Source organism: Sphingomonas sp. Root720 (assembly GCF_001428605.1).
GTDB lineage: Bacteria > Pseudomonadota > Alphaproteobacteria > Sphingomonadales > Sphingomonadaceae > Rhizorhabdus.
The window spans coordinates 57,672-115,342 of the sequence record NZ_LMID01000012.1 but is presented as its reverse complement, the minus strand read 5'-3'; the positions used below and the strand labels follow the sequence as shown (position 1 = coordinate 115,342).

Here is a 57,671-nt window from a genome sequence, read left to right as displayed (position 1 = left end):
CCCGCGCTTCCGCCTGCCCGAAAGCGTGATCGACGAGGAGATGGGCTTCATCACAGCGCTCGGGCCCAGGATGCGGCTCGGCGAACGGGTCGACAGCCTCGCCGCCCTGCTCGCGCAGGATTACGACGCGATCTTCGTCGGCACCGGCGCGCCGCGCGGCCGCGACCTCGACATCCCCGGGCGCCGCGAGGCCGCCGCCAATATCCACATCGGCATCGAATGGCTGGCGAGCGTCTCCTTCGGCCATGTCGAGAGCATCGGCCGGCGGGTGGTCGTCCTCGGCGGCGGCAACACCGCGATGGACTGCTGCCGCACCTCCCGGCGGCTTGGCGGCGAGGAGGTAAAGGTCGTCGTCCGGTCGGGCTATGAGGAGATGAAGGCCTCGCCGTGGGAGAAGGAGGACGCCCAGCACGAGGGCATCCCGATCCTCAACTTCATGGTGCCCAAGGCCTTCACGCATGAGGATGGCAAGCTGACCGGCGTGATCTTCGAGAAGGTCGCGCCGGTGCTCGACGAGCAGGGGCGCCGTCGGCTCGAGCCGACGGGCGAGCCCGACGCGCATATCGAATGCGACGACGTGCTGGTCGCGATCGGGCAGGAGAACAGCTTCCCCTGGATCGAGCGCGACATCGGCCTCGACTTCGACCGGTGGAACATGCCGGTGGTCGACGAGACGACCTTCCAGTCGACCCATCCCCGGGTCTTCTTCGGCGGCGATGCGGCGTTCGGGCCGAAGAACATCATCTGGGCCGTCGCGCACGGCCATGACGCGGCGATCTCGATCGACCATGCCTGCCGCGGCGTCGACCTCCGCCTCCGGCCGCCGCCCGGCGTCGCGTTCTCGTCGCAGAAGATGGGCATCCACGAATGGAGTTACGACAACGACGTCTCGGCCGAGGACCGGCAGAAGGTGCCGCTGCTCCCGCTCGCCGAGGCGCTGGACGACGTGAAGGCCGAGGTCGAGCTCGGCTTCGACGACCCGAGGAGCTGGGCGGAGACGCAGCGCTGCCTCAACTGCGACGTGCAGACCGTCTTCACCCGGACCCTGTGCATCGAATGCGACGCCTGCGTCGACATCTGCCCGACCGACTGCATCACCTTCACCGTCAACGGCGAGGAGGAGGAATTGCGGCCCCGGCTCAAGGCGCCGGCGTTGAACCCGGCGCAGGACCTCTATGTATCCGCGACCCTGCCGACCGGCCGGGTGGCGGTGAAGGACGAGGATGTCTGTCTGCACTGCGGCCTGTGCGCCGAACGCTGCCCGACCGGCGCCTGGGACATGCAGAAGACGCTGATCGAGATGAGCCATGCGGGAGGATGCGCGCGATGACCCGCCCGATCGCCGCCGTGAACGACTTCGTCGTCAAATTCGCCAACGTCAACGGATCGGGCTCCGCCTCGGCCAACGGCCTGTTCGTCAAGGCGATCCTGCGAATGGGGGTGCCGGTCGGCGCCCGCAACATCTTCCCCTCGAACATCCAGGGCCTGCCGACCTGGTACGAGATCAGGGTGAGCGGCGACGGCTGGCTCGGCCGGCGCGGCGGGGTCGACCTGATGGTCGCGATGAACCCGCAGACCTGGGACCGCGACGTCGCCGAGATCGAGCCGGGCGGCTATCTCTTCTACGACAGCACCAAGCCGATGCCGCCGGACAGGTTCCGCGAGGACATCAGCATCGTCGGCATCCCGCTCACCGCGCTGTGCAATGCCGCCTATGCCGAGCCGTCGAAGCGCAAGGTGCTCAAGAACATCATCTATCTGGGCGCGCTGACCTATCTGCTCGGCATCGAGCGCGAGGTGGTGGAGACGCTGCTGGGCGAGGAATATGCCTCCAAGCCCGCGCTGATACCGGCCAATATCGAGGCGCTGGGCATCGGCTTCGACCATGCCCGCGAGCATCTCGCGCCGCTCGGGCTCAAGCTCCGCCGCGCCGATGCGGTGGGCGATCGCATCTTCGTCGACGGCAACAGCGCGGCGGGGCTCGGCGCGGTCTATGGCGGGGCGACGGTCTGCGCCTGGTATCCGATCACCCCGTCGACCTCGCTCGCCGAGGCGTTCACCGCCTATTGCGGCAAGCTCCGGCACGATGCCGACACCGGAGAAGCCCGCTACGCGATCGTCCAGGCCGAGGACGAGATCGCCTCGATCGGCATCGTCACCGGCGCCGGCTGGAACGGCGCGCGCGCCTTCACCTGCACCTCGGGGCCCGGCATCTCGCTGATGCAGGAGTTCATCGGCCTTTCCTATTTCGCCGAGATCCCCGGCGTGATCTTCGACGTGCAGCGCGGCGGTCCGTCGACCGGCATGCCGACCCGCACCCAGCAGTCGGACATCCTCTCCGCCGCCTATGCGAGCCATGGCGACACCAAGCATGTCCTGCTGCTCCCCGAGGGGCCGAACGAGTGCTTCGAGTTCGGCGCGCTCGCCTTCGACCTCGCCGACCGGCTCCAGACGATGGTGTTCGTTATGCTCGACCTCGACATGGGGATGAACGAATGGCTGATCGAGCCCTTCCGGTGGGACGAGGAGCGCGGCCTCGACCGCGGCAAGATCATGACCGCCGAGATGCTGGAGGGTGGCGCCGATTTCGGCCGCTACAAGGATGTCGACGGCGACGGCATCCCGTGGCGCACCCTGCCGGCGACCCATCCGTCGAAGGGCAGCTACTTCACCCGCGGCACCTCGCGCGATCCCTATGCACGCTACAGCGAGGAGGGCGCGGTCTATGTCGACAATATGGAGCGGCTGCTGCGCAAATTCGACAGCGCCAAGGCGCTGGTGCCGCCGCCGATCGTGCGCCGGGCCGCGCGCCAGAGCAGCTATGGCGTGATCTATTACGGGTCGACCAGCCCGGCGATGGACGAGGCGCTGGCGGGGCTCGATGCCGGCGGGATCGCGGTCGACGCGATGCGGCTCCGCGCCTTCCCCTTTCCGGGCGAGGTGTTCGAGTTCATCGCCGCGCACGAGCTGGTGTTCGTCGTCGAGCAGAATCGCGATGCGCAGCTGCGCGCGCTGCTGATCAACGAGGGCGGGGTCGATCCGGCCCGGCTCGTGAAAGTGCTCAACTATGACGGCTCGCCGATCACGGCGCGCTTCATCCAGGCCGAGCTGGCCAAGGGCATGGGCGTTCCCAAGGCCCGCGCCGCCGGGGAGATGGTGAGATGACCTATATCGCCAAGCCGCAATTCCATCACCCGTCGCTCAGGCACAACGCGCTCGGCTTCACCCGGCGCGACTATGAGGGGAAGGTGTCGACGCTGTGCGCGGGCTGCGGGCATGATTCGATCAGCGCCGCGATCGTCCAGGCCTGTTTCGAGATCGACCTCGAGCCGCACCGTCTCGCCAAGCTGTCGGGGATCGGCTGCTCGTCGAAGACCCCCGATTATTTCCTCGGCGCCAGCCACGGCTTCAACACCGTCCATGGCCGCATGCCGTCGGTTCTGACCGGCGCGAACCTCGCCAACCGCGACCTGATCTACCTCGGCGTGTCGGGCGACGGCGACAGCGCCTCGATTGGCCTCGGCCAGTTCGCCCACGCGATGCGGCGCGGGGTCAACATGACCTATGTCGTCGAGAACAACGGCGTCTACGGGCTCACCAAGGGGCAGTTCTCGGCGACCGCCGACAAGGGCAGCAAGTCGAAGAAGGGCGTGGTCAACTCGGACAGCGGGATCGATCTGGTCGGCCTCGCGCTCCAGCTCGGCGCCACCTTCGTCGCGCGCAGCTTCTCGGGCGACAAGGACCAGCTGGTGCCGCTGATCAAGGCGGCGCTGACCCACAAGGGCGCGGCCTTCATCGACGTGCTCAGCCCCTGCATCGCCTTCAACAACCACAAGGGATCGACCAAGAGCTTCGACTGGGTGCGCGAGCATAACGAGGCGGTGAACCGGCTCGACGTGCTGATGGCGCGGATGGCGGTGAAAGCCAGCTACGAGCCCGGGTCGCTGACCGAGGTGACCCAGCATGACGGCTCGGTCCTGCTGCTCCGCAAGGTTGCCGAGGATTATGACCCGACCGACCATGTCGGCGCGATCTCCTACCTCCAGCAGGCGCATGCGGCGGGGGAGATCGTTACCGGCCTGCTCTATGTCGATCCCGAGGCCGAGGACCTGCACGACGCGCTCGGCACCGTGAAACGGCCGCTCAACGCGCTGTCGGACGAGGAGCTGGTGCCCGGGGCTTCGGCGCTCGACAGGATCAACGCCGGGCTGAGATAGGCGGCCGACGATGTCGCGGGAGGCCGGAGCCATGGGCCTTCTCCACGCGGAGTCGTCGGGCCGAATCGCCGTTCGCGGGACCGATCCCGATCGGCAGGCTGGCCTGCGCGAGCGCGCCTGAACCGGGAGCCGAGAAATTTCGTGGGGGCGCCGCTTTTTTCATGGCGGCGCGGTTGCCAAGCAGATGATGGCGGAGCAATGGACCCGCGATGACCATGCGTTCCCTGCTCTTCGTGCCGGGCGACAGGCCCGAGCGTTTCCCCAAGGCGGCCGCCAGCGGTGCCGACGCGCTGATTCTCGACCTAGAGGATTCGGTGTCGCCCGAGAACAAGCCCCGGGCCCGTGCGGCGATCGCCGAATGGCTGGGCGGAGACCGGCAGGTCCGCTGCTTCGTGCGGATCAACCCGCTCGATTCCGACCATGTCCGCGCCGATCTCGACGCCGTGCTCGCAGCGCGTCCCGACGGGATCATGCTGCCCAAGGCGCTGGGCGCGGCCTCGGTCCGGCAGCTGGTCGAGATGACGGGCGGCACCTCTCCGCCGATCCTGCCGATCGCCAGCGAGACGCCGGCCGCGATATTCGGCCTCGGCAGTTATGGCGAAGCGGCCGCCGGCCTCGCCGGCCTGACCTGGGGGGCGGAGGACCTGCCCGCCGCGATCGGTGCCGCGACCTCGCGCAATCCCGACGGCAGCTATACCCCGCCCTATGAAGTGGTTCGCGCGCTCACCCTGTTCGGCGCGCACGCCGCCGGCGTCGCGGCGATCGAGACCGTCTATCCCGACATCGCCGATACCGCCGGGCTGGCGGCCTATGTGGCGCGCGGCCGGCGCGACGGGTTCACGGGCATGATGGCGATCCATCCTTCGCAGGTGGCGATCATCAACGCCGGGTTCAGCCCCAGCGAGGCCGAGATCGCCCATGCCCGCGCGGTGATCGCGATGTTCGCGGCGAACCCCGGCGCGGGCGCGCTGAAGCTCGACGGCAAGATGATCGACCGGCCACACCTGAAGCAGGCCGAGGCGCTGCTCGACCGGGCAGCGTCGGCTCAGAAGGCCCCTGGGTAGAGGCCTCCGTCCATCAGGATGTTCTGGCCGTTGATATAGCCGGCATGGACGCTGCACAGGAAGGCGCAGGTCGCGCCCATCTCCGCGGGATCGCCGATCCGCCCGGCGACCGCGTTGCCGGTCAGGTGGCGGGTGATCTCCTTCGAGTGGCGCAGCCGGTTGGTGTCGAAGGGCCCGGGGAGCAGGTTGTTGATCGTCACGCCCCTGGACGAATATTGCGGCACCAGTCCGAAGACGAAGTTGGTCAGCCCGGCGCGGGTCGCATTTGAAAGGCCGATCACCGGGATCGGGACCCGCACCGCCGACGAGGTGATATTGACGATCCGGCCGAAGCCGCGCGCCGCCATGCCGTCGGCGGTCATCCGGATCAGTTCGACCGCGCTCAGCAGATTCTGGTCGACCGCCGCGATCCAGGTGTCGCGGTCCCAGTCGCGATAGTCGCCGGGCGGCGGACCGCCGGCATTGTTGACCAAGATGTCGGGTTCGCCGAACGCGGCGGCCAGCGCCTCGCGCACCGGCTGGTCGACGATGCTGCCTGCCACTTCGTGCACGGCGACGCCGGCCGCCTCTGCGCGGATCTCCGCCGCGGTTCGTGCCAGCGCTTCCGGATCGCGGCCGTTGATCGCTACATCGACCCCTTCGCGGGCGAGCGCCATCGCACAGGCGCGGCCGAGCCCGTGGCTCGCCGCGCAGACGATCGCCTTCCTGCCCTTAATACCCAGGTCCATCGCGATCCTCCCCAATCTTGCATACTTGCATGCTAGTTTTGCTTCTCATATGATGGCCGGTGACGGGGCTCAAGAGGTTTCGCCCCATGAAGCCACGAGATGCAGAGCCGCTGCAAGCGGCCAGCCGAGGGGATGATGATGACCGGACCCGCCGCACCGCACGCTTCCGATCCCTTGCGCGCCCGCTATCTGGCCGAGCGCGACAAGCGGCTGCGCGCCGACGGCGAGGCGCAATATGTCGATGCGGCGGGCGAGTATGAGGATTTCGTCCGCGACCCCCATGTCGAATCGCCGCTGGTTCGCGATCCGGTCGAGCGCGAGGTCGATGTCGCGGTGATCGGCGGCGGCTTTGGCGGGCTGCTGACCGCTGCCAAGCTCACCGACGCCGGGATCGACGATTTCCTGGTCGTCGAGCAGGGCGGCGACTTCGGAGGTACCTGGTACTGGAACCGATATCCCGGCGTCCGCTGCGACATCGAATCCTATATCTACATGCCGCTGCTCGAGGAGGTCGGCACCGTCCCGCGCGAGCGCTATGCGACCGGCGGCGAGATCTTCGAGCATTGCCGCGCGATCGGGCGGCATTACCGCCTCTACGATCGGGCGTTGTTCCAGACCAAGGTCGATCGGATCGTGTGGGACGATGCGTCGGCGCGCTGGCAGGTCACGACCGACCGGGGCGATCTGCTCCGCGCCCGCTTCGTCGCCGTGGCGCAGGGGCCGCTCGCCAAGGTCAAGCTGCCGCGCCTGCCCGGCATCCGCGATTTCGAAGGCCGCATCTTCCACAGCAGCCGCTGGGACTATCGCTATACCGGCGGCGACGCGAGCGGGGGGCAGAGCGGACTCGCCGGCAAGAGCGTCGCGGTGATCGGCACCGGCGCCACCGCGGTCCAGATCGTTCCCCGGCTCGCCGAGCATGCCGAAAGCCTGCTGTTGTTCCAGCGCACCCCGTCGGCGGTCGACGCGCGCGACAATGCGCCGACCGACCTCGCCTGGTTCAAGGCGCAGCCCAGGGGGTGGCAGCGCGAGCGGATGAACAATTTCCTGTCGATCATCACCGGCCAGGCGCAGCCGGTCGACATGGTCGGCGACGGCTGGACCGACTTCTGGAAGCGGATCGGCGCCCGGATGAGGGCGCGGGCGGAAAGCGGATCGGCCGACGATCCGCACGCGATCGTCCAGGGGATAGACTATGCGAAGATGGACGAGATCCGCGCGCGCGTGGATGAGATCGTTCGCGATCCGGCGGTCGCCGAAGCGGTGAAGCCCTGGTATAATTATCTGTGCAAGCGCCCGCTCTACAGCGACGAATTCCTGCAGGCGCTCAACCGTCCCAATGTCGTGCTGGTCGACACCGGCGGCAAGGGCGTCGAGGCGATCACCGCGCGGGGTGTGGTCGCGGCGGGGCGCGAACATCGGGTCGACTGTATCGTCTTCGCGACAGGCTTCGATGTCGGCGCACCGCCGCACAAGGTGGGCGGATATGATCTGGTCGGCCGCGACGGGATCGACATCGACCGCAAATGGGCGAATGGCGCGCGCACCCTGCACGGGACGCAGATGAACGGCTTCCCGAACCTGCACATCGTCGGCGGGACCGCGCAGGGCACGACTGCCTTCAACTTCACCCACACGCTCGATATGCAGGCGAGCCATGCGGTCGAACTCATCCGAGCGTGCCTGACGCGCGGCATCCGCAGCCTGGAGGTGACGCGCGACGCCGAAGCGCGCTGGCTGGCGGCGATGGCGACCGCGCATGTCGACCATGACCAGTTCTACGAGGACTGCACGCCGGGTTTTCTCAACAACGAGGGCCGCTTCCGCGAGCGGCCGACCTACGTCGGTGGCACGTTCGGCGGGGGCCCGCTCGAATATGAGCGGATCATCGCCGCCTGGCGCGCGGGCGGGATCGATGGCGACTGCGTGATCAGCTTCGAGGACGGCCGGGTGATCGGCCCGGCCGACCGGGTCCAGGCGGCCGAGTAGGATCGGGCGTTTCCGCTCGTCCGGGGTCGAGGGACGGCGGCTAAGGGGAACAGTCCCCGACCGTGTTCGACACGGAAGCGGTGAATGCGAGAAGCGTCAGCGGCCCGTGAGCCCCGCCAGCACCGCGCTTCCGACGGCGGCGAGATGCGCCGTCGCGACCAGCCGGGCGCGCTCGGGTTCCTGGCGCTCGATCGCGTCGATGATCGGCTCATGCTCGTGCACCGCGTCCGACATGAACGCCTCGAACCCCGCCGAATGGGTGATGAAGAAATCGCACATGTTGAAGTTGCTGCGCTGCTTCTCGCCGAGCATCGGCGAGCAGGCCATCTCGTGCACCAGCAGATGGAACTCGCGATTGATCTCCGCATGGGCGGCCGCGTCGCCGGTTTGGCCGATCGCGATCAGCCGTTGCTGGAGGCGGCGGAGCGCGGTGATCTGGGCGTCGGTGCGGCGCCGCGCCGCCAGTTCGGCGAACAATCCCTCCATGCGCTGGAACATCAGGAAGAAGTCGGCGATCTCGTCGCGGGTCGGGTCGATGACCTGGCAGCCGACCTGCGGGATAATGCGAACGAATCCGTCGGCGCTGAGCCGGTTGAGCGCCGACATGATCGGCTGGCGGCTGGCGCCCGTCTCCATTGCCAGTTCCTTGACCAGCAGGCGGTCGCCAAAGGCATAGCGCGCGGTGACGAGGCCCTCGACGATGAGGTCGTAGATCTGGTTGTTCTTGCTCACGACCGTCCTTCTTCCAGCATGCAAGCGCGTCACGCCTAACGAGTCCGCCGTCCCGATCAAGTCGCTATCGCCGGAGAATGGCCACCGCAGGACGTTCGCCACCGACAGCATACTTTACAATGAATGCTTGCATGCTAGTATGTGGACGAGAGGAAGGGGATGCCAATGGCTTTTCTGTGGCCGGAACTGGCGGCGGGCAGGATCCGTCTCGACCATGTCGATGCGGGCGGCGTACACACCCGCTATGTCGAGGCGGGGGACCGCGATGCCGACGAGGCGGTGATCTTCGTCCATGGCACCGGCGGCCATCTCGAGGCCTTCACGCGGAATCTGCTGCCTCACGCCGACCATCATCGCACCGTCGCGCTCGACATGATCGGGCACGGCTTCTCGTCCAAGCCCGCCCATGATTACGAGATCCGCCATTATGTCCGCCATCTGCTCGACTTCTGCGATGCGATGGGGATCGCCCGCGCGCATCTCCATGGCGAGTCGCTGGGCGGCTGGATCGTCGCCCAGTTCGCGATCGACCATCCCGACCGGGTCGCGACCCTGACGCTCAATACCGCCGGCGGTCTCAACACCGATCCGGCGGTGATGCGGCGGGTCTACGACGTCACGATGAAGGCGGTGGCCGAGGCGAGCCCCGCCACCGTGCGCGCCCGGCTCGAATGGCTGATGAACGATCCGTCGCGGGTGACCGACGACCTCGTCGAACTGCGCTACCGCATCTATACCCAGCCCGGTTTCGTCGCGGCGATGGAGCATATCCTTTGCCTGCAGCACATGGACGTCCGCATGCGCAACGTGCTGACCGACGAGAGCCTGTCGCGCATCGCCGCGCCCACCCTGGTGATCTGGACCGACCATGACCCGACCGCCCCGGTTGCGACCGGCGAGCGCTTCGTCGCCGCCATCCCCCGCGCCGAGCCGCTGGTGGTGATGGACGACTGCGCCCACTGGCCGCAATGGGAGAAGGCGGACGCGTTCAACGCGCTCCATCTCGCCTTCCTCGCCCGCCATGCGGGGGCGGGCGTCGCGGCCCGATCGGTGTCCGCGGGATGACGGTGCGCCTGATCTGCGCGTCGCACACGCCGCTGATGGACCATGTCGATGCCGATCCGGCCGTCGACCGGGCGGTCCGCGCCCATTTCGCGGCGCTGGCGGAGGAGGTGCGCGCCTATGATCCCGAACTGGTGGTCCAGTTCGCGCCCGATCATTTCAAGGGCTTCTTCTACGACATGCTGCCGCCCTTCACGGTCGGCATCCGCGCCACCGCGATCGGCGACTATGATATCGGCGGCGGCGATTTCGACATTCCGGAAGACCTTGCGCTCGACTGCGTCCGCGCGGTGCGCGGTGCCGATGTCGACGTTGCCCTGTCCTACCGGATGCAGGCCGATCACGGCTTCGCACAGCTGCTGATGCTGCTCGGCGGACGGATCGACGCCTGGCCGGTACTGCCGGTCCATGTCAATTGCGCCGGCCCGCCGCTGCCGTCCTTCCGCCGGGTGCGGGCGCTCGGCGAGGCGGTGGGGCGCTGGGCGGCGGGGCTGGACAAGCGGGTGCTCATCCTGGGATCGGGCGGACTGTCGCACGATCCGCCGATTCCCAGCATCGCCACCGCGCCGCCGCCGGTCGCCGAGATGCTGATCGCCGGTCGCAACCCGCCGGTCGAGGCGCGCCGCGCGCGCGAGCAGGCCAATTTCGAGGCTGCCCGCCGGCTGGCGCGCGGCGAGGGCCGGGCGACCCCGCTCAATCCCGGCTGGGACCGCGCCTTCATGGCCGGCATGGCGGCGGGCGACCTCGCCATGCTCGACGGGCTGGGCGAGGAGGAACTGACCCGTATCGCGGGCTGCGGGGGGCATGAGGTGCGCAACTGGGTTGCCGCCTATGCGGCGATGGCTGCGGCGGGACCATTTGCCGCGCGGCACATCTTCTATCACGATATTCCGCAGTGGAACGCGGGAATGGGCATCGCCGCGGCGGCGCCCGCGACGGATATGGCGGCGGCATAGCCCGCGCCCGACGGTGGATCGAGGACCGGGCGGCGCATGCGGCGGCCCGCAGGGAGAGGAGCAGCACGGTGATCAGGTCGCTTCGGCATTTCGCGCTCGGCGTGCCCGCGCTGAAGGCGGGCGTGGACTTCTACGAGGCGTTCGGCCTCGAGACGATCGATCGGCCCGACCATGTCGCTATGCGCTGCCACGGCCGCGACCAGGACCAGGTCGTGCTGGTCGAGACGGGACGCGACCGCAAATTCCACCATATCGCCTTCGGCACCGATGCGGCCGGGCTGGCGGCGATCAAGGGGCGGCTGGAGGCGGCCGGGGTCGCGCTGGTCGATCCGCCCTATCCGGGCGCGGCCGAGGGGCTGTGGTTCCACGATCCCGATCATGTCCTCGTCAACGTCCAGGCCGCCGAGCCCGAGGTGCGGCCCCATGAAGCGGCGCCCGACGTCAACCGGCCGGGCCATTATCCGCGTGCGGGCATACGTGGCTGCCCGACCCCCGATATCGCCACCAGGCCGCGCCGGCTGGGCCATCTGATCCTGTTCACCCCCGATGTGCCGCGCCAGGCGCGTTTCTACTGCGCGCTGCTCGGCATGCGGCTCAGCGATACGCTGCAGGACGACTATGGCGCCTTCCTGCGCACCGGCGGCGACAGCGACCATCATGTGCTGGGGCTGCTCCACTCGAACGCGCCGGGCTTCCATCATGCGAGCTTCGAGATGGGGTCGATCGACGAGGCCGCGCTCGGCGCCTTGAAGCTGCAGGCCAAGGGCTACAAGCATGCCTGGGGACCGGGCCGGCACGCGATCGGCTCCAATTATTTCCATTATTTCCGCGATCCATGGAACGGCATGGCCGAATATTTCCACGACATCGATTTCATCCCCGACGCATTCGACTGGACGCCCCAGGAATGGACCAAGAAGGAGGGTATGTTCCTGTGGTCGGCGGACGGTCCCCCGCCGCCCGATTTCGGCAGGAATTACGAAGCCTGTTGAGCAGCGCGCCTGGTGCCGCATAGCGCGGCCGGCGCGCTGATCAGATGGACGAGTCCAGCGTTCCCCAAGCCTCGGTCGCGGGCAGGGGCGGAATATCGCCGTCATCCTCGACGCGGGCCAGCCGGGTGGGGAGATAGGCGCGCAGATAGGCGATGGTCGCCAGCTTGGCCTCGGCCAGCGCCTCGTCGCTGACCCGATCCTGCTCGGCCACCGACAGCGAGAAGAAGACGTCGGCGATCAGCAGCGTCTTGAAGAAAAGCTCACGCGAGTCGGCCAGGCCCGGCAGCACGAACTGCCGCCGCATCGCCTGCCACAGCGCTGTGCCGAAGCGGAAATCTTCCTTGCAGCCGGCATGCTTGATTTCGGGCGCGGTGTGCGGGCCGAGCATCAGCTGGCGGGCTGCGCGGTCCGCGTTGAACGCGCGCTGGTGGTTTTCGAGCGAACGCTCGACCACCGCCTCCCATTCCTCGGTCCGGGACAGGCGCTGGTCGAGCGCGGTCTGTGCGGTGGCGATGGTGCGGGCCAGCTCCTTCCAGAGATCGCCGATCTCGGGAAAGAAATGATAGGCCGAGGAAGCGGGAATGCCGGCGGTCTCGGCGACCGCGATCATGCCGATCTGGTGCAGGTTCTGCGTGCCGAGCATCGCCCGCGCCGCCTCCAGCAATTCCACCCGCCGGGCGCGGCCCCGGGCCTGTGTCGCCTTGCGGGCCGGCGGGCGGCTTTTCACGGTCGTGATCATGGCCCCGTTTCCATGCTTTTCGGCCTGTTGACAAGCCCTCCCGTTTTGCAGATAGTCGAAGAAATTCGATTTTATACGAAATCAGGGTGAGGGCAGGGGCGACGCGGGAAACGATCGCAGCATACAAGCAAACCTGCCGGACATTTGGGTGATTTGGTTCTGGCGGACGGTGGCGTACTCGCTCCGGCGAGTCGCCATTGAGGTTTAAGTCGAAGATTTACGGGTTAATGTTCGAGTTCCCTACTGGGCCGCATGCCGTCGAGCATGTCTCGGGCCGATGGGAGCGTGCGTCCCGGCGCTACCGGGGTCGGGTGCAAGGGTTTTGGAAAAACGGTGAACATGACGCAGGCATATCCCCTCATCATCGACGGCATGTCGGTTTCGACCGACAATCATCTCGACGTGATTAATCCGGCTGACGGCCGTACCTTCGCGCTGTGCCCGGCGGGCACCTCCGCCGATCTCGATCGCGCGGTCGCGGCGGCGCGGCGCGCCTTTCCGGGCTGGGCGGCGACCCCCGATGCGGATCGCAAGGCGGCGGTCAACGCGCTGGCCGACATTCTCGACGCCAATGCGGGCGAGCTCGCCGAGCTGATCACCCGCGAGCAGGGCAAGACCCTTAGTGGCCTCGGTTCGCAATGGGAACTCGGCGGCGCCGCCGCGTGGACCCGCTACACCGCCGCGCTCGACCTGCCGGTCGAATATATCCAGGACGACGCCCAGGGCCGGGTCGCGCTCTATCGCAAGCCGATCGGCGTGGTCGCGTCGATCACCCCGTGGAACTTCCCGGTGATGATCGCGATTTGGCACATCATGCCGGCGCTGCGCGCCGGCAACACGGTGGTCATCAAGCCGTCGCCCTACACCCCGATCGCGACCCTGCGCATGGTCGAGCTGATGCAGCAGGCGTTGCCGCCGGGCGTGCTCAACGCGGTGGCGGGATCCGACGATCTCGGGCGCGCGATCTCCTCGCATCCCGACATCGACAAGATCGTCTTCACCGGCTCGACCCGTACCGGCAAGCATGTGATGGCGAGCGCCTCGGACTCGCTGAAGCGGCTGACCCTGGAACTGGGCGGCAACGATGCCGCGATCGTCCTGCCCGACGTCGATCTCGACAGCGCGGTGGAGAAGCTTTTCTGGGGCGCCTTCATCAACAACGGCCAGGTGTGCGCCGCGATCAAGCGGCTCTACGTCCACGACTCGATCTATGACGAGCTGTGCGACCGGTTGCTCGATTATGCGCGGAACGTGAAGACCGGCGACGGCATGTCGCCCGACAGCCAACTCGGCACCGTCCAGAACAAGATGCAGTTCGAACGCGTCAAGATGCTGGTCGAGGCCGCCAAGGCCAGCGGCGCGCGCGTGCTGTGCGGCGGTGCCCCGATCGAGGGCGACGGCCTCTTCTATCCGGTCACCCTGCTCGCCGACGTCAAGGAAGGCATGGCCATCGTCGACGAGGAGCAGTTCGGGCCGGCGTTGCCGATCATCCGCTATACCGACCTCGACGACGCCGTCGCCCGCGCCAACGACAATCCCAACGGTCTCGGCGGCTCGGTCTGGTCGAGCGACACCGACAAGGCGGTCGCGATCGCCAGCCGGCTCGAATGCGGCAGCGCGTGGATCAACAACCACGCGATGGTCCGCCCCGACGCGCCGTTCGGCGGCGTCAAGCAGTCGGGCATCGGCGTCGAGTTCGGCAAGCTCGGCCTCGCCGAGTTCACCACCGTCCAGGTCATCCACCAGTGACCGGACATTGACGGCCAGGGCGGGGCCACCACCCCGCCCGGGACCGGCAGACCGCCACAGCGGCGCCGGAGACGACAGGGACAAGCCTATCATCCACGGATCAAGGCAGACAGAAGGGGGTTTTATGAAGAAGCATGCTTTCCTGGGTTGGACGAAATCATCGGTGGCGCTTTCGGCGCTGATGCTTCCCGCCATCGCACTCGCCCAGACCGAACAGCCCGTCGAAGCGGAGCAGTATAGCGGCGACATCGTCGTCACCGCGACCCGCCAGTCGGAATCGCTGAGCAAGGTTCCGCTGAGCGTCAGCGCCTTCTCGCAGGAGAAGCTCGACAGCCGCGGCGTCCGCGACTTCGCCGACGTGATCCGCCAGACGCCGGGCGTCGTGTTCGAGGCGACCAACACCACCACCAACATCTCGATCCGTGGTATCAACTCGACCGCCGGCGCCGCCACCACCGGCGTCTACATCGACGATACGCCGATCCAGATCCGCTCGCTCGGCTATAGCGGCGGCAACGCCTATCCGGTGATCTTCGATCTCGAGCGCGTCGAAGTGCTGCGCGGTCCGCAGGGCACGCTGTTCGGCGCGGGCTCCGAGGGCGGCACGATCCGCTTCATCTCGCCCCAGCCGAGCACCACCAAGTCGTCGGGCTACGCGCGCACCGAATTCGCGCTCACCGAGGATGGCGGCCCCAGCTACGAGGGCGGCCTCGCGCTCGGCGTGCCGCTGATCCAGGACAAGCTCGGCGTGCGCATCAGCGGCTATTATCGCCGCGACGGCGGCTATGTCGACCGGGTCCGCTTCGAGGACAAGGGTGTCGTCGCCGACGATGCGAACTATCAGAACAGCTATGTCGGCCGGATCGCCTTCGTCTGGGAACCGACCCCGGAACTGAAGATCACGCCGTCGCTGGCCTATCAGCGCATCTACACCAACGACAGCCCCGAATCCTGGGACAATGTCCGCGCCGACCCGTCGGTGCCCGACCAGCAGTTCTCCGACTATGACAAGGGCCAGATCCTCAACGGCAACCGGGTCCAGGAAAACGGTCGCGACCGCTTCTACCTGCCGACTCTCAACGTCCAATATGGCTTCGCCGGCGTCGACCTGACGGCGATCGGCTCCTATTTCGATCGCCGGCAGAGCTTCCGGTCCGACTACACGCTGTTCGACCAGAGCCTGTTCACCGGCGTCACCTTGCCGCTGCTGCCGGGCCAGCAGGGCTTCAGCAACTTCGTCAACACGCAGAAGATCACCACCGGCGAAATCCGGCTGGCCTCGTCCAATCGCGAATCGCCGCTCAGCTGGCAGGTGGGCGGCTTTTACCAGAAGGCCAAGCAGACCTCGATCCAGACGGTCGACGATCCCTTCCTGTTCCAGTACGCGCCGTTCCTGCAGGGCATCTTCCCGCCGCTCGTCAACGGCCGGCTGATCTACGACCAGGCGACCAGCTCGAAGGACGAGCAGCTCGCGGCCTTCGGGCAGGTCAACTACAAGCCGATCGACCAGCTGACCCTGACGGTCGGCCTGCGCTACGGCCAGACCAAGTTCAACATCAACTCCTTCGCGCAGGGCCCCGTGGTCGGCCCGGCGGTGACCGACGTCGGTCGCCAGAAGGAAAAGCCGTTCACGCCGAAGTTCGGCGCCGAGTTCCAGGTGACCCAGAGCACGCTGGTCTACGCCTCGGCGTCGAAGGGATTCCGTCCGGGCGGCTATAATCCGCAGGTCGGGACGCCCTGCCAGGCGTCGGACCTCGATCCGCTCGGCTATCCGAACGGGCGTCCGCAGACCTACAAGTCAGACTCGGTGTGGAGTTACGAAGTCGGCCTGAAGACCCGCACCAGCCGCCTCGGCGTCCAGGGCAGCGTCTACCAGATCGACTGGAAGAACATCCAGCAGGTCGTTGGCCTCGGCGGCTGCGGCTTCCAGTTCACCGGCAATCTCGGTTCGGCGCGCAGCCGCGGCTTCGACTTCCAGCTGGATTATCGTTTGACCGACGATTTCACCGTCCAGGCCGAGGTCGGCTACACCAACGCCAAGTTCCTCGACACCTTCTTCGGCGGTCCGCTCGCCACGGTGCCGCTGGTGACCAAGGGCAACCATGTGACGTCGCCGCCGTGGACGGTCTCGGTGCACGGCCAGTATGAACTGTCGCTGCGCGAGCATCACGACTCCTATGTGCGCGCCGATTTCGACTATCGTTCGCGCCAGTCGAGCCTGACCCCGGGCATCGATCCGCGCAACGGCGGTTCGGACCCGACGCTCAGCAACGCGCCGGCGCTCAAGGCGCTGTCGATGCGCGCGGGCTACCGCATCAACGGCATCGACATGTCGCTGTTCGTCAACAACCTGCTCGACCAGGCCGTCTGGCAGGGCCGGCGCGCGCGCGACAACAACAATGCGACGATCTACAAGTCCTATGTCGTCCGTCCGCGCACCTTCGGCGCGACCATCGCCTACCGCTTCTGACCAGGCGCAAGCAGGAGGGGAGCCGCGGCCGCCGCGTTGCGGTCGCGGCTCCTTCCCACCCCATCACAAGGAGACGATCATGGTTTCTGGCTCGGCCGCGATCCGCGAGGGGATCCAGCGGGTGGCTATGGCTGCGCCGATCCTGATCGGACTGATCGTTTCCGGACAGGCCCAGGCGGCGGACATGCTGCTGACCGGCGGCCAGGTCTACACGCCCTCGGGCTGGGTCGATGCCATCGCGGTGCAGGGCGACCGCATCGCCGCGGTCGGCGACGCCGCCACGCTCGGGAAGCGCTATCCCGCCTTCAAGACCGTCGATCTCGCCGGCAAGACGGTGATCCCCGGTCTCCACGACATGCACGTCCATCCGCTCGGCGCGGGGCTCGCGCTCCAGCAGTGCAAATTCGAACAGGGCTCGTCGCCCCAGCAGATCTTCGATGTCGTCGCAGCCTGCGTGAAAGCGGCGAAGCCGGGGGAATGGATCTCGGGCGGCCGCTGGGCCGCGAGCTCCTTCGGCGACGCTTCGCCGACGCGGCAGATGCTCGACAGGATCGCCCCGAACAATCCGGTCGCGCTGACCGACATCAGCGGCCACAGCACATGGGCGAACAGCCTGGCGCTGAAGGCCGCCGGCATCACGCGCGCCACGCCGAACCCGGAAGGCGGGATCATCGAGCATGATGCGGCGGGCGAACCCAACGGCCTGCTGCGCGAAAGCGCCGCGCAGCTGGTGCGGCAGAAGATCCCGGCGCCCACCCCGGAGCAGAATGCCCAGGCGTTGAAGACCGGTATCGACATGCTCGTATCCTACGGGGTCACGACCCTCGTCGATGCGGTGGTCACGCCGGAAGGGCTGAGCGCCTATCAGACGCTGACCGCGCGCAACCAGCTCAAGGCGCATGTGCGCGGCTGCCTCGTCTACGGGCGCGGTTGGGGCGACAATAGCAGCTTCGACCAGATCATCGCCGATCGCGCGCGCTACACGTCGGCCAAGTTCAAGCTCGACTGCGTGAAGGTGTTCGAGGACGGCGTCCCGACCGAAAGCCACACTGCGGCGCTGATCGATCCCTATGCCCCCGACGAGCATGGCCAGGTCAAGGATCCGCAGCGCGGCCTGCTGCTGGTGCAGCCGGCGGAGCTCGATCCGCTGGTCACCCGGCTCGACAAGCAAGGTATCACCGTCAAGTTTCATGCCGCCGGCGATCAGGCATCGCGCACCGCGCTCGACGCGATCGCGGCCGCGCGGAAGGCCAACGGCCCCAACGGCCCCACCCATGACGTCGGCCACCTGACCTTCATCCAGCCCGAGGACATGCAGCGGGCGAAGGCGATTCGGGCGACGCTCGAATTCTCGCCCTATCTGTGGTTCCCGTCGCCGATCAACGACGACATCATCAAGGCATCCGGAGCCGAGCGGATCAAGCGGGTCTGGCCGGTGCGCGAGGGGCTGGATTCTGGCGCTTTGGTCGTAGCCGGTTCCGACTGGTCGGTGATCCCGTCGGCCAATCCCTGGATCGGCATCGAGACGCTCGTGACGCGCCGGGCGCCCGACGGCCAGCGGCCGGGCGAGAGCTATGGCCCGAACGAAGCGATCACGATCAAGGAAGCGATCGACATCTTCACCATCAATGCCGCCCGGCAGTTCGGCTATGCCGACAGCCACGGCACGATCGAGGCCGGCAAGGCGGCCGACTTCATCATCCTCGACCGCAATCCCTTCAAGATCGCGGCCACCGACCTTCACAAGGTCGTCGTCACGCAAAGCTATGTCGGCGGTGAGCTGATCTATCAAAAATAGAGCCTGCCGGCAGCGGCGGGACGACGGTCCTATCCAGGGAGACGATCATGGTTTCTGGAATGATTTCAGGCTCGGGCGCGATCCGTAAGGGGATCCGGGCACTGATGACGGCGGCTGCGGTCGCGGGGCTCGCGACGGCCGCGCATGCGTCGTCGACGACGACCGTCTACAGCAACGGGCAGGTCTATACGCCGGCCGGTTGGAAGAGCGCCTTCGCGGTGAAGGACGGCCGGATCGTCGCGGTCGGCAGCGATGCCGAGGTGCGCAAGGCCGCCCCCGGTGCGACGGTGGTCGATCTCGCCAGCCGCACCGTGCTGCCGGGGCTCTACGACATGCACGTCCACCCGGTGCTGGAGGCAAAGGGCGGCGAGGGCGGCTGCCGCATCTCCCCCGATCTGCCGCCGAAGGAATTCCTCGCCGCGGTCGCCGACTGCGCGAAGGGCGTGAAGGGCGACTGGGTGACGGGTGGCCAGTGGCAGGCATCGGTCCTGACCGGCACGCCGATCACCGCCGCGACGCTCGACTCCGCTTCCGGCGACCGCCCGACGCTGTTGTTCGATATCAGCGGCCACAGCCTGTGGGTCAATTCGAAGGCGATGGCGGTCGCCGGCATCACCAAGGACACGCCGAACCCCGAGGGCGGCATCATCGAGCGCGACGCGGCCGGCATGCCGACCGGCATCCTGCGCGAGACCGCGCGTGATCTGGTGCTGCGTCATGTCCCGCCGCAGCCCGCCAGCCAGACCCTGGCGGGGCTGAAGAAGAATATCGACATGCTGCTGGGCTACGGCATCACCGGCTATGTCGAGGCGATGGCCTTCCGCGACGATCTAGAGGTCTATGCCGCGCTCTACGACAAGGGCGAACTCAAGCAGCACGTCCAGGCGTGCATCGCCTATAGCCATGCCGGCCATGTGAATCCCGATCTCGACGCGACGATCGCGGCAATCCCCACCTACACGCGCGACCGGTTCAAGCCGACCTGCGTAAAGGTGTTCGCGGACGGCGTACCGACCGAAAGCCACACCGGCGCGATGCTGGCGCCCTATGAGGCAGGCCAGCCCAACGCACCCGCCAAGGGGCTGCTGCTGTTTACCCCCGAGACACTCGATCCGCGCATGGCCGAATGGGACCGCAAGGGCCTGAACGTCCTGTTCCACGCGGCGGGCGACGCGGCGGTGCGCGCCGCGCTCGATGCGATCGCCTATGCCCGCAAGACAAACGGCATGAACGGCCCGATCCACCAGGTCGGGCATATGACCTTCGTCGATCCGGCCGACATGCCGCGCGGCAAGGCGCTGAACGCGGCGTTCGAATTCTCGCCCTATCTGTGGGACCCGCAGCCGATCAACGACGACATCACCATGGCGGTCGGCGCCAAGCGGATCGAGAGGGTCTGGCCGATCAAGGAGGGCTTCGCCGCCGGTGCGCTGGTCGTCGCCGGATCGGACTGGGCGGTCATCCCCGCACCCGATCCCTGGCTGGGCATCGAGACCGCGATCACCCGCCAGAATGTCGGCGGCAGCGCGAAGAGCTTCGGCGCGGCCGAGGGGATCACCGTCGCCCAGGCGATCCAGATGTTCACGATCGACGGGGTGAAGCGGATGGGCCTCGACAAGGAACTGGGCAGCATCGAGGCGGGCAAGCGCGCCGACTTCATCGTCGTCGACAAGAACCCGTTCAAGATCCCGGCGACCGAGATCCACACGATCAAGGTGCAGCAGACCTATATCGACGGCGCCGTCGTGTTCGACCGCTCGGGAGCCGCCGGGAAATGACGGCCCGCGAGGTGGTGCGCGCCGCTCTCCGCACCGGCGCGCTCGCCTTGCTGACGACGATGGCGGCGGCGCCTATCGCGTTGCCCGCCGCGCCGCCGGCTGCCGCGGCCCGGCACAAGCTGACGGTCACGGTCTACAAGGGCGACTTCGCCACCGTGAACTCGTTCATCTTCTCCAACGGCCGCTCGCTGGTCGTCATGGACGTGCAGCGCAAGGCGGCCGAGGCGCGCAAGCTCGTCGCCATGATCAAGGCGATGAAGCTGCCGCTGACGCATATCCTGATCAGCCATGGGCATACCGACCATTTCACCGGCATGGCGGTGTTCCGCGAGGCCTTCCCCGACGCGCGCATCGTCGTCGCGAACGAGGACATCAAGGCCGACATCAAGCGCTACGCGATCTACATGGACACGGGCGGCGAGACCGGCGCCGAGCCGCCGCTCGACCCCGCGCTGAAGCCCAGGACGGCAGAGCATCCGGACGGCTTCGACTATGAGCGCACCATCGGAGTACTGGCGTCACCCCGTCTGGAGATGGCCGGCGGCGGCACGCTCGAGCTCGACACCGATCATATGCGCGCCGAGGCGCCCCATATCACCACGGTCTACAGCCCCGACCTCAACGCGCTGTTCCTGTCGGACTTCGGCTATGAAGGCGTCCATTTCTGGATGGGCGACGACATCAGCCGCGAGGATCTGAACAACTGGCGCGCCGAGCTGCTGAAGATCAAGGCGCGCTACGCGACGCTCAACCCGATCGTCTATCCGGGGCATGGCGACCCGAGCGACATGCGGATCTTCGATCGATCGGTGCGCTATATCGACGATTTCCTGAAGGTGACCGCACAGGCGAAGACGCCCGACGAAGCGATGGCGCAGATGATCGCGCTCTACCCGAGCTATAAGCAGGCCGACTTCTTCCTGAAGTACAGCGTGATGGAGCATGTACCGGTGCGGGCGTCGACGGTCGGGCACCGTGCCGAGGCGGGATGGCGCGCCACGGTGCGCGCGCTGGCGGCGGCCGAGTTTCGCAACCCGGCCTGGGGTTATTCGCACAGCGCGCGCGACTATGTGCTGGCGCGGCAGATGGCGCGCGCCGACGGCGTCGTGCTCGACGACGACGTACTGTTCGCGGCGGCCTATCTCCACGACATGGCCGCCTTCCCGAAATGGGAGGCGAAGGACGTCGACCATGCCGACCGCGCCGCCGACACCGTCGACACGATCCTGAAGGGCAGCGGCTTTCCCGAGCGCAAGCTGGACGCCGTCCGCGCGGCGATCCGCACCCATATGTTCGATCGCGATCCGAAGACGCCAGAGGCACTCTACCTGCACGATGCCGATGCGCTCGACTGGCTCGGCGCGGTCGGCGTAGCGCGGGTTATGGCGCTGGCCGATCCGCAGGGGGGCCAGCCCGACGGGCCCGCGATGGCGAAGATGCTCGAAGCCAATCTCGCCAATGTTCCGGACCGGGTGCTGTCCCCGGCGGGCAAGGCGCTGCTGCCCGGCCGCAAGGCCGAACTCGAAGCCTTCCTGCGCGAATTGAAGGCCGAGACCGAGGGGTTGGCCGCCTTATGATCGACAGGGGAGACGGGCGATGCGGATGATGGCGAAGCTGATGGCGGGCGGAGTGCTCGCGCTGGCGGCCGCGACGGCGGCCTTCGCGGCGGAGAAGCCCGCCGATACCATCCTGCTGAACGGCCGGGTCCATACGCCCACCGGCTGGGCGGAAGCGGTTGCGGTCCGCGACGGCGTGATCGTCGCGGTGGGCGACGCCAAGGCGGTGGATGCCTATAAGGGCGATGCGTCGACGGTCCTCGACCTGAAAGGCGCCACGGTGCTTCCGGGGCTGCACGACATGCACGCCCATCTCCTGATGGCGGGGCTCCAGCAATATAGCTGTGGCTTCCCCTATGGCGCCAAGCCCGCCGAGATCGCGGCGCGGGTGAGACAATGTGCCAGCAAGGCACAGTCCGGCGCGTGGATCGTCGGCGGCAACTGGGTCGGCGCGGTGTTCGGGAAGGGCGAGCAGAACCGCGCCTTCCTCGACAAGGTCGCGCCCAACAACCCGGTCTTCCTGCTCGACGAATCGCACCATAGCGGCTGGGCCAATTCCAGGGCGCTGGCGCTCGCCGGCATCACCCGCGACACGAAGAACCCCGAGGGCGGGGTGATCGACCGCGATGCGAAGGGTAACCCGACCGGGGTGCTGCGCGAAGCGGCGTCCTTCACGATGCAGCGGGCGATTCCCGAGCCCGGCGATGCGGCGAAGCGCGCCGCGGCGACGCTGGCCGCGCGCCAGATGCTCGCACAGGGCATCACGTCCTTCACCGATGCGCTGATCGCGGTCGACAATATGAAGACGCTGTCCGGCCTGTCGGGCGAGGGGATCATCAAGCAGCGCATGCGCGGCTGCGTGCTGTGGTCGCCCGGCGACGAGGCGGCCGAGCGACTGATCGAGACGCGCGCCAGCTATGCGACGCCGCGCTTCAAGACCGACTGCGTCAAGTTCATGCTCGACGGCGTCCCGACCGAGAGCCACACTGCGGCGATGGTCCATCCCTATCCGGGAACGGCGGCCGACGACCCCAAGGCCAAGGGCATATTGATGGTGCCGCAGCCCGCCCTGAACGAGGCGGTTGCGCGGTTCGACCGGATGGGCCTGCACATGAAGTTCCACGCCGCCGGCGACGGCGCGGTGCGCGCCGCGATCGACGCGGTGGAATATGCCCGCAAGACCAATGGCTGGGGCGGTTCGTCGCACGAGTTGGCGCATAACAGCTTCGTCGACCGCGCGGACATCCCGCGGGCGCGGCCGCTCAACCTGACCTGGGAGTTCTCGCCCTATATCTGGTATCCCACGCCGATCGTCTCGGTCGATGTCCGCCGCGCGGTGGGCGACGAGATGCTCGACCGCTTTACCCCGATCAAGGAGGGGCTGGACAGCGGGGCCAATGTCGTCGTCGGCTCGGACTGGCCGGTGGTGCCCTCGGTCAATCCCTGGCTGGCGATCGAGACGATGGTGACCCGGCAGTCGCCCGGCGGCGGCACGGAAAGCATCGGCGCCGGGGAGCGGGTGACCGTCGACCAGGCGATCCGGATCTTCACCGAGAATGGCGCCCGGCTGATGGGCGACCGCGACATGGTCGGTTCGATCGAGCGCGGGATGAGGGCGGACATCATCGTCGTCGACAAGAACCCGTTCGAGGTGGCGGCCACCGAGATCCACGACACCAAGGTCCGGATGACCTTCATCGACGGCGAGCTGGTCTATGACGCGGCCAACCCGCCGCCGCTGACCGTCGAATAAGAGGGAGAGACCGCGATGGCTATGGCGGCGAAGGCGATCGCGCTCGGCGCATTGCTTCTGGCGGGCACGGCGATGGCCGAGGCGCCCGCCGACACGATCCTGCTCAACGGGCAGGTCTACACCCCGAAGGGCTGGGCCGAGGCGCTGGCGATCCGGGGCGGGGTAATCGTCGCGGTCGGCGACGCCAGGGCGATCGAGCCCTTCCGGGGCGATGCTTCCAGGGTGGTCGACCTGAAGGGCGCGGCGGTGTTTCCCGGCCTACACGACATGCACGTCCACACCCAGTTCGCCGGGCTGGAGCAATTCGCCTGCGGCTTCGGCTATGCCGCCAAGCCGGCGGTGATCGCGGCGCGGATCAAGGAATGCGCGGCGAAGGCCAAGCCCGGCGACTGGATCGTCGGCGGCAACTGGTCGGCGGGCTCCTTCGCCAAGGGCGAGCAGAATCGCGGCTTCCTCGACAAGGTCGCCCCGAACAACCCGGTGATGTTGTCGGACGAGGCGCATCACAGCGTCTGGGCGAACAGCAAGGCGATCGCGGCGGCGGGCGTCACCCGCACCACCGCCGACCCGGCCGGCGGCATCATCGAGCGCGACGCCAAGGGTGAGCCCACCGGCCTGTTCCGGGAGAATGCCGCCGACCTGATCGAGAAGGCGATGCCCGAGCCGTCCGATGCGCTGAAGCGCAAGGCGATGACCCTGTCGACGCGGCAGATGCTGTCCTTCGGCATCACGTCCTTCACCGATGCCTCGGTGCGGGTCGGCAATGTCCGCACCCTGTCCGGCCTGTCGAAGGACGGCATCATCAAGCAGCGGGCGCGGGGCTGCATCGTCTGGTCGCCCGGCGACGCCGACGGCGAGAGGCTGATCCGCACCCGCGCCGACTATGCGGCACCGCGCTTCAAGACCGACTGCGTCAAGATCTTCATGGACGGCGTGCCGACCGAGAGCCTGACCGCGGCGATGCTGCACCCCTATCACAGCGATCCGCACAAGACCGGCATGCTGATGATCCCGCAGCCGGCGCTCGACGAGGGCGTCGCGCGGTTCGACCGGATGGGCCTGCACGTGAAGTTCCATGCGGTCGGCGACGGGGCAGTGCGCTCGGCGATCGACGCGGTCGAACATGCCCGCAAGGTCAACGGCTGGGGCGGCTCGGCGCACGAGATCGGCCACAGCACCTTCGTCGACCGGGCGGACATCCCGCGCGCGCGGGCGCTGCACCTGACCTGGGAATTCTCGCCCTATATCTGGTATCCGACCCAGATCACCGACGTCGATGTCCGCAACGCGGTCGGCGACGAGATGATGAAGCGCTTCATCCCGATCAGGGAAGCGCTCGACAGCGGTGCCAACATCATCGCCGGATCGGACTGGGCGGTCGTCCCCTCGGTCAATCCGTGGCTCGCGATCGAGACGATGATCACCCGCCAGAAGCCGGGCGGCGGCGACAAGACGATCGCCCCCGACGAGCGCGTCACCCTCGAGCAGGCGCTGCGCATCTATACCGAGAACGCCGCCGCCGCGATGGGCGACCGCGACCTGGTCGGTTCGATCGAACCGGGCATGCACGCCGACATCGTCGTGACCGAGAAGAACCCGTTCAAGGTTCCGGTCACCGAGATCCACGACACCAGGGTGCGGATGACGTTCGTCGACGGCGAGCTCGTCTACGACGCGGCCAATCCGCCGCCGCTGACCGCCAACTGACAGAGACGAAGGAACACCCATGTCCCGTACCGGCTTCTACACCGACGAGCGCACCTTCTGGCACGCCACCGGCATGCAGGCGCTGTTCCTGCCGATCGGCGACTGGGTGCAGCCGCCGAGCGGCACGGCGGGCGCCGACACGCCCGATTCCAAGCGCCGCCTGCTCAACCTCGCCAACGCATCGGGCCTGACCCGCAAGCTGACGATGCCCGAGGCGGTGGCGGCGACGGTCGAGGATGTCTGCCGCGTCCATCCGCGCGATTATATCGACCGTTTCAAGGCGACGAGCGACGCCGGCGGCGGCGACCTCGGCCATCTCGCGCCGTTCAGCAAGGGCGGGTTCGAGATCGCGATGCTGTCCTGCGGGCTCGCTATCGCGGCGGTCGACGACGTGCTGGGCGGCAAGGTGGACAATGCCTATGCGCTCTGCCGCCCGGCGGGCCACCATTGCCTCGCCGACACGCCGATGGGCTTCTGCCTGCTCGCCAACATCCCGATCGCGATCGAGGCGGCGAAGGCGCGCCACGGCATCTCGCGGGTCGCGGTGGTCGACTGGGACGTCCATCACGGCAACGGCACCCAGTCGATCTTCTACGACCGCGCCGACATACTCACCATCTCGATCCACCAGGACCGCTGCTTCCCGCCGGGCTATAGCGGTGCCGAGGATCGCGGCGAAGGCGCCGGCCTCGGCTACAACCTCAACATACCTCTGCCGGCCGGGGCCGGGCATGACGCCTATGTCCAGGCGTTCGACGACCTGGTGATCCCGGCGCTCGACGATTTCCGGCCCGAGCTGATCATCGTCGCGAACGGGCTGGACGCGAACAGCGTCGACCCGCTTGCCCGCATGCTGCTGCACAGCGAGAGCTATCGCCTGCTGACGCAGAAGATGCTCGACACCGCCGCGCGGCTGTGCGGCGGCAAGCTCGTCATCGTTCATGAGGGCGGTTATGCCGAGGCCTATGTGCCCTTCTGCGGCCATGCCGTGCTGGAGGCGCTGAGCGGTGAGCGGACCGCCGTCGTCGATCCGGTGCTGGAGATGGCCGAGGCCTGGCAACCGGGACCCGAGGCGGCCGAATTCCACCGCCAGTGGATCGACCGGCTGGTCGCGGGACTGGCGAAATGAGGCGGCGTCCGGCGCTGCTGCGCGGCGCGGCCGCCGGACTGCTGCTGACGATGCTGGCGTCGGCGGCTCCCGCCGCCGAGCCACAGGAATGGCTGATGATGGTCAAGTCGCACAATCTCGATCCGGCGCGCGCCGCCGAGTTCGATCATTGGTACGACGATATCGACATCCCCGACGTGCTCGAGGTGCCCGGCTATGAGCGGGCGCGGCGCGGCCACGCCCTTACGGGCGAGAAGCCCTATGTCGCGCTCTACCAGATCATGTCGCCGGACATCGACAAGACGATCATCGCGATGCTGATGGCGAGCTGGCGGATGGACCAGGTCGGGCGCGGCACGCCGCTGATCAAGGTCACCGAGCGCCTCTATTACGAGCGGGCGGGCGACGGCGCGCGCAAGGACGGCGCGGCCAGGCCGACGCATCTCTATCTCCATCGCTCGGCGGGCGTGTCGGCGGGGGCGATCCGCGCCGTCGTCGACGGCGGGCTGGCGGGCAGCGCGGTGCCCTACACGCTCTACCAGGTGCTGATGCACGATCCGGTCACGGTGCCGAAGCAGCTCGTCCTGTTCGAACTGTCGGCGGATTCGGACGCGGCGGCGGAGGAGACCGTGCGTCGCATCCAGCAGAAGCTGGGCGGCGCCGGCGGCTGCGGCGCCGACTGCGAGACGCTCTACCGGCTGATGCGCGACGTGAAGGGCTGACCGGTTCCCAACGCCTTGGCCATGCTGAAATGAGACCGGCATGACGGGGAGGGGAGCCGGCGTCAGTTCGCCTTCGGAGCCTCGGCCGGGAAGCGCGTGATCAGCGCCGCGCGGGTGTTGACGACGTCCACCATCCGCCGCGCGCGATAGGCGGCGACCTCCTCGGGGGTGTAGGGCTTGAAGGCTCCCTCGGCCGGCCCGCCCATCTTCGGGATCAGCCAGTTGAGCAGCGACGACAGGTCGGCGTCGCTGAGCTTCGAATTGGCCGACCCCGGCACCTGGACGAGGAAGGCCCGGCCGCCGGGGACGTCGAGGAAGCGATACACCTCGCCCTTCATCGACGGCACATGGCCGGCGATGCCGCGGCCGTCGGGCATGTGGCAGCCCTGGCATTCGGTCATATAGTTGACGTGCGGCTTGCGCCCGTTGCTCGCCATGTTCGGCGCCGTGCCGCCGGAGGCCGTCGCCCCCGCCTGCGCCACGACGACCGCCGTGGCGCAGAACAGGGATGCGGCGAGGAGGAGACGCGGACGCATCGGCTGCCCTAGTCGGCGGCGCCGAGCACGACCGCGGTCGAGCAGTTGTAGATCATGCCGACCTGGGTCCCGAGGCACCAGTTGATGTCGTTCGATCCCGACGGCTGGTGAATCGGCTTGTCGCCTTCGTTGCGGTTGCACATGCAGCGGCCGCAGCCCGACTTGCCGCAGCAATCATTGTAGCTGATCACATAGTCGCGGTTGTCGACCGGGTTGCGGCAGGTGCCGACCCAGGTGATCGGCGACGGCTCGGTGCCTGGCGGGCAGGACGATGTGCTGCCGCCGCAGCACGAGCAGAGGAAGCCGTCGATCGCGCAGTAGCGCCAGTAATCGCACGACTGCGGATCGCCGCTCTCGCCCGGTTGCTGCGCAGCATTGGCGCGCGACACGGGGAGAAGCGGCATCGCCGCCGCGAAGCCGAAGGCCGTCGCCCGCCCGAAGAAGCTCCGGCGCGAGATGCCGCGCGCGGTCGAGCGGCTCATCCGCTCCATGATCCTGTCCAGCCTGGTCATTTGGCAGCTCCCGTATGTGCCCGCTGCGCGTCACGGCGCGCCGCATATTCCTGGATCGACGCGATGCCGGTGCGCTGAGCCTCGAACAGGCTTTCCACATGCTCGCGATTGTTGACGAGTCCCTTCGACGCGACCGTGCCGTCCGGGCCGAGCAGCACGGCATAGGGCAGCTTGCCGACGCCGTGGGCGCGGCCGAGGTCGGTCGAAAGGACGAAGGGGTGGTCGGCCAGCTTCTGCTGGACGATCATCTTCATCTGCGCCGGCTCGTCGCCGTCGCTGGCGAAGACCAGCCGGGTCGTGTCGGCATTCTCGCGCGCGATCGCCGTCACGATCGGCAGCATCGACTTGCACATCGGGCAGGTCGGCGAGACGAAGAACAGCAGGGTCGAACGCCCGTCGCTGGCCGCACCCCCGACGACGACGTCGCCGCCGGTCAGGCTCGGCAGGTCGAAGGAGGGGGCAACCTCACCGACCCTGGAACCGCCCGACAGGGTCAGCGCGCCGACCGGGCCAAGCCGTTCGTGGAGCATGCCGACCTGGCGGAACAGGCCGAGCATCAGCAGGCCCATGGCGACGATCACCACCCATTGCAGCGCGAACGCCGTCAGAAAGATCTCATTCATTTGAGCACCGCCTTCCCGTGCAAGCGCACCGCACTATATTGTCCGAAACCAAGATATAGGAGCGCCAGGGCGGCGATGGCGCCGAGGCCCGAGATCGCATCGACCGCGCCGAGCGCTCGGGGCGCCACCGGCAGCGCGAACACCGCCAGCGCGATCGCCGCGAGCAGCATGTTGCGCCCGACCAGTTCCCAGCCAAGCGAGGCACGGGCGGTGCCGAAGCCGAGGCAGCCGCAGTCGATATGGGTGCGACCGCGCGCGATGTTGATCCCCATCGCCGCCGCGTAGAGCAGCAGCAGCGCGGCGATCACGCCCATCGCCGCCTGGCTGCCGACGGCAACCGCCCCGATCGCGGCGACGCCCGCCGCCAGCTCGACCGCGACGATCGCGGCGGCGGCGGGAGCGAGCAGCGCTTCGGGTACCAACATATAAGCCGCCAGCGTACCGGTGAAGCCGGCGAAGTCCTTCGCCTTGGCCGCACCGCCGAGCAGGAACAGCCCGCCCAGCAGCACGTCCGCCACCAACACCGGGAGGATGTCGATGCCGCTCACTTCGCGGGAACCGGCGCCGGCTGGATGATCGTCATCGTCGGGCCGAAGCCGTCGATCTTGCGCAGCAATTTGCCGGTCATCGCGTCGCGGACCTTGAGGTCGGTCTCGCCGAACATGGTGGTGTAGAGCAGCGGCTTGTCGTCCTGACTGACCGCCACCGACATCGCCGGGGTCTCGAGCGGGATGCGTTCGATGCGGGTGCCCTTGGCGGCATCATAGACCCAGATCTCGGTGCCGGGCTCCTTGTGGGTGTCGAGGCCACCCTTGTGCATCAGCACGTAGAGCCGGCCGGTGCCGCGATGATAGGCGGCGGTCTGCAGCGCGCCGGGGCGCCAGTCCTTCCCGTCCGCCCCTGCCAGCGACCAGGTCTTGGCGATCGCCGGCACGTCCTTGCCGTGGTCGATGACGTAGACCTTGCCGGAATAGGTGAAGAACAGCCACTGGCTGCCGGTCCACACGCCCTTCTCGGTAACGGGATCGTCGTCGGCGAACAGCTTCTTCGAGGTCTTGCCGAGCGTCACCTTGCCCTCGGCATCGAGCGTCGCGGCCTGGAGCGCGCCGTCGCCGCAGATCAGGAAGAATTTCGACGGGCCGGTCGGGTAGACCAGGCTGCAGCCCGACGTCGGATATTCGCCGACCATCTTCTGCGCCTGCATGTCGATCACGGTGACCGACTGCTCGGGGGTGAAGTTGTAGACCAGGCCGAAGCGGCCGCCCGGCATCACCGGCGACACCGACAGGAAAGGCATGCCGTTATAACGCTTGGCCGGGATCACCGGCTCGGCGCCGGGCGTCAGGTCCGACGTCTTGTAGAAGGTCACGACGTCGGTGCGCTCGCCGCGGGTGCCGCGCGCCAGGAAGGTCGAGGGAACGGCGAGAGTCTTGCCGTCCTCGGCGAGCATCAGGATGCCATGGCCATAGCCGCTGCTGATCATGCCCAGCATGTTGCCCGCGTCGGCATCGACCAGATAGGCGCGGCCGTCGAGCATGCGGTCGAACGATATGTCGTTCAGCCAGACCCAGTGCGGCTGCATGGTCTCGGCCAGGCTTTCCAACTTCAGCTCCTCGGGCTGGAGCTGGGCCCAGGCCGGGGCCGCAGCGGCGAGGCAGAGCGCGGCGAGAGCGGTGAGTGTCTTCATCATGGTCCTCCGGCGGTCGGGCTATTTCCGGGTAGCGAGATAGGCGATGACGTCCGCCCGATCCTGCTGGTTGGGCAGGCCCGCGAACGCCATGCGCGAGCCCTTGATCATGGCGGCGGGTCGGGTCAGGAAAGTGTCGAGCGCGGCTGGCGACCATTTGACGGCGGCCGCCTTCATCGCGGGCGAATAGGCGAAGTCGCTCGTCCCCGCCTTGCGCCCGATCACTCCCGACAGATTTGGACCCATGCCGGCCCGCTTGCCGGGCTCGACGCTGTGGCAGACGGCGCAGCGCTTGAATATCGTCGCGCCGTTCGCGGCATTCCCTGCGGCGGCGGCAGCCGGGGCCGGCAGCGCGGCCAGCCCCGTCAGCAGCATGGCGATTCCAACGATCGGCCGCACCGGCCTTTTCTCCCGGGATCCGATCATCAGAAGCTGTAGCCGACGCTGCCGCCGAACCAGCGCGGACGCGCATAGCTCTGGTTGGCGAAGCCGAAGGAGGCGCCGAGATCGAGATTGTAGATCCGGTATTCCTTGTCGGTCAGGTTGTTCACGAAGGCCGCGATCGTCCAGTGATCGTCGTCGGTCGCCCAGGAGATGCGGGCATTGCCGACGATGCGCGACGATTCGCGGTCGATCGGCGCGTTGAAGGTCGAGAAGTAGAGCGACGCATCATATTTCCAGTCGGTCTGCAGCGCGAGCTGGCCCGGGCCGACCGGGAAGGCGTAGCGCGCCATGCCGCCGATGCTCCATTTCGGCGCCTGCGGCATCTTGCGGTCGGTGACGCGGCCGCTGGGCAGCGTGATGCCCTTCACCTTGGTGTCGAGCCAGGTGAGGAAGCCCGACAGCATCAGGCCGCGTGCCGGGCGGAGCACCAGCTCGGATTCGATGCCGGTCACCCGCGCGGGAACGTTGGCGACGATCTGCGACAGGCCCTGCAGGGTGAAGGCCTGATAATCCTTATAGTCGTAGTGGAAGATCGCGCCGTTGAAGGTGACCTTGCGGTCGAGCAGCGTCAGCTTGTAGCCGGCCTCGTAGTTGGTCAGCACTTCCTGGTCGTAAGGCAGCGTCGCCGGGTCGATCGGGGTGAAGGCCTGGACGCCGAAGCCGCCGCTCTTGGTACCGCGGTTGACGCTGGCGTAGATCAGCACGTCGTCGGTCGGGCGATAGTCGACCTGGACCTTGCCCGACCAGTTCTTGAAGGTCTGCTTGGCGAGATCGGGGTCGGTCGCCCGGTTGAAGACGAAATCCTGCACGCCATTCTCGGCATGAGCGAAATCATAGGTCTTGCGGTCCCAGCTGTAGCGGCCGCCGACCGTGAAGCTGAGCAGGTCGCTGAGCTTATATTCCGCCTGGCCGAAGAACGCGATCGAATCGGTCTTCTGCCGACCGCCATAATTTTCCAGCAGGCCGAGGATCGGCGCCGCGTCGATCTGATAGTCGTTGTCGGTCTTGATCTTCAGGCCGTAGACGCCGGCCAGCCAGGTGAAGCGATCGGTGTCGCCCGACAGGCGCAGTTCCTGCGACAGCTGGTAGAGATCCTGCGCGGTGTCATAGTGGAAGATCGGGCTCGGCTGCATGTCCGAATCCTCGCCGAAGCGCTTCCGCAGGTCCTGGTAATCGGTGATCGAGGTCAGCTTGGCGCCGCCGAAATCCTGCTCGTAGCGGACCGTGGCGCTCCAATATTTGCGGTCGAAGAAACCGATCCGGTCGAACGAGCCGGTGAAGGGGTCCTTGTCGGGCTCCTTGTAGCCGAAAGCGTCGCAGCCGCCGCAGGTGCCCCAGAAATCCTCGTTCGGGCCGAGCGCGAAGCCCAGCCCGTCGGCGTCGAAACCCGCGGCGACATGGCTGTAGAGGCCGCCGCTCGTCTCATGGTCGTTGCGCAGGCCCTGCAGCTTGACCAGCAGGGTGCCGCTGTCGCCGACGTCCGCCTCGACCTGCAGGCGACCGCCATAGAAGCGCGCATTGCCGATGTCGCGACCGACGCGGTTCTCGATATAGCCGCCATGATGGTCGCTGGTGAACGACAGGCGGGCGCGGACGCGCTCGCTGAGCGGGCCGCTGATCGCGCCTTCGCTGGCGATCTGGCCATAGCTGCCGACGGTCAGCGTGGCATAGCCTTCGAGCTCGCGGGTCGGGCGCTTGGTGATCGCCTGGACGAGGCCGCCGGTGGCGTTGCGGCCGAACAGCGTGCCCTGCGGGCCGCGCAGGATTTCCATGCGCTCGAGGTCGAACATCTGGCCGCTGATCGCGCCGAGCGCGCTGACATAGACTTCGTCATTGTAGAAGGCGATCGGCGCCTCCTGCGAATCGGCGAAGTCGTTCTGCGACACGCCGCGGATGTTGAAGACGGTGATCGTCGGGCTGTACGAGGCGACCTGCAGGCCCGGCACCTGGGCGGCGAGCGCGGTCATGTCCTGACGCCCCACCGCATCGAGCATGGCGCCGCCGATCGCGGTGACCGACAGGCCGATGTCCTGCAGCTTCTGTTCGCGCTTCTGCGCGGTGACGACGATCTCGCCGGTGTCGTCGGCGGCGTCCTGCGCCATGGCGGCTACGGGCGCCAGCATCGTTCCGGCCAGCAGCGCAAGCTTCACCCAGCGGTGCATCGGGCGTGGTGCGGTCTTCATATATCCCCTTTCCCTCCCGGGTTATTCGAATTGTTTCGAGTAAAATACGTCGAGTGCCCGCGATTTGTAAAGGCGATTCCGCGCCATTCCGGTGAGGGCTTCCGGTAAAATAGCCGAATTTAGTTCGGTCTAGATTCGACTTGACTCGCTTGGACCGATCTCCCAGTTCAGCGATCGGGCCGGCGCAATAGCGGCCTCGTGGAGTTATGAGCGGGTTGGCCAGACGGACGCAGGAACGGGGACGGACGCGCAGGGCCGCGCTGGTCGAAGCGGGTCGGAAACTCTTGCGCGCGCACGAGATCGACGAGATTTCGCTGACCGACATCGCCGATGAAGCGGGCATTCCGAAAAGTTCGGCCTACCATTTCTTCTCGCACGTGCTCGAGGTGTTCGAGGCCGCGGCAAGCGACATGGAACTCGAACTGCAGGCCTATCTCGAGCAGCTGTCGACCGACGGGTGCAATGACTGGCGGCAGGTCGCGACCATCTTCATCGGTCGGGGCGCGGCTTTCTTCAACGGCAACCGCGACGCGATGCAGCTGTTGATCGGACCCAAGAGCCCGTCGGCGATCAAGCTGAAGGACAGGCAGAACGATTTTGCGGTCGCCGCCCTGCTCAAGGACCAGATCTCCGCCCATTTCCAGCTGCCCGAGCTGGCCGATACGCCCGAGATATTCTTTCGCGGGATCGAGATCGCCGATCTCTTCTTCGGCCTGTCGGTGATCCGGCACGGCCATATCACCGGCGAATTCGACGGCGAGGCGGCCCGCGCCACCTGTGCCTATCTGTCGCTCTACCTGCCTGTCGTCCTGCCGCGCGTCGTGCCGCCGGTCGGCTGAGGACCGGCGAGCGGGGCCGTCAGACGGGGACCTCCGTCGTATATTTGATCTGCTCCATCGCGAAGGACGAGCTGACGTCGCTGATCGTGACGCCGTCGATGAGCTTCTTGTAGATGCGGTCATAGTCGGCGATGTCGGCGGCGACGATCTTGAGCAGATAATCGATCTCGCCGCTCATCCGGTAGAATTCGGTCACCTCCGGAAGACTGCTCACATGCTCGGCAAAGGCGGACAGCCAGTCGCTGGAATGATGATTGGTCTTGATCGCGACGAAGACGGTAATGCCGAGTCCGATCTTCTCGCGGTCGACCAGCGTGACGGTGCCCGATGTTATGCCGGTTTCCTGCAGGCGCTTCACCCGATTCCAGCAGGGCGTCGCCGACAGGCCGACCCGCCGTGCGAGCTCGGCGTTGGAGAGGGTCGCGTCGCGCTGGAGCTCCTGGAGGATTCGCCGATCGAACCGGTCGAGAGAGATTTCCTCCTTATGGGCCATGGATAGGATATTCTTTCTGCATATATCGGCAAAATGCCGGAAACGAAGAGAGTAATTCCCAGATTATAGCGATAATTCTACTCCCATATCAATATTGGGGAGCTGCTCTGTGCGACGTCTGTTGACCGATCATCCCGCATCGGTGGGGGAAACCTATTTCCAGCATATGGTGCATGCGTCGGGTTTCGGCCTGTCGATGATCTTCGCGGGAGTGGCGTGCATCGTCCATGCGCTGATCCCCGGCTGGTTCGTCTCGACCGGCAGCAACACGATCCGCCGCCTGCACGACCGGATGGTCGCGAACCGGCGGCGTTAGGCCGATCGGTTCAGCCGAGATCGCCGCCCGCGACCGGCAGCACGTCGCCGGTGATGTAGCTCGCCTCGTCCGACGCCAGGAACAGGATCGGCGCGACCTGCTCGTCGATCGACCCGTAGCGCTTGGTGAAGGTCGATGTCGTCACCTGGTCGACGACCTCGGCCATCCACGCCTTCTCCTCGGCGCTGTCGCCCTCCGCATTGCGCGGGATGCGGCGCGGCGGCGCCTCGGTGCCCCCCGGCGCGGTCGCGACGACGCGGATATTGTGCGCAGCATATTCCATCGCCAGGCTTCGGGTCAGCGCGTTGATCCCGCCCTTGGCCGCCGAATAGGGGACGCGGTGGATGCCGCGCGTCGCGTTCGACGAGACGTTGACGATCGTCCCGCCGCCGCGTGCCAGCAGATGCGGCAAAACCGCATGACAGCCCCATAGCGTCGGCATCAGCGACCGGCGTATCTCGGCCTCGATCTGGGCGGGCTCGAACGCAGCATAAGGCCGCATGCGGATCGCGCCGCCGACATTGTTGATCAATATGTCGATGCCCCCGAACCGGCGTGCGGCCTCGGCCATCGCCGCGACAGCGCCTTCATGGGTTTCGAGGTCGCAGGCGAAGGCATGGGCCGTGTCGCCTGCCTCGGCCGCGACCTCGCCGACGAAATCGGCGCGGTCGACGAACAGCACCCGGCCGCCCTCCGCCGCCGCGCGGAGTGCCACCGCGCGGCCGATCCCCTGGGCGGCGCCGGTGACGACGATCGCCTTGCCCGCGAAGCGACCGGGGAAGATCATGCCGGCACCGGATCGCTGGCGGCGAACTTCTCGTAATGGAAGTTGGCGGGCTCCACGTCCTTGTCGCGCAGGAAGCCGCGTACCGCCTCGACCATCGGTGGGGGGCCGCACAGATAGATGTCGCAATCCCCGCCATGGAGATGTTCGTCGCCCAGATGGTCGGTGACATAGCCCTTGAGGACATGGTCGCCGTTCGGATCGACGACGCAACTTGCCCAGCTGAAGGTCGGCAGTCGGGCAGCCAGTGCCTCGATCCGGTCGATCTCGACGAGGTCGCGGGGGCGGGTGACGCCGTAGATCAGGTGGACCGGCTGGTCGGTGCCCTCGTCGGCGAGTATCTCGAGCATCGACAGCAAGGGCGCCAGCCCGGTCCCGCCCGCCAGCATCAGCACGGGTCGATCGACGGCGCGCAGGAAGAAGCTGCCGAACGGCCCGACGAAGCTCATCCGCGCGCCGGGTTTCGCCTCCTCGGCCAGCCACCGGCTCATCAGTCCGTCGGGCAGGTTGCGGATCAGAAAGCTGGCCTCGCCGGCACCGGGCCTGGAACTGAACGAATAGGAGCGGTGCTGGCCGGTGCCGGGGACGGTCAGGTTGACATATTGGCCCGGCAGGAAGCCCAGCGCGTCCGGCCGGTCGAGCTTCAGCGTGAGGATGATCGTGCTGTCCGAGACGAGCTCGACCGCGACCGCCTCGGCGCCGTGCTCGGCCGGCGCTACCTTGCAGGCCGAGGACGGGACCGGCACCGCGACCACGCAGTTGGACTCGGGGACCATCTGGCAGGTCAGGACCAGGCCCGCGGCCGCCTCGTCGGCGGTCAGCGCATCGTCGACATAGTCGTCGCCCAGATCATAGCTGCCCTGCTCGCACCGGCATTTGCAGGTGCCGCAGACCCCGTCCGAGCAATCCATCGGCAGGTTGACCTTCTGCCGATAGGCCGCGTCGAGCAGCTTCTCGCCCGCTCGGCAGTCGATGATGCGCGTGGCGCCATCCTCGAAGGTGAGTGCGATGCGATATGTCATGCTGTCCTTTCGGCGCGGCCGGCATCAGACGTGGTAGATGTCGATGACCTGGTGGATATAATCGCTCTTCAGCACGATCTTCTTGTGCAGGATCAGCGGCTGCGCGCCGCCCAGCTCCAGCGTGTAGAAGGACGTACCGAAGAAGCTGTCCGTGACCTTGTAGCGGTGGCTGAGCGTGTGCCAGTTGAAGCGCAGGTCGAGCTGGTCGCCGCGCTGGCCCAGCAGCTCGATATTGGCGATGTTGTGGCTGGTCCGGGGCTCCGGGGTGCTGGCGCCCGACCGCTCGGTCTTGATCCGGAAGACCCGGTCCTCCAGTCCGTCGCGATTGGGATAGTAGATCAGCGAGATATGCTTCTCGGGATCCTCGACCAGCCGGTCGTCGTCGTCCCAGGCCGGCATCCAGTAGACCGCCGCGGGCGAATAGCAGGTCAGCCATTCGTCCCATAGCCGATCGTCGAGCAGGCGCGCCTCGCGGTAGAGGAAGTTGGCGACCTCCGGAAGCGACGCGGTCATGCGGCGACCCCCGCCGAGCGTTCGGCCTCGGCTCCGGCAGCGTGGCCGTCACGGATCAAGCCTTCGCGCAGCGCCTGCGCCCAATAATGGTGCTGCCGGACGAAAAGCCCCTCGTCCTCGCTGCGCTCGCCGCTCAGCAGCGGCGCCAGGCCCATCGCCCGGGCATTGTCGTCGGGGCCATCGATCCAGCGGACCGCGCCGCGGCTGAGGTCGTTCCACAGCGCACCGGTGCCGGCATAGCCGGTCTGGCAGGCACGGAACTCCTCCAGGTCGTCGGGCGTGCCCATGCCGCTGACGTTGAAGAAATCCTCATATTGGCGGATGCGGGTGGCGCGTTCGCGGTCGCTTTCGCCCTTCGGGCCGAAGCAGTAGATCGTCACCTCGGTCCGGTCGACGGCGATCGGCCGCACGACCCGGATCTGCGTGGAAAACTGGTCCATCAGATAGACATTGGGGTAGACGCACAGGTTGCGGGTCTGCCCGACGATGAGATCGGCGCGGTCCTTGCCGAGCCGCCGTTCGAGCGCCTCGCGATGCGCATAAACCGGCCGCACCTCGGGATTGAGCAGGTTGGTCCACAGCAGGATATGGCCGTTCTCGAAGCCGTAGACGCCGCCGACGCTCTTCGACCAGCCATTGGCGTCGACGGTACGGGTGCCTTCGGCCGTGTAATTACGGTGGCTCATCGTCGCGCTGTAGTTCCAGTGGACCGAGCTGACATGATAGCCGTCGGCGCCATTCTCCATCTGGAGCTTCCAGTTGCCGTCGAAGACATAGGAGGAATTGCCGCGCAGCACCTCCAGCCCTTCGGGTGCCTGATCGACGATCTGGTCGATGATCGTGCGGGTGGTGCCGAGATGCTTCTCCAGCGGGAGGACGTCGGGATTGAGGCTGCCGAACAGGAAGCCGCGATAATTCTCGAAGCGCGCGACCGGCTTCAGATCGTGCGATCCCTCGGTGTTGAAGCCGGGGGGATAGTCGCCGGTCTTGCCGTCCTTCACCTTGAGCAGCTTGCCCGTATTGCTGAAGGTCCAGCCGTGGAAGGGGCAGGTGAAGCTGCCCTTGTTGCCATGCTTGCGGCGGCACAGCATCGCGCCCCGGTGCGCGCAGGCATTGGCCAGGGCATGGAGCTCGCCCGCCTTGTCGCGGGTGACGACGACCGGCTGGCGGCCGATCCAGGTGGTGAAATAGTCGTTGGCCTCGGGGATCTGGCTGTCATGCGCCAGGAATACCCAATTGCCCTCGAAGAGATGCTTCATCTCCAGCTCGAACATCTCCGGATCGGTGAAGATGTCGCGCCGGCAGCGATAGACCCCGCGCTCGCGGTCCTCGATGACGGCACCCTCGATTCGCTCCAAAAGGCCTGGCATGCGTCCTCTCCTGCTGCGCGCGGACGACCGGTCCGGCCTCAGCCCTCGTCGATGGAATGCGGGCTGGCGGAAAATCTACCATTAAGGTATGGATTTTCTTCGGCCAGATGGTCTCATCCTGCGCTTGTTGTCCAGATATTACGGTGAATTGACGGTCTGGGCCAAGACTGATGAAGTCTGAAAATGATGCTTTGAAGGTATGGTGCAGTGGATTTGCGGCAGCTTCGATATTTTGTGACCGTCGCCAATGAAGGCAATTTCACGCGTGCCGCGGAGCGGCTGCACATCGCCCAGCCACCGCTCAGCCGGCAGATCCAGCAGTTGGAGGAGGAGGTCGGCGCGCAGCTGATCGACCGCTCGGCCCGGCCGCTTCGGCCGACCCCGGTCGGCCGGCTGTTCTACGAGCAGGCGGTCCAGCTGCTTAGCCGGGCCGAGGAGATGCGCTCGATGATGGGCCGCGCGCTGTCGTCCGAGAAGCGGCACTGCGTGATCGGCTTCGTCGCCTCGACCATCTATGCGCGCCTGCCCGCGCTGATCCGCGAGTTCCGCGCGACCGCGCCCGACATCCAGCTCAATCTGGTCGAGATGGTGAGCCTCGACCAGATCGCCGCGCTCAAGGAAGGACGGATCGACATCGGCTTCGGCCGCATCCGCTTCGACGATCCGGCGGTGCGACGGGTGATCCTGCGCGAGGAGGAGCTGATCGCTGCGTTGCCGGCCAGCCATAGGCTGGCCGATGCCGAAGACCCGCTGCCGCTGGCCGATATCGCCGACGAACCGCTGATCCTCTACCCGCGCGAGCCCCGGCCGAGCTATGCCGACCAGGTCATATCGCTCTTCCGCGACAATGGCTTCACGCCCCGCGTCGCCCATGAGGCGCGCGAGCTGCAGACCGCGATCGGGCTGGTCGCGGCCGAGGAGGGGATCTGCATCGTCCCCGACTCGGTGCGTCGCTCGCGGGTCGAGGACGTCCGCTACCGCCCGCTCTCCGAGCGAGCGACATCCCCCATCATCATGAGCCACCGCATTGCCGACCGCTCGTCGCCGCTGCTGCTGATGGCCGACGTGATCGCGCGTAAATATGCCGAATGGGGCTATGAGGTGCCGGAAGGACTGGGCCGCTTTTGAACAGCTGACCTCGCCCCGGCGCGGGCGCCTCCATCTTGCCGCGCGGCCCGGCCGTCCGGCCCCGCGAGCGCGGCTCACTGGTCGCCGTCGACATGTCGAGCGCGTTACCCGCGGGCGGGTTGGATCGCTTCCTGGTCGGCCTTGGCGAGATCGACGAGAGTCGATTGCAGGTCCGCATCGTCGCCTGCGCACACGCCCAGTACCAGCGCGCGGTCGCAATCGTGCAGGATGTAGCAATGGCGCATCTGGCTGTCGATGTAGATGCCTTGCCCCTGCCTGATGACGGTCGGCGTATAGAATTCCAGATGGACCTCGATCGCGCCCTCCAGAACGAAGACGAACTCTTCTCCCGGATGGCTGACCGGCTCGCCGAACTCCTCGAGAGTGCGGGCCTTCACCTCGGTGACGATCGGCACCATCCGCTTGTGCGTCAGATCCGAGCAGAGATAGTCGTGGCGATAATTATGGGTTTCGATCGTTACCGAATTTCCGGTGCCGGTCAGGCTCCTCCGCGCGGTCACCGGCTTGGAGCCATGCTCGCTTCCGTCCGCCTGACCGAAGAAATCGGCCATCGACATGCCCAGCCTCCTGGCAAGCAGCTGAATCTTTTCATAGCTGAGCGAAAGCTTGTCGCTTTCGACCTTGCCGAGCGTCGAAAGCGGAATGCCGACGACGTCGCTCATCTGCTTGAGCGTCCACTTCCGGTCGCGCCGGATAGCGCCCACCAGGCTGCCCAACGTCTTTGCCTCGCTCATATGGACGGCCGCCACCCCTGCATCGTGCTTCACTCGGCAGGTAATTGAACCGAGTAATCCTGACCAGAGAATAGAGTCGGTATCGCGGCCGACGACGGATCAGTCGGCGGACAGGCGCGCCTGGCGGCTCATCAGCTGGAGGAGCACGGCAGCGGCGGACACCGACAGCGCGCCGATCGCGAAGAAGGCGGTGGCGGGGATGACGCCCCAATAGGCGCCCATGATCCCGGCGAGCAGGCTGCCGAGGAACTTGGCGATGTACCAAGCCCCCATCAGCATCGCCGCGATCTGCACCGGCGACAGCATCCCGATCAGACTGAGCCCGACGGGCAGGGTCAGCAGTTCGCCCACGGTCAGGAACAGGAAATAGACCAGCACCCAGCCCGACCCGACGGGCCGCCCCGTCGAACCATAGACGGCCGCCGCGGCCACCATCACCAGCATCGACAACACGGAGATCGCGCAGCCGAGGCTCATCCGGCGCAGCAACGCGGCCGGAGTGCCGTCATGGTCGTGGCGGCGCCACCAGCGCATCAGCAGCGGGGTGAGGAGGATGATCAGGAGCGGGTTCACCGCCTGGAACCAGGTGGCGGGAACCTCAACTCCGTGGCCGAGGATGGTGACGTGCCGGTCGGTCTGGTGCGCCACCCACAGCGCGATCACATTGCCGCTCTGTTCATAGGCGATGCGGAACAGGACGATCACGAGCACGATTCCCAGCAGCAGGCGGAGGTTGCGCCAGTCTGCGGGGCCGAGCGGAGCCTTGGTGCCGCCGCCGGCCCGTCCAAGCACCGGTTCAGGGGGCAGCAGCCGGGCGGAGCCGAGGTAGATCGCCAGGCCGACGGCCATGCCGATTCCCGCGGCGGAGAAGCCCCAATGCCAGCCATAGAGCTCGCCGAGCGTGCCGCAGACAAGCGGCGCCAGCAGGCCGCCCAGGTTGATGCCCATATAATAGGCGCTGAACGCCTGGGCGCGCCGGGGATCATCCTCGGCATAGAGACTGCCCACCTGCACCGCGAGCGGCGGGATGAACAGGCCGTTGCCGAGCGCGACGAGCGCGAGCGCGGGAAACAGCAGGCCTTCGAAGGCCATCAGGAAATGGCCGATCATCATCAGCACGCCGCCGAGGACGACGCTGCGCTTCCGGCCCAGCCAGCGGTCGGCGACGATGCCGCCGAAGAAGGGGCTGAAGAAGGCCGCCGCGCCATAGAGCCCGTAGATCAGCGACGACTGCCCCTGCGAGAAGTTCAGGTGCCGGGTCATGTAGTAGACGAGCAGGGCCTGCAGGCCGAAATAGGAGAATTCGGCCCACATCTGGGTCAGGAACAGGCTGGTCAGGCCGGGCGGATGGCCGAACAATGTCCGGCCGGCGACCCCCGTGGGGGCCGCCGGCGCGGCGGGTGACGGGGCAAAGGGACCGGCCGTCACGTCAATAGTCTAGCCCGAAGGTCAGCAGGCCCTTGCTGATCACGATCCAGGCGAGGAACAGCCCCGCGAGCGGCACCAGCACCGACCACAGCTTCGCGAACAGCGTGCGGTCGGGACTGCGGACGGTGATATAGGCGTTGTAGACCGAGACCAGCGTCGCGACGATGCCGACGATCTCGATCAGCTGGATCAACCGCATCCAGATGTCGAGGCGGCCGTCGAGCAGCCCGACATCCGAGTCGATCGCCCCGAGCATGCCCATCCAGCCCGCCGCCACGGCCAGCGCCGCCACGGCCGAGCCGCGCATCACCCGGTCGAGCAGCAACGGGCGGCCAGCGAGCGGCGAGCGGTGGCCGTAGACGCGGCGCAGGATCGCCACGACCGGCCAGGCGAGCGCGGTCAGCAGCATGATCGCGAGCGCGGCGAGGATCGTCGGGATGATCCAACCGGCATCCATGTCCGCGGTCGCCGGAAGGAAGAGGAAGATCGGTGCGAACTCGCCGATCGAGAAGCTGGTGACCTTGCCATTCTCGACCGTCGCGCCGAGCAGGCTTGTGCCGCCCACCTCGCGCCACTGCCAGGGTGCAACCTCGCGCCAGCGCTTGGGGACGCCGGCCGGGTTGGTCAGCGCCGACACCGAGATGGTGTCGTCCGGGTTCAGGCTCACCTCGGCCTCGCCCAGCATGCCGACCAGGCGCAGCCAGTTGGAGGTCGAGGCGCGGCTGCTCAGATAATGGCCGGCCAGCAGGCGGCCATGGTCCCGGGCGGTCGCGACCGTCGGCGGCGCGGGCCGCTCGTCGGGATAATAGCGGTCCATGAACTGTTCGAAGATGCGCTGGCGGATGACGTGCGCCGCAGCGTCCTTGCCGCCGCTGTTGAACGACATGTAGAGGCCGACGCCCTGGTCGACGATCAGGTGCAGGTCGGAATGAAACCAGTTGGTGTCGCCGCCATGACCGACGATCACCTGCCCGTTCCGGTCCTCATGATAGAAGCCGAGGGCCATCGCCGGCAGGCCGGGAATGGGCCGGTTGACGTCGGCGAACATCCGCTGGCGGATGGCGGGACTGATCAGCGCGCCGCGATTGTCGAGGAAGGCGAGCATGAAGCGCGCCATGTCGTCGCCCGTCGAGGAGAGCGCCCCGGCCGGTGCCATCTCGATGATCTCGAACGGCCTGGGATCTTCCGACGCCAGGTCATAGCCCTTCGAAAGCAGCGGGGCGAGCCGGGCCGGCAGCGGCTGTTCGAAGCTGGAGTGGCGCATGTCTAGCGGCGTGAAGATGTGCCGCTGCACATAATCCTCGAACCGCTCGCCCGAGACGCGCTCGACGATATAGCCCGCCAGCGACGCGCCATAGTTGGAGTAGGCCGGCATCGCGCCGGGAGCGTAGATGCGCGTCGGCACCCAGCGTTTGAGCACCTCGCCGAGCGTGTGCTTTTGCGAGGCCTTCTCGACGATCAGATATTTGGCGGTTTCCTCGAAGCCTGCCGTGTGCGTCATGAGGTGCCGCAGCGTGATCGGCTTGCCATAGGCTTCGGGAATCTTGAAATCGAGATAGGCGTTGACGTCGCGGTCGAGGTCGAGCTTGCCCGCCTGGACCTGCTGCATGACGGCCGTCCAGGTGAACAGCTTGGAGATCGAGCCCGGACGAAACAGCGTCCGGGCGGGGTCGACCGGCTTGCGGGTGCGCATGTCGGCATGGCCATAGCCGCGCGCGGTGAGCACCTGTCCGTCCTTGACGACGACGACCACCGCGCCCGCGACCGCACCCGCGTCGAGCGCATAGGGCAGGAAGCCGTCGAGCCAGGCGTTGACGTCGCCCGCCGTGAGCGCGGCGGTGTTCCGGCCGGTGACGACCGGCCCGGCCCCGACCGGCGCCGCGGTCGCGGCGACCGCCGTCCGCGCCGGATTGAGATCCGTCGGCGACTGCGCGGTCGCGGGCAGCGCCATTGCGGCGAGTAGCACCCCCGCGCGCCTTAACAGGCGGTGGAAGCGGCCGGGGCTTCCCTGATATCGGGTCATCAGAACGAAGCTCCCACAATGGCGCCGATGGTCCGCGGGCGGATCGGCGAAGCCTGGACGAGCGTGCCCGGCCGGGTCAGATATTGACCCGCATTTACCAGCCCGCGCGAGTTGGTGAGATTGCGTACATAGACCTGGACGTTGAAGGGTCCGGTTTCGAAGCCGGCGCGCAGATCGACCGTGGCGTAGCCGTCGAGCGTCAGGCGGCGGCCCTGATCGAAACGATACTGCGCGTCGAAATCGCCGGCCTGGTCGCTGATCAGGCGGATGTTGCCGCCGACGAAGGCGGTGGTGTCGCCGCCCAGCGACCAGCGATAGTCGGCCGAGACATTGGCGGTCCATTCGGGCGCATAAGCGAGTGAGTCGCCCTTTAATCCCGGTGCCACCAGCGCCCCGAGGCCCAGGTCGATACCAGGCAGATCGGCCTTCAATTTGGTATCGTTATAGGCGACCGTGGCCGCAACCTCGAAGCCGCGGGTCGGGCGAACCGTGACCGCGATCTCGGCACCCTTGCTGCTGGCCTTCTCACCATTGCCGTCGCCGCTTATCGGGCCGATGCTGGTCTGATAGACGACCGTCGTCTGGATGTTCTTCCAGTCGAGATAATAGACCGAGGCATCGACCATTACGGTGCGATCGGCGGTCTCGGCGCGGATGCCGGTCTCATAGCTGATCAGCGTATCGGCATCGAACTGGCGCGGGAAGTCGGGCCCCGATCCCGGCGGCACGACGTTCGGCCCACCCGGGCGATAGCCCTTGGCAACCCGCGCGTAGAGCGAGGCATGGTCGCTGAACTCGAAGCGGGGCGAGAAGGACCAGGTGAAGACGTTTTCCGACGATTTGCCACGATTGATGTCGGGGCCAACGACACCCGTCGACAGCGGCACGAAGGAACCGTCGAGGATCTGGGTGGTCGACTGCTTGTTGTGGCTGTAGCGAACGCCACCGGTCAGGTCGAAGCGCGGCGCGACATGCCACGTCACGCTGCCGAAGCCGGCATATTCCTTGTAGAGCGAGTCGAGCCGGGCGATCAGGAAGTCCGGGAAGGAGACGTTCGCGCCGCCGGGGCCGACCGGCAGCACCAGCGTGGGATCGACGAGATCTCCGGTGGCCAGGTCGAATGGGATATATTGCTGGTAGATCCGGCCCTTCTCGCGCGTGAAATAGCCGCCGACCAGCCATTCGACCTTGTCGTTGTCGGGAGAGGACAGCCGCAGTTCCTGGGTGAACTTCTTGTTCGAGGTCTGCGACGGGAAGAGGATGCCGCGCGTGTTCGGGGCCGTACCGAAGATCGCGTCGCCGACGCCGGGCAGCTGATAAGTGGCGTCGCTTTTGTCGAGCGTGCTCAGCTTGCCGTAGCTGGTCACCGAGGTCAGCGTCGCGAAGCCGGCGTCCCAGTCGACCGTGCCGTCGTACAGCCGGTAATCGGCGCTGGTGTTCTCGGCATAGAGTTCGGTGCGGGTCAGGCCCTTGACCGGGGCGCCTGTCGCCGGATCGGTCGTCTGCGCCTTCAAGGTCACCGGATCGGCGTCGAACGAAGCCCGCGAGTCGCCGCGCAGGTTCTGAAACAGCGCGGAGAGCTGTACCGTCAGCGTCTCGGTCGGCTTGAGCAGCACCGAGCCGCGGCCGCCATAGCTGTCGAAATCATTGGCATCCTTGCGGGCCAGGCCCAGCGTGTCGATGAAGCCGCCGGTGCGACGATAATAGCCCGAGGCACGCACCGCGATCTGGTCCGAAACCGGGAGGTTGACCACGCCGTTGACCGACCAGCCCATATTGCCGCCGTCGACACTTTCGATACCGGCCTGCCCCTTGGCTTCGAATTTGTCGAACTTCGGTGCCGTCGTGATATATTTGACTACGCCGCCGAGCGAATTGGCGCCGTACAACGTGCCTTGGGGGCCGCGCAGCACCTCGATCCGCTCGATGTCGAAGGTATCGATGTCGCTGGCCGAGTTCGCGGCGTTGCTTTGGCCGGTGCTGGCGCCGAAGGGGATGTCGTCGACGTATATGGCGACCGTCGGGCTGGCGCCGCCGGTGTTGATGCCGCGCAGCACGACGCGGGCCTGGCCCGGCGTGGTCTGCTGAATGTTCAGGCCTGGGACGAGCTGCGCATAGTCGGCGATGCTCCTGACCTGCTGTCGCTCAAGCGCCGCCGCCGACACCACGGAGATCGACTGGGGAACATCGAGCAGCCGCTCGGTCCGCTTCTGCGCCGTCACCACGATCTCGTCGATCTGGTCGCCGCCCCCCGGCGAGACCATCCGATTCGATGCGTCGGTCCGCTGCGCTGCCGCCGGCGCGACCGCGATCAATGCCGCGCTGGCCAGACAGAACGCTTTCAGCTTCACCGCCATTACATAGCTCCCTATTTTTTCGCGTTCTCTCAGAATGACGCTTGTTTCAATTTTGGCAACGATTTTCTTGCACGGCATCGCGCCAGTTCACAAGAGGCTTTGTTTGCGATAGAAATCGTCGCCACAGATCATGGCAAAAACACCACAGAACAGTTCCCTGCCCGGCATTGCGATCCGGGCCGCGCGCCTAAGGCAGGGGCTGACCCTGCGCGAACTCGCCACCCGGACGGGCCTGCCCTTCTCCACATTGTCGAAACTCGAGAACGGCAAGATGGGCATGAGCTACGACAAGCTCGTCCTGCTGGCGCAGGCGCTGGACGTGGATATCGGCACGCTCGTCGCGGCGGCGCCGGCGGAACGTCCAGCCGTTCAGGCCGTGGGCCGCCGCAGCATCATACGCGCCGGAAAATGGCCGGCGTCGAGTTCGGAGCGCTACCAGCACCGCTATCTAGCGGCGGACCTTCTCGGCAAGATGATGGTGCCGATGATCATCGACGTCGAGGCTCGCAGCCTGCAGGAATATCGTGGCATAGCCCGGCACGAAGGCGAGGAATATCTCTATGTCGTATCGGGGGCGATGGAACTCCACTCGGATCTCTACGCCCCGCTGCGGCTGGAGCAGGGCGACTCGATCTACTTCGACAGCGGAATGGCGCATGCCTATGTTCGCGTCAGCGAGGAGCCCTGCCAGGTTCTCTCGATCTGCGCGGGGCCCGGCATCCAGCGTTTCGCGGAAACGGCAAGCCAGCGCTGGGACGGCATTGCTCCCGAGGATATCGCCACGCCCGATATGTGATGTTTCTGCTGGCCTAATTTGTTTCTAATATTGAAACGAGATGCACGCTGTGCGATGTCGTGGCCATGGTAACGATCTTCCAACGTCCGGCACGGCCCGGGCCAGCCGCCCTTCCCATTCTTTCCTCTTCGGAAATCCGCCCGTGAGCCGGCGGACCCTGGCACATCGGCGCATCGAAAACCGGATGCGCGAAACGTTCCGGATCGCCGGCTATGAGTTCGATTCGATGCCGTCGGTCGTCGCCTCGATCGCGGAGGGCGGCGACACCGGGCGAGGTGAGGCGGCCGGGGTCTATTATCTCGACGACGATCCAGCCCACATGGCGGAAGAGATCGAGCGGGTACGCGCCGCGATCGAGGGCGGGGCAGGGCGCGCCGAATTGCAGCGGCTGCTCCCCCCCGGCGGTGCCCGCAACGCGCTCGATTGCGCCCTATGGGATCTCGAAGCGCAGCAGACGGGCCAGCCAGTCTGGCGGCTCGCCGGACTCGACGGCGTCCGCCCGCTGGTCACCACCTTCACGCTGCCGGCCGACACACCGGAAACGATCCTCGATCGCCTCGCTGGCTTCCCGCCCGTCAAGGCGCTCAAGCTCAAGCTGGACGGCGACCTCGACGCCGATACGGCGCGGATGCGCGTGGTCCGCAAGGCACGGCCCGACATCTGGCTGGGGGTCGACGCCAATCAGGGCTATGGGGCGAGCGGACTCGACGCATTGGCCGAGATCCTGGTCGAGACGCGCGTGTCGCTGCTCGAACAGCCGGTCCGGCGGGGAGAGGAGGCCGCGCTCGACGGCTGGCGCTGCCCCGTGCCCGTCGCCGCCGACGAAAGCATTCTCGACTGCGTCGAATTGGAGGAGCATCGCCACCGCTTCGACGTGGTCAACATCAAGCTCGACAAATGCGGGGGGCTGACCGAGGCGCTCCGCATGATCGAGTTGGCGCGGAAGCTGGGGATCGGGCTGATGGTCGGCAACATGGCCGGATCGAGCCTTGCGATGGCACCGGCCTTCATCGTCGGTCAGTGCTGCGAGATCGTCGACCTCGACGGAGCCTGGTTCCTGTCGGAGGACGACATAGGCTCGAAGATGTACAGCGATGGAGCCTTCGACGTCCCCTCCAACTTCTGGGGCGGGCTCTGACGACCGCGCCGGCGCCGGTCACGACGACGTGATCATGCGTCTCCTGGGTCGGCGGGTGCGCCGAGACGGTCGGACAGCCGCCGTGCCCAGAGCCGGAGCATAGTCACCACGCGTCCGTCGTCGGCCTCCGCGAAGGCGCCGGCGAGGCCGAGCGCGGTGATTGCTCCGGCGAGTTTCCCCGCCTGGTCGAACACCGGCACAGATATCGAATGGATGCCGGGCAGGAAGGCACCGGCCACCCGGCCCAGCCGCGCATCGGCGACCCGCGCGAACAACCGCGTGGCGTCTTCGCCGCACTCGATTCCCAAGCTCCGTCCCAGCCCGCGCCCGAGTTCTTCCGCCAGCAGCGGATCGGTCACCGACCGCGGCAGGAAGGCGCCATAGACCTGGCCGGTGGCGGATTGCAGCAACGGCATCACCGAGCCGACGCGGACGTTCACCGCGATCGGCTGCCCCGTCTCCTCCCACCGCACGATCGTCGGCCCATGCTGGCCCCAGACCGACAGGAATACCGTCTCTCCGGCATCGCGACAGACGGCGGGGAGGCTTTCCGATCCGAGTCGGGTGAAATCGAGCTGGGCGAGGGCGGCCAGCCCGAGACGGACCGAAGCGCCGCCGAGCCTGTAGCGGCCCGATCCCGGCTCGCGCTCGACATAGCCGCACCGTTCGAGACTCGTCAGATAGCGATGGGCCTTGGTCCGCGACATCGAACAGGCACGCGCGAGACCTGCGGGCGATTGCGGCAGCAAGGCGCCCGCCAGCGTCGTCAGCAAGGCCATCCCGATCTCGACCGACTGGATGCCGAGGCCGCCCCGGCTTTCCTCTTCGCCGACCCCATCGTCGGTAGAGCGATCCAATTGCAAATCATATCCCATTGAGATACGCGTATCTCAGAAAGATACGCCTGACCAGTCGATTTATGGGCCGGTCGTGCGTTGGTTCGAGTGGGAGAATGTCGTGAGCGATCCCGATCGTCAGCGCGCCGGGCAGGGCGGCGGATGTCCGGTCGGCGCACCGCCCGCGTCGCCGCGCGGATGCCCGGCTTCGGATCGGGCGATGGACTTCGACATGTTCGACGGCCCCTACCAGCTCGACCCGGCCGAAGCCCTGCGCTGGTCGCGCCAGCAGGAACCGGTCTTCTTCGCGCCGAAGCTCGGCTATTGGGTTGTCAGCCGCTACGAGCATGTGAAGGCGGTCTTCCGCGATAACATCACCTTCTCGCCAGCGGTCGCGCTGGAGAAGATGACGCCCACCTCCGACGCGGCGAACGCCGTCCTCGCGCGCTACGGCTATGCGATGAACCGAACGCTGGTGAACGAGGACGAGCCCGCGCACATGGCCCGCCGCCGCGCGCTGATGCAGTCGTTCGAGCCGGCAGAGCTCGCGCACCACGAAGCCATGGTCCGGCGCCTGACGCGGAGCTACATCGATCGCTTGATCGATCGCGGCGAGGCTGACCTGGTCGACGACATGCTGTGGGAAATCCCGTTGACCGTCGCGCTGCACTTCCTCGGCGTGCCCGAGGAGGACATGAGCCGGCTGCGCGAATATTCGATCGCGCACACGGTCAACACCTGGGGACGGCCCAGGCCCGAGGAACAGCTGGCGGTGGCCGAGGCGGTCGGGAAGTTCTGGCAGTTCGCGGGCGATGTGCTGGACCGGATGCGGGCCGATCCCGAAGGGCCCGGCTGGATGCAATATGCAATCCGGCAACAGCGGGAATTGCCCGAGGTGGTCACCGATTCCTACCTCCACTCGATGATGATGGCGGGTATCGTAGCGGCGCACGAGACCACGGCGCACGCGGCGGCCAACGCCTTCAGGCTGATGCTCGAGCACCGCGGTGCGTGGGACGCGATCTGCGCCGACCCCTCGCTGATTCCGAACGCCGTGGAGGAATGCCTGCGCCATGCCGGGTCCGTCGTCGCCTGGCGCCGGATCGCCACCGTCGACGCGCGGATCGGGGAGGTCGACATTCCGGCCGGCGCCAGGCTGCTGATCGTCAGCAGCTCGGCCAATCACGACGAACGGCATTTCGACGATCCGGACCGCTTCGACATCCATCGGCACAACACCACCGATCATCTGACCTTCGGCTATGGCAGCCACCAGTGCATGGGGAAGAATCTGGCGCGCATGGAGATGCGCATTTTCTTCGAGGAGATCAGCCGCCGGATCCCGCATGTCGAACTGGTGCCGGACCAGAGCTTCACCTATCTTCCGAACACCTCGTTCCGGGGGCCCGATCATCTGCTGGTGCGCTGGGATCCGGCGCGGAATCCCGAACGGCACGATCGATCGGTCCTCGATAGGCACGCAGATTTTCCGATCGGTGCGCCGACGGCCAATGTCGGCGCGCGGGACATGCGCGTCACGGCGGTCGATCATGATGCCGACGATATCGTCACGATCACGCTCGAAGATGCCAGGGGACATCCGCTGCCCGCCTGGACGCCAGGCGCCCATATCGACCTGATGGTCGGGGACTATGTCCGCAAATATTCGCTCTGCGGCCGTCCATCCGATCGGAGCGGCCTGCAGGTCAGCATATTGCGCGATCGGAACGGGCGAGGCGGATCGGACCATATCCACGAGGCGGTCCATGTCGGCATGACGGTGCGGATGCGCGGGCCGAGGAACCATTTCCGGCTGGACGAGGGCTTCGACCGCTATCTGCTGATCGCCGCTGGTATCGGCATAACCCCGATCCTGGCGATGGCCGATCGGCTGAAGGAGATCGGCAAGGATTATGTGCTGCATTATGCGGTGCGATCGCGCGCGGCCGCCGGTCATCTCGCGCGGCTGATGCGCGATCATGCGGGCAGGGCGGTGCTCCACGCCAAGGCCGATGGCCAGCGGCTCGATCTCGAGCGGATCGTCCGGGACGATGCCGACGCCCGGATCTACGCCTGCGGGCCGGAGCGGCTGCTGGCGGCGATCGAGGCGCTCGTCGCGGATCGTCCCGACCGGCTCCACGCCGAACGCTTCGCCGTCGCCGGCAAGGGCGAGCGCACCGACGACCGACCCTTCGAGGTCGAGCTGCGCGACAGCGAACTCGCGATCGAGGTGAAGGCCGGCCAGAGCCTGCTCGAGGCAGCGCGCGCCATCGGGATCGACCTGCCCAGCGATTGCGAGGAAGGCCTGTGCGGTACCTGCGAGGTCGAGATCCTGTCCGGCGAGCCCGACCACCGCGACGCGGTGCTGACCGCGGCCGAGCGCGCCGCCGGTCGCCGCATGATGGCCTGCTGCTCGCGGGCGCGAAGCGGGAAGCTGGTCATCGCGCTGTGAGCCGCGATATGCGCGCCGTGCGCCACGGCCGCCGACGTCCGCGATCGCCGTCACCCGGCCGCGCCGTTGGTGGGCGTCTGTCGTAGGGAATCAATGACGGCAGGGGGGTAGCTTGAACCGCCCAACCCTACCGCCGCCTGTACCGAAAATACCAGACCTCATGGCCCTTGCTCCGGGCCTTGGCCTCGTAGCGCGTTTCGGGCCAGTCGTCGGGGCGGACGAGGAAGTCGGACGGATGCTCGCCTAGCCATTCGAAGTCGGGCGACTGGCCCATCACCATCATCGCCCAGCGGACATAGACGGGATGGTCGGTGCCGAAGCGGAACTCGCCGCCCGGCCTCATCTTGCGGGCGATCAGGCCGATCGGTCCGGCGTTCATGAAGCGGCGCTTGGCGTGGCGCGCCTTGGGCCACGGGTCGGGGTGGAGCAGCCAGGCCCGCTCGAGCGATGCGTCGGGCAGGCGCTCGAGCACCTCGATCGCATCGCCCATATGGATGCGGACATTGGCGAGGCCGAGTTCGTCGACCTTCATCAAGGCGCCGACAACGCCGTCGAGGAAGGGCTCGCAGCCGATGAAGCCGTGGCCGGGCCGCTGGCCCGCCTGCCAGGCCATATGCTCGCCTTTGCCGAAGCCGATCTCGAGTTCGAGCGGGCGATCCGCTCCCTCGGCGTCGCCGAACAGCGCGCCGGCGGTCAGGTCGCCCGCCGCCGGCACCGAGATTGCGGGCAGCAGCCGCTCGACCAGTTCGGACTGGCCCGGGCGGAGCTTATGTCCCTGGCGCCGGCCGTAGAGGCGGCGGATCGTCAGCGGGTCATTCATTGGGGGTCATTCAGCGGGGGTCATTCGTGCGACTTCATTCATCGATGCGGCTGATCTCGTAGACAGCGGCGGGCGGCAGGTTGCGGAGCGTGCTCGACAGGCGGCGTGCCTTGAGGCCGAGCCGGTCGAGCACGGGCCGGCGGATCGGGCTGATCGGGCTGTAGGTGAACTGGAAGAAGCGGCCGCCCGGGCGCATCAGCTCGAAGCAGCCACGCATGATCATCATCTGCTGGCGCGCGCCCATGTTGAGGATCGGCAGGCCGGAGATCGTCGCCCCGGCCAGCTCGCCGTCGAACAGTCCACGATGGCGGCGGACCCGCGCCGCGTCGCCGCGCAGCACCGTCGCCTGCGGGAAGCGCGCGGCGAGAAGGTTGGCGAAATCGGCTTCATATTCGATCAGGATGAGGTCCGACTGCTTGAGCCCGCGCGCGAGCAGCGCCTTGGTGAAGACGCCGGTGCCCGGACCCAGCTCGATCACCGGTGCCATCTCCGGCACGATCTCGGCAGTGATCAGCCGGGCAAGCGACGGACTCGAGGGCGCGACGGCGGCTATGCCGAGCGGGTCCTTCGCCCAGGCACGCAGGAAGGCTGCCAGATCGGACATGGGCATGCTCCGCGTCGCCATAGACGATGATGCCCTAGAGGGTCGTAGCTTCCGGTGGAAGAACTTTGCTGCACCGGCGACGATCGGCGGCGCTAAAGCGAAGCCTGGCCTGCCCCGCCCCGCAGGACGAAAGGGGGCGGGATGGCCCGCCCCCGTTCGACGTCAGGCGAGCGCCGCCTTGAGCTTGTCGACCAGATCGGTCCGTTCCCAGGGAAAGAAGTCGCCTTCGGCCTTGCGGCCGAAATGGCCATAGGCCGCGGTCTTCTGATAGATCGGCTTGTTGAGGCCGAGATGGGTGCGGATGCCGCGCGGGGTGAGCCGGCCCAGCTCCTCGATCCCCTGGATCGCGGTCTCGATCGCGGCGTCGGTCACGCCCTCGGCGCAGGTGCCATGGGTGTCGACATAGAGCGAAAGCGGCTCCGACACGCCGATCGCATAGGCGAGCTGGATCGTGCAGCGGCGGGCGAGACCGGCGGCGACGATGTTCTTCGCCAGATAGCGGGTGATATAGGCAGCCGACCGATCGACCTTCGTCGGGTCCTTGCCGCTGAACGCGCCGCCGCCATGCGGTGCCGCGCCGCCATAGGTGTCGACGATGATCTTGCGGCCGGTCAGGCCGGCGTCGCCGTCGGGGCCGCCGATCTCGAAGCTTCCGGTCGGATTGATGTGATAGACGGTCTGGTCGGACAGGAGCTCCGCCGGCAGAACGTCGGCCACCACCTTCTTCACATAGGCCTTGAGCTCGGCCTCGCCGGCGCCCTCGTCATAGCCCTTGCCGTGCTGGGTCGAGACGACCACCGCGGTCGCCGCGACCGGCTTGCCATTCTCGAAGCGCAGCGTGACCTGGCTCTTGGTGTCGGGCTCGAGGAAGGGCGCGGCGCCCGAATGGCGGTCGGCCGCCATCGTCTCGAGGATCTTGTGGCTGTAGTAGAGCGTCGCCGGCATCAGGTCCGGGGTCTCGTCGCAGGCGAAGCCGAACATGATGCCCTGGTCGCCGGCGCCTTCGTCCTTGTTGCCGCTGGCGTCGACGCCCTGGGCGATGTGCGCCGACTGGCCGTGCAGGTTGTTCTCGAAGCGGAAGCTCTGCCAGTGGAAGCCGTCCTGCTCGTACCCGATGCGCTTGACCGTCTCGCGGACGGTCTTCTCGATCTCCTCCTGCGCGCCGGCGGCCCAGGCGCCATCCTCATAGACGCCCTTGCAGCGGATTTCGCCCGCCAGCACGACGAGCTGGGTGGTCGTCAGCGTCTCGCACGCGATGCGCGCCTCGGGGTCCTTCGACAGGAACAGGTCGACGATCGCATCGGAGATCTGGTCGGCGACCTTGTCGGGATGGCCTTCGGACACGCTTTCGGAGGTGAAGAGATAGTTGCTACGCATGGATATCGATGAGCCTTCTTGGAATGACCGTCGCCCGATACCGCGCGAACGGAAATAAGGATATAAAGACTTCGTTATATGCCCCTTAGCGGCGCTTGAGCGCGATGGCAATTCCGGCTGCGATCAGCAGCGCCGAGAACAGCAGTGGCAGCAGGTTGCCGAAGCGCGCGAAGGGCGTGGCCGGGCGGGGCGCGGGCAGCGCCGCGTCGATCGCCCCCGGCTTGTGCCAGGCCAGGCTGTGCAGCAGCCGGCCATCGGCATCGACCACCGCCGAGATGCCGGTCGGTGTCGAGCGGATCACGGGAATCCCTTCTTCCACCGCGCGCAGCCGCGCCTGGGCGAGGTGCTGCGGCGGGCCCCAGCGGCCGAACCAGGCATCGTTCGACGGATTGAACAGGAAGTCGGGACGGTTGCCTGGATCGACAACCTGGCCCGAGAAGATGATTTCGTAGCAGATCTGGATGCCGGCCTTGCCGAAGCCGGGCACGGTGACCGTCGCCGGGCCGGGGCCCGACCAGAAATCGATGGAGCCGGGCACGAGCCGCGACAGGCCGATCGCCGACAGGATCGTCCGCGCCGGCAGATATTCGCCGTAGGGGACGAGGTGCGCCTTGTCGTAGCGTGCGAAGATATGGCCGCGCGCATCGAGCCCGAACAGGCTGTTGTGCGCGCCGATCAGTTCGCCCGCCTTGTCGAAGATCAGCGTGTCGCCGCCCAGCAGGATCCGGTCGTGGGGACCGAGCAGGGCCGCGATCCGTGCCCGCGCCTCGGGATCGAGTTCCAGGAAGTCGGCGGTCGCCGCTTCGGGCCAGAGGATCAGGCGCGGGTTCGGGCCCGGCTTGCCGGTGAGCTCGCTCAGCCGCCGGAAATTGGCGAGCTGAAGCTTCGGGTCCCATTTCTCGTTCTGGTTGATGTTGGGCTGGACGACCAGCAGCCGCGGCGCGGTACGCGGCGGCAGCGGGCGCAGCAGCCAGGCCGACAGGATCTGCGCCAGCATCGCGACGAGCAGCGCCCAGCCGACCCGCTGCCAGCGCTGGCGCTTCGTTCCCGGCAGGAAAGCGAGCAGCCAGATGCCGGACAGCAACACCATCCAGCCCGACAGCCCATAGGTGCCGACCAGCCGGGTCAGCCCGATCCAGGCCGGTTCGGCCGTCGTCGGCGCTACGATGATCGCGGCGAGCGGGTTCCAGGCGAAGCCGGTGAAGGCGACGCTGCGCAGATATTCGGCAGCGATCCAGCAGCCCGCAAAGAGCGGGATGAAGGCATAGGGGCTGGGTAGGGCGGCCGGCGCTGTCGGCGGCGAAGGCTCCATCCCGGCCGGGATCAGCCCCTTGAGCTTGTCGAGACGCCGCTCGCGCTCGATCCGGATGCGCCGCGCCTCGACCAGCAGGGGCAGCCGGTGCAGCGCCCAGGCGCCGAGCCCCGCCAGCATCGGGAAGACCGCGAGATAGAGCGCAAGCACGAAGACCGCGATGAAGCCGAGCCAGTGCGGCATCGCATCCTGGAAGGTGAAGGCGGTGGCGATCCAGTTGTTGCCGAAGGCGAAATGGCCGACGCCGAAGCACCAGCCGCGCCAGGCAACGTCGCGCGCGCGCGTCGCGCGCATCAGCAGTCCCATCAGCCCGGCCATGCACAGCAGGGTGACGAACCACCAGCTGAGCGGCGCGAAACCGAGCGCGGACGCGAGCCCCAGACCGAATGCGATCGCCGGGTATTTGAACGAGATAAGTTTGCGCATCACCCAGCTTGGACCGTCAGGAGGGCCTCCCATATCGCGGCGGCCATAGCCGCGTGAAGAGGCGCGGTCGCCCGGAGTCGAAAAAATGCGGGAGGGGTCCGCTTGACAGCGCATCGGGTGCCACACATATGCCTGTTGGCACTCGCCATCGGTGAGTGCTAAAAGTTTCCAGTCTGAGGGATTCGGCGGGCCGACCCGGTCGTCGCCGAGGGATTGTTAGAAAGGGTGAAGCGCATGAGTTTCCGTCCGCTGCACGATCGCGTGCTTGTCCGCCGCGTGGAAGCCGAGGAAAAGACCGCTGGTGGGATCATCATCCCCGATAGCGCCAAGGAGAAGCCGCAGGAAGGCGAAGTCGTCGCCGTCGGTGGCGGCGCCAAGGCCGAGGATGGCAAGGTGACCCCGCTCGACGTCAAGGCCGGCGACAAGATCCTGTTCGGCAAATGGTCCGGCACCGAGGTCAAGATCAACGGTGAAGACCTGTTGATCATGAAGGAATCCGACATCCTGGGAATCGTCGGCTAAGCCACCAACATAGTCCGTCGTTCCGGCGAACGCCGGGATCTCCCTTCGCCGGGGACGGAAAAGGAACCGAGATCCCAGCTTCCGCTGGGTGACGCGATAGAAAGAAGGAATTCAGATCATGGCAGCGAAAGACGTCAAGTTTTCGCGCGACGCCCGTGAGCGCATCCTGCGCGGCGTCGACATCCTCGCCGACGCGGTGAAGGTCACGCTGGGCCCGAAGGGCCGCAACGTCGTCATCGACAAGTCGTTCGGCGCCCCGCGCATCACCAAGGACGGCGTCACCGTCGCCAAGGAAATCGAACTTAAGGACAAGTTCGAGAACATGGGCGCGCAGATGGTCCGCGAAGTCGCTTCGAAGACCAACGACATCGCCGGCGACGGCACCACCACCGCCACCGTGCTCGCCCAGGCGATCGTCCGCGAGGGCATGAAGTCGGTCGCGGCCGGCATGAACCCGATGGACCTGAAGCGCGGCATCGATCTTGCCGTGATCAAGGTCGTCGAGGACCTCAAGAAGCGTTCGAAGCCGGTTGCCGGCACCAATGAAGTCGCCCAGGTCGGCATCATCTCGGCCAATGGCGACACCGTCGTCGGCGAGAAGATCGCCGAGGCGATGGAGCGCGTCGGCAAGGAAGGCGTGATCACCGTCGAGGAAGCCAAGGGTCTCGATTTCGAGCTCGACGTCGTCGAGGGCATGCAGTTCGACCGCGGCTACCTGTCGCCCTACTTCATCACCAATCCCGAGAAGATGCTGGTCGAGCTCAACGATCCGTACATTCTCATCCACGAGAAGAAGCTGTCGAACCTTCAGTCGATGCTGCCGATCCTCGAGGCCGTGGTGCAGTCGGGCCGTCCGCTCCTCATCATCGCCGAGGACATCGAGGGCGAGGCTCTTGCCACGCTCGTCGTCAACAAGCTGCGCGGCGGCCTCAAGGTCGCGGCCGTCAAGGCACCCGGCTTCGGCGACCGCCGCAAGGCGATGCTCGAGGACATCGCGATCCTGACCCAGGGCGAGATGATCTCGGAAGATCTCGGCATCAAGCTCGAGAGCGTCACCGTCGGCATGCTCGGCACCGCCAAGCGCGTCACGATCGACAAGGACAACACCACCATCGTCGATGGTGCCGGTGCGTCCGACGCGATCAAGGGCCGGGTCGACGCGATCCGTCGCCAGATCGAGAACACCACCAGCGACTATGACAAGGAGAAGCTCCAGGAGCGTCTTGCCAAGCTCGCCGGCGGTGTTGCCGTGATCAAG

The 57,671-nt window shown here is 66.9% G+C and carries 49 protein-coding genes (2 of these 49 cut by a window edge); 25 read left to right on the top strand and 24 right to left on the bottom strand.

Annotated elements, in window-relative coordinates:
* The 4 genes from ASE22_RS15650 to ASE22_RS15635 all read left to right on the top strand — a co-directional run.
* Positions 1-1,330: the 3' portion of an FAD-dependent oxidoreductase gene (locus ASE22_RS15650; RefSeq protein WP_056361608.1), read on the top strand. It extends 452 nt beyond the left edge of the window; 1,330 of the gene's 1,782 nt are visible here — the last part of the coding sequence; the start codon falls outside the window, past its left edge; the stop codon is at positions 1,328-1,330.
* Complete coding sequence (locus ASE22_RS15645; protein WP_235536450.1) at positions 1,327-3,165, top strand: 2-oxoacid:acceptor oxidoreductase subunit alpha; 1,839 nt, start codon at positions 1,327-1,329, stop codon at positions 3,163-3,165. The genes ASE22_RS15650 and ASE22_RS15645 overlap by 4 nt, the downstream gene beginning before the upstream one ends.
* Positions 3,162-4,217 (top strand): 2-oxoacid:ferredoxin oxidoreductase subunit beta, encoded by a 1,056-nt coding sequence (locus ASE22_RS15640; protein ID WP_056361602.1) that lies wholly within the window; start codon positions 3,162-3,164, stop codon positions 4,215-4,217. Before ASE22_RS15645 ends, ASE22_RS15640 begins: the two co-directional genes overlap by 4 nt.
* Before the next feature lie 209 nt (positions 4,218-4,426).
* Positions 4,427-5,281 (top strand): HpcH/HpaI aldolase/citrate lyase family protein, encoded by an 855-nt coding sequence (locus tag ASE22_RS15635; protein WP_056361599.1) that lies wholly within the window; start codon positions 4,427-4,429, stop codon positions 5,279-5,281.
* Here ASE22_RS15635 and ASE22_RS15630 read toward each other — a convergent pair.
* The gene (locus ASE22_RS15630) at positions 5,263-6,009 is read right to left on the bottom strand and encodes an SDR family oxidoreductase (protein ID WP_056361597.1); all 747 of its coding nucleotides are present in this window, start codon (positions 6,007-6,009) and stop codon (positions 5,263-5,265) included. The genes ASE22_RS15635 and ASE22_RS15630 overlap by 19 nt on opposite strands.
* 138 nt (positions 6,010-6,147) lie before the next feature.
* Here ASE22_RS15630 and ASE22_RS15625 point away from each other — a divergent pair, with 138 nt between their 5' ends.
* Positions 6,148-7,995 (top strand): flavin-containing monooxygenase, encoded by a 1,848-nt coding sequence (locus ASE22_RS15625; protein WP_056362437.1) that lies wholly within the window; start codon positions 6,148-6,150, stop codon positions 7,993-7,995.
* A 96-nt stretch (positions 7,996-8,091) separates the two neighbouring features.
* On the opposite strand, the gene ASE22_RS15620 is transcribed toward ASE22_RS15625, so the two are convergent.
* Positions 8,092-8,727, bottom strand: a complete 636-nt coding sequence (locus ASE22_RS15620; RefSeq protein ID WP_056361595.1) for a GntR family transcriptional regulator — start codon at positions 8,725-8,727, stop codon at positions 8,092-8,094.
* Between the two features lie 165 nt (positions 8,728-8,892).
* Here ASE22_RS15620 and ASE22_RS15615 point away from each other — a divergent pair, with 165 nt between their 5' ends.
* From ASE22_RS15615 to ASE22_RS15605, 3 genes are all read left to right on the top strand, one after another.
* A complete protein-coding gene (locus ASE22_RS15615; protein WP_082545359.1) occupies positions 8,893-9,792 on the top strand; it encodes an alpha/beta fold hydrolase in 900 nt (299 codons plus the stop codon).
* Positions 9,789-10,745: a 3-carboxyethylcatechol 2,3-dioxygenase gene (locus tag ASE22_RS15610; protein WP_056361588.1), complete on the top strand. Its 957-nt coding sequence runs from the start codon at positions 9,789-9,791 to the stop codon at positions 10,743-10,745. The genes ASE22_RS15615 and ASE22_RS15610 overlap by 4 nt, the downstream gene beginning before the upstream one ends.
* A gap of 68 nt (positions 10,746-10,813) precedes the next feature.
* Positions 10,814-11,737: a VOC family protein gene (locus tag ASE22_RS15605; RefSeq protein ID WP_156397173.1), complete on the top strand. Its 924-nt coding sequence runs from the start codon at positions 10,814-10,816 to the stop codon at positions 11,735-11,737.
* Between the two features lie 40 nt (positions 11,738-11,777).
* On the opposite strand, the gene ASE22_RS15600 is transcribed toward ASE22_RS15605, so the two are convergent.
* Positions 11,778-12,476, bottom strand: coding sequence for a TetR/AcrR family transcriptional regulator (locus ASE22_RS15600; protein WP_056361582.1), 699 nt, complete (start codon positions 12,474-12,476; stop codon positions 11,778-11,780).
* A gap of 339 nt (positions 12,477-12,815) precedes the next feature.
* Between ASE22_RS15600 and ASE22_RS15595 the strand changes: the two genes are divergently transcribed.
* The 9 genes from ASE22_RS15595 to ASE22_RS15555 all read left to right on the top strand — a co-directional run bounded on the left by ASE22_RS15595 (position 12,816) and on the right by ASE22_RS15555 (position 27,117).
* A complete protein-coding gene (locus tag ASE22_RS15595; protein ID WP_056361580.1) occupies positions 12,816-14,225 on the top strand; it encodes an aldehyde dehydrogenase family protein in 1,410 nt (469 codons plus the stop codon).
* A 124-nt stretch (positions 14,226-14,349) separates the two neighbouring features.
* Positions 14,350-16,695 carry a TonB-dependent receptor gene (locus tag ASE22_RS15590; RefSeq protein ID WP_056361577.1) on the top strand — a complete coding sequence of 782 codons (2,346 nt, stop codon included), beginning with the start codon at positions 14,350-14,352 and terminating at the stop codon, positions 16,693-16,695.
* A 79-nt stretch (positions 16,696-16,774) separates the two neighbouring features.
* Complete coding sequence (locus ASE22_RS15585) at positions 16,775-18,493, top strand: amidohydrolase (RefSeq protein ID WP_056361574.1); 1,719 nt, start codon at positions 16,775-16,777, stop codon at positions 18,491-18,493.
* A 47-nt stretch (positions 18,494-18,540) separates the two neighbouring features.
* A complete protein-coding gene (locus ASE22_RS15580; protein WP_235536451.1) occupies positions 18,541-20,271 on the top strand; it encodes an amidohydrolase in 1,731 nt (576 codons plus the stop codon).
* A complete protein-coding gene (locus tag ASE22_RS15575; RefSeq protein WP_056361569.1) occupies positions 20,268-21,848 on the top strand; it encodes an HD domain-containing protein in 1,581 nt (526 codons plus the stop codon). The genes ASE22_RS15580 and ASE22_RS15575 overlap by 4 nt, the downstream gene beginning before the upstream one ends.
* 19 nt (positions 21,849-21,867) lie before the next feature.
* Entirely contained in the window at positions 21,868-23,580 is a 1,713-nt protein-coding gene (locus tag ASE22_RS15570) for an amidohydrolase (RefSeq protein WP_056361566.1), read from the top strand.
* Positions 23,581-23,595: 15 nt separating this feature from the next.
* Entirely contained in the window at positions 23,596-25,287 is a 1,692-nt protein-coding gene (locus ASE22_RS15565) for an amidohydrolase (protein ID WP_056361563.1), read from the top strand.
* Positions 25,288-25,306: 19 nt separating this feature from the next.
* Entirely contained in the window at positions 25,307-26,416 is a 1,110-nt protein-coding gene (locus ASE22_RS15560) for a class II histone deacetylase (protein ID WP_056361560.1), read from the top strand.
* A complete protein-coding gene (locus ASE22_RS15555) occupies positions 26,413-27,117 on the top strand; it encodes a hypothetical protein (protein WP_056361556.1) in 705 nt (234 codons plus the stop codon). The genes ASE22_RS15560 and ASE22_RS15555 overlap by 4 nt, the downstream gene beginning before the upstream one ends.
* 62 nt (positions 27,118-27,179) lie before the next feature.
* Here the strand turns inward: ASE22_RS15555 and ASE22_RS15550 are convergent, their stop codons facing one another.
* The 7 genes from ASE22_RS15550 to ASE22_RS15520 are packed head-to-tail and all read right to left on the bottom strand — an operon-like array spanning position 27,180 to position 33,102.
* Entirely contained in the window at positions 27,180-27,653 is a 474-nt protein-coding gene (locus ASE22_RS15550) for a c-type cytochrome (protein WP_056361554.1), read from the bottom strand.
* 8 nt (positions 27,654-27,661) lie between these two features.
* A complete protein-coding gene (locus ASE22_RS15545) occupies positions 27,662-28,165 on the bottom strand; it encodes a methylamine dehydrogenase light chain (protein WP_056361551.1) in 504 nt (167 codons plus the stop codon).
* Positions 28,162-28,788: a methylamine dehydrogenase accessory protein MauD gene (gene mauD / locus ASE22_RS15540; RefSeq protein WP_056361548.1), complete on the bottom strand. Its 627-nt coding sequence runs from the start codon at positions 28,786-28,788 to the stop codon at positions 28,162-28,164. Before mauD ends, ASE22_RS15545 begins: the two co-directional genes overlap by 4 nt.
* Complete coding sequence (locus ASE22_RS15535) at positions 28,785-29,336, bottom strand: MauE/DoxX family redox-associated membrane protein (protein WP_056361545.1); 552 nt, start codon at positions 29,334-29,336, stop codon at positions 28,785-28,787. Before ASE22_RS15535 ends, mauD begins: the two co-directional genes overlap by 4 nt.
* A complete protein-coding gene (locus ASE22_RS15530; protein ID WP_235537386.1) occupies positions 29,333-30,478 on the bottom strand; it encodes an amine dehydrogenase large subunit in 1,146 nt (381 codons plus the stop codon). Before ASE22_RS15530 ends, ASE22_RS15535 begins: the two co-directional genes overlap by 4 nt.
* Before the next feature lie 18 nt (positions 30,479-30,496).
* Positions 30,497-30,874, bottom strand: a complete 378-nt coding sequence (locus ASE22_RS15525) for a c-type cytochrome (RefSeq protein ID WP_235536452.1) — start codon at positions 30,872-30,874, stop codon at positions 30,497-30,499.
* Between the two features lie 26 nt (positions 30,875-30,900).
* Entirely contained in the window at positions 30,901-33,102 is a 2,202-nt protein-coding gene (locus ASE22_RS15520) for a TonB-dependent receptor (protein ID WP_056361542.1), read from the bottom strand.
* A gap of 206 nt (positions 33,103-33,308) precedes the next feature.
* Between ASE22_RS15520 and ASE22_RS15515 the strand changes: the two genes are divergently transcribed.
* Positions 33,309-33,941 carry a TetR/AcrR family transcriptional regulator gene (locus tag ASE22_RS15515; protein WP_056361539.1) on the top strand — a complete coding sequence of 211 codons (633 nt, stop codon included), beginning with the start codon at positions 33,309-33,311 and terminating at the stop codon, positions 33,939-33,941.
* Between the two features lie 19 nt (positions 33,942-33,960).
* Here ASE22_RS15515 and ASE22_RS15510 read toward each other — a convergent pair whose 3' ends face one another.
* A complete protein-coding gene (locus tag ASE22_RS15510) occupies positions 33,961-34,434 on the bottom strand; it encodes an Lrp/AsnC family transcriptional regulator (protein ID WP_056361536.1) in 474 nt (157 codons plus the stop codon).
* A gap of 109 nt (positions 34,435-34,543) precedes the next feature.
* Here ASE22_RS15510 and ASE22_RS15505 point away from each other — a divergent pair, with 109 nt between their 5' ends.
* Entirely contained in the window at positions 34,544-34,750 is a 207-nt protein-coding gene (locus tag ASE22_RS15505; protein WP_200933126.1) for a DUF6356 family protein, read from the top strand.
* 10 nt (positions 34,751-34,760) lie between these two features.
* Here the strand turns inward: ASE22_RS15505 and benD are convergent, their stop codons facing one another.
* From benD to ASE22_RS15485, 4 genes are read right to left on the bottom strand one after another with little or no spacing between them, the layout of a single operon-like run.
* The gene (gene benD, locus ASE22_RS15500) at positions 34,761-35,537 is read right to left on the bottom strand and encodes a benzoate diol dehydrogenase BenD (protein WP_056361528.1); all 777 of its coding nucleotides are present in this window, start codon (positions 35,535-35,537) and stop codon (positions 34,761-34,763) included.
* Positions 35,534-36,556 (bottom strand): benzoate 1,2-dioxygenase electron transfer component BenC, encoded by a 1,023-nt coding sequence (gene benC, locus ASE22_RS15495; protein ID WP_056361526.1) that lies wholly within the window; start codon positions 36,554-36,556, stop codon positions 35,534-35,536. Before benC ends, benD begins: the two co-directional genes overlap by 4 nt.
* 24 nt (positions 36,557-36,580) lie before the next feature.
* Positions 36,581-37,069, bottom strand: a complete 489-nt coding sequence (gene benB, locus ASE22_RS15490; RefSeq protein WP_056361524.1) for a benzoate 1,2-dioxygenase small subunit — start codon at positions 37,067-37,069, stop codon at positions 36,581-36,583.
* The gene (locus ASE22_RS15485) at positions 37,066-38,439 is read right to left on the bottom strand and encodes a Rieske 2Fe-2S domain-containing protein (protein ID WP_056361521.1); all 1,374 of its coding nucleotides are present in this window, start codon (positions 38,437-38,439) and stop codon (positions 37,066-37,068) included. Before ASE22_RS15485 ends, benB begins: the two co-directional genes overlap by 4 nt.
* A 207-nt stretch (positions 38,440-38,646) precedes the next feature.
* Here ASE22_RS15485 and ASE22_RS15480 point away from each other — a divergent pair, with 207 nt between their 5' ends.
* Complete coding sequence (locus ASE22_RS15480; RefSeq protein ID WP_056361518.1) at positions 38,647-39,567, top strand: LysR family transcriptional regulator; 921 nt, start codon at positions 38,647-38,649, stop codon at positions 39,565-39,567.
* Positions 39,568-39,671: 104 nt separating this feature from the next.
* Here the strand turns inward: ASE22_RS15480 and ASE22_RS15475 are convergent, their stop codons facing one another.
* From ASE22_RS15475 to ASE22_RS15460, 4 genes are all read right to left on the bottom strand, one after another.
* Complete coding sequence (locus tag ASE22_RS15475; protein ID WP_235537388.1) at positions 39,672-40,355, bottom strand: helix-turn-helix domain-containing protein; 684 nt, start codon at positions 40,353-40,355, stop codon at positions 39,672-39,674.
* A gap of 66 nt (positions 40,356-40,421) precedes the next feature.
* Positions 40,422-41,750 carry a peptide MFS transporter gene (locus ASE22_RS15470; RefSeq protein ID WP_056361515.1) on the bottom strand — a complete coding sequence of 443 codons (1,329 nt, stop codon included), beginning with the start codon at positions 41,748-41,750 and terminating at the stop codon, positions 40,422-40,424.
* A gap of 1 nt (position 41,751) precedes the next feature.
* Positions 41,752-43,773 (bottom strand): serine hydrolase domain-containing protein, encoded by a 2,022-nt coding sequence (locus ASE22_RS15465; protein WP_056361514.1) that lies wholly within the window; start codon positions 43,771-43,773, stop codon positions 41,752-41,754.
* Positions 43,773-46,130, bottom strand: a complete 2,358-nt coding sequence (locus tag ASE22_RS15460) for a TonB-dependent receptor (protein ID WP_056361510.1) — start codon at positions 46,128-46,130, stop codon at positions 43,773-43,775. Before ASE22_RS15460 ends, ASE22_RS15465 begins: the two co-directional genes overlap by 1 nt.
* A 130-nt stretch (positions 46,131-46,260) precedes the next feature.
* On the opposite strand from ASE22_RS15460, the gene ASE22_RS15455 reads away from it, so the two are divergent.
* Both ASE22_RS15455 and ASE22_RS15450 read left to right on the top strand, forming a co-directional pair.
* The gene (locus ASE22_RS15455; RefSeq protein WP_056361507.1) at positions 46,261-46,926 is read left to right on the top strand and encodes a helix-turn-helix domain-containing protein; all 666 of its coding nucleotides are present in this window, start codon (positions 46,261-46,263) and stop codon (positions 46,924-46,926) included.
* A gap of 184 nt (positions 46,927-47,110) precedes the next feature.
* The gene (locus ASE22_RS15450; RefSeq protein ID WP_235536453.1) at positions 47,111-48,064 is read left to right on the top strand and encodes a dipeptide epimerase; all 954 of its coding nucleotides are present in this window, start codon (positions 47,111-47,113) and stop codon (positions 48,062-48,064) included.
* 32 nt (positions 48,065-48,096) lie between these two features.
* On the opposite strand, the gene ASE22_RS15445 is transcribed toward ASE22_RS15450, so the two are convergent.
* Positions 48,097-48,921: an IclR family transcriptional regulator gene (locus ASE22_RS15445; RefSeq protein WP_162254022.1), complete on the bottom strand. Its 825-nt coding sequence runs from the start codon at positions 48,919-48,921 to the stop codon at positions 48,097-48,099.
* Between the two features lie 73 nt (positions 48,922-48,994).
* Here ASE22_RS15445 and ASE22_RS15440 point away from each other — a divergent pair, with 73 nt between their 5' ends.
* Positions 48,995-51,352, top strand: a complete 2,358-nt coding sequence (locus ASE22_RS15440) for a cytochrome P450/oxidoreductase (RefSeq protein ID WP_235538169.1) — start codon at positions 48,995-48,997, stop codon at positions 51,350-51,352.
* A gap of 127 nt (positions 51,353-51,479) precedes the next feature.
* Here ASE22_RS15440 and trmB read toward each other — a convergent pair whose 3' ends face one another.
* The 4 genes from trmB to lnt all read right to left on the bottom strand — a co-directional run bounded on the left by trmB (position 51,480) and on the right by lnt (position 56,005).
* Entirely contained in the window at positions 51,480-52,172 is a 693-nt protein-coding gene (gene trmB, locus ASE22_RS15435; protein ID WP_056361488.1) for a tRNA (guanine(46)-N(7))-methyltransferase TrmB, read from the bottom strand.
* A 34-nt stretch (positions 52,173-52,206) separates the two neighbouring features.
* Entirely contained in the window at positions 52,207-52,776 is a 570-nt protein-coding gene (locus ASE22_RS15430) for a class I SAM-dependent methyltransferase (protein WP_056362426.1), read from the bottom strand.
* Positions 52,777-52,938: 162 nt separating this feature from the next.
* Positions 52,939-54,153, bottom strand: coding sequence for a methionine adenosyltransferase (gene metK / locus ASE22_RS15425; RefSeq protein WP_056361485.1), 1,215 nt, complete (start codon positions 54,151-54,153; stop codon positions 52,939-52,941).
* 85 nt (positions 54,154-54,238) lie between these two features.
* On the bottom strand, positions 54,239-56,005 hold the full coding sequence (gene lnt / locus ASE22_RS15420; RefSeq protein WP_082545362.1) for an apolipoprotein N-acyltransferase: 1,767 nt from the start codon (positions 56,003-56,005) through the stop codon (positions 54,239-54,241).
* A 120-nt stretch (positions 56,006-56,125) separates the two neighbouring features.
* On the opposite strand from lnt, the gene groES reads away from it, so the two are divergent.
* A complete protein-coding gene (groES, locus tag ASE22_RS15415; protein ID WP_047166865.1) occupies positions 56,126-56,413 on the top strand; it encodes a co-chaperone GroES in 288 nt (95 codons plus the stop codon).
* 118 nt (positions 56,414-56,531) lie between these two features.
* On the top strand, positions 56,532-57,671 hold the 5' portion of the coding sequence (gene groL / locus ASE22_RS15410; RefSeq protein WP_056361480.1) for a chaperonin GroEL. It continues 510 nt past the right edge of the window; only the first 1,140 of its 1,650 coding nucleotides appear in the window; it begins with the start codon at positions 56,532-56,534; its stop codon lies beyond the right edge, outside the window.

Coding starts and splice junctions, on each gene's coding strand:
- ASE22_RS15645 (WP_235536450.1), top strand. CDS start 1,327: ATGACCCGCCCGATCGCCGCCGTGAACGACTTCGTCGTCAAATTCGCC.
- ASE22_RS15640 (WP_056361602.1), top strand. CDS start 3,162: ATGACCTATATCGCCAAGCCGCAATTCCATCACCCGTCGCTCAGGCAC.
- ASE22_RS15635 (WP_056361599.1), top strand. CDS start 4,427: ATGACCATGCGTTCCCTGCTCTTCGTGCCGGGCGACAGGCCCGAGCGT.
- ASE22_RS15630 (WP_056361597.1), bottom strand. CDS start 6,009: ATGGACCTGGGTATTAAGGGCAGGAAGGCGATCGTCTGCGCGGCGAGC.
- ASE22_RS15625 (WP_056362437.1), top strand. CDS start 6,148: ATGACCGGACCCGCCGCACCGCACGCTTCCGATCCCTTGCGCGCCCGC.
- ASE22_RS15615 (WP_082545359.1), top strand. CDS start 8,893: ATGGCTTTTCTGTGGCCGGAACTGGCGGCGGGCAGGATCCGTCTCGAC.
- ASE22_RS15610 (WP_056361588.1), top strand. CDS start 9,789: ATGACGGTGCGCCTGATCTGCGCGTCGCACACGCCGCTGATGGACCAT.
- ASE22_RS15600 (WP_056361582.1), bottom strand. CDS start 12,476: ATGATCACGACCGTGAAAAGCCGCCCGCCGGCCCGCAAGGCGACACAG.
- ASE22_RS15595 (WP_056361580.1), top strand. CDS start 12,816: ATGACGCAGGCATATCCCCTCATCATCGACGGCATGTCGGTTTCGACC.
- ASE22_RS15590 (WP_056361577.1), top strand. CDS start 14,350: ATGAAGAAGCATGCTTTCCTGGGTTGGACGAAATCATCGGTGGCGCTT.
- ASE22_RS15585 (WP_056361574.1), top strand. CDS start 16,775: ATGGTTTCTGGCTCGGCCGCGATCCGCGAGGGGATCCAGCGGGTGGCT.
- ASE22_RS15580 (WP_235536451.1), top strand. CDS start 18,541: ATGGTTTCTGGAATGATTTCAGGCTCGGGCGCGATCCGTAAGGGGATC.
- ASE22_RS15575 (WP_056361569.1), top strand. CDS start 20,268: ATGACGGCCCGCGAGGTGGTGCGCGCCGCTCTCCGCACCGGCGCGCTC.
- ASE22_RS15570 (WP_056361566.1), top strand. CDS start 21,868: ATGCGGATGATGGCGAAGCTGATGGCGGGCGGAGTGCTCGCGCTGGCG.
- ASE22_RS15565 (WP_056361563.1), top strand. CDS start 23,596: ATGGCTATGGCGGCGAAGGCGATCGCGCTCGGCGCATTGCTTCTGGCG.
- ASE22_RS15560 (WP_056361560.1), top strand. CDS start 25,307: ATGTCCCGTACCGGCTTCTACACCGACGAGCGCACCTTCTGGCACGCC.
- ASE22_RS15555 (WP_056361556.1), top strand. CDS start 26,413: ATGAGGCGGCGTCCGGCGCTGCTGCGCGGCGCGGCCGCCGGACTGCTG.
- ASE22_RS15550 (WP_056361554.1), bottom strand. CDS start 27,653: ATGCGTCCGCGTCTCCTCCTCGCCGCATCCCTGTTCTGCGCCACGGCG.
- ASE22_RS15545 (WP_056361551.1), bottom strand. CDS start 28,165: ATGACCAGGCTGGACAGGATCATGGAGCGGATGAGCCGCTCGACCGCG.
- mauD (WP_056361548.1), bottom strand. CDS start 28,788: ATGAATGAGATCTTTCTGACGGCGTTCGCGCTGCAATGGGTGGTGATC.
- ASE22_RS15530 (WP_235537386.1), bottom strand. CDS start 30,478: ATGATGAAGACACTCACCGCTCTCGCCGCGCTCTGCCTCGCCGCTGCG.
- ASE22_RS15520 (WP_056361542.1), bottom strand. CDS start 33,102: ATGAAGACCGCACCACGCCCGATGCACCGCTGGGTGAAGCTTGCGCTG.
- ASE22_RS15515 (WP_056361539.1), top strand. CDS start 33,309: ATGAGCGGGTTGGCCAGACGGACGCAGGAACGGGGACGGACGCGCAGG.
- ASE22_RS15510 (WP_056361536.1), bottom strand. CDS start 34,434: ATGGCCCATAAGGAGGAAATCTCTCTCGACCGGTTCGATCGGCGAATC.
- benD (WP_056361528.1), bottom strand. CDS start 35,537: ATGATCTTCCCCGGTCGCTTCGCGGGCAAGGCGATCGTCGTCACCGGC.
- benC (WP_056361526.1), bottom strand. CDS start 36,556: ATGACATATCGCATCGCACTCACCTTCGAGGATGGCGCCACGCGCATC.
- benB (WP_056361524.1), bottom strand. CDS start 37,069: ATGACCGCGTCGCTTCCGGAGGTCGCCAACTTCCTCTACCGCGAGGCG.
- ASE22_RS15485 (WP_056361521.1), bottom strand. CDS start 38,439: ATGCCAGGCCTTTTGGAGCGAATCGAGGGTGCCGTCATCGAGGACCGC.
- ASE22_RS15465 (WP_056361514.1), bottom strand. CDS start 43,773: ATGACCCGATATCAGGGAAGCCCCGGCCGCTTCCACCGCCTGTTAAGG.
- ASE22_RS15460 (WP_056361510.1), bottom strand. CDS start 46,130: ATGGCGGTGAAGCTGAAAGCGTTCTGTCTGGCCAGCGCGGCATTGATC.
- ASE22_RS15455 (WP_056361507.1), top strand. CDS start 46,261: ATGGCAAAAACACCACAGAACAGTTCCCTGCCCGGCATTGCGATCCGG.
- ASE22_RS15450 (WP_235536453.1), top strand. CDS start 47,111: ATGCGCGAAACGTTCCGGATCGCCGGCTATGAGTTCGATTCGATGCCG.
- trmB (WP_056361488.1), bottom strand. CDS start 52,172: ATGAATGACCCGCTGACGATCCGCCGCCTCTACGGCCGGCGCCAGGGA.
- ASE22_RS15430 (WP_056362426.1), bottom strand. CDS start 52,776: ATGTCCGATCTGGCAGCCTTCCTGCGTGCCTGGGCGAAGGACCCGCTC.
- metK (WP_056361485.1), bottom strand. CDS start 54,153: ATGCGTAGCAACTATCTCTTCACCTCCGAAAGCGTGTCCGAAGGCCAT.
- lnt (WP_082545362.1), bottom strand. CDS start 56,005: ATGCGCTGTCAAGCGGACCCCTCCCGCATTTTTTCGACTCCGGGCGAC.
- groES (WP_047166865.1), top strand. CDS start 56,126: ATGAGTTTCCGTCCGCTGCACGATCGCGTGCTTGTCCGCCGCGTGGAA.